Below are 57,671 nucleotides of genomic sequence, written 5' to 3'. Positions count from 1 at the left end.
TCGCGTAGCTGCAGTCGACGACCGACGTCGCGCCGTTCTTGTGGTCCATCAACATCGTCGCGACATCTTCGCCGGCGATATCAGGGTTGATGCGCACGGTTCGTGTCGTGATCGTCGACACATCGCCCAGCAGGAACCGGGCAATGTCAAGGCTGTGGATGCCGAGATCCTCGATGATGAAGCGCTTTCCCTTGGCGAGATAGGGCTGGCCGGAAAACACGTCATAGGCGGAGCGGAAGGAGACGCGGCCGAAGAAGGGCGTGCCGATCTTGCCGCTGTCGAGCACGGCGCGCACCGCCTGGATCGGCGACTGCCAGCGGAAGTTCTCATGCACCATCAGCGGTACGCCGGCATCGGAACAGGCCTTCACCATGGCCTTGGCGTCGGCCAACGTCGGCGCGAACGGCTTTTGGCAGATCACCGGTACACGGTAACGCGCCGCCATCTCGACCAGCGGACGATGGCTGGGCGCCGTGGTGGCGATATCGACGAAATCCAGCCTCTCGCTGGCAAAAAGTTCGGCCGCGTCGGCGTAGCGCTTCGCGATGCCGAACTGGTCACCAACGATGCACAGCCGTTCCGGGTCGCGGTCGCAAACGGCGACGATCGAGGCGCCTTCAATGTCACGCCAGGCATGCATCTGGTTGACGGCAAAGAAGCCGCAACCGATCAGCGCTCCCCGCAACTCCGCCATGCTCACCCTGCCTTTGCCATCTGCATCAGTGTCACCCGGCTCTGCAGCCGGCGCTGTGCCTGGTCGACGACGACGGCGACGATGATGACGAGGCCCTTGATCACCATCTGCCAGAACGAGCTGACCCCCATCATCACCAGCCCGTCGGAGAGGATGCCGATGACGAAGGCGCCGACGATGGTGCCGCCGATCGTACCGCGTCCGCCCGACATCGACGTGCCGCCGAGCACGGCGGCCGCGATGGCGTTCAACTCGAAGCTCTCGCCCGTCGCCGGATGCGAGGCCATCAGCTCGGACGAGATGATGAGGCCGACGATCGCCGCGCACAAACCGGAGAACATGTAGACGAACATTTTTACCATGTTGACACGGACGCCCGAAATTCGCGACGCCCGCTCGTTGCCGCCGACGGCGAAGATGTGGCGGCCGAGCGGCGTATATCTGGCGAGATAGGCTGCCCCCAGTGCAACGACGATCAGTATCCAGATCGCCACCGGCAGGCCGAGCACCCGGCCGGCGCCGAGAAAACCGAAGCCGGTGGTGCCGAGTTCCGGCTTGCCGACCAGATTGGGGAAGGTGCGGCCATCCGACGACAGCAGCGCCAGGCCGCGCGCGACGTAGAGCACGCCAAGCGTGGCGATGAACGGCGCGACGTTCAGCCTGGTGATCAGCAATCCGTTGACGGCGCCGATCAATATGCCGACCGCCAGCGTGATCAGCGCAATCTCGAAGACGTTGAAATAGATCGTGTAGCCGAATTGCAGGTCGATGCCGTTGAGCACGAGATAGCCAGCGACCATGCCGCACAGGCCGACGATCGAGCCGACCGACAGGTCGATGCCGCCGGTGATGATGACAAAGGTCATGCCCATGGCCAGGAATGCGTTCAGCGCCACATGTTTCGACATCAGGATCAGATTCGCGGTCGACAGGAAGTTCGGTGCCGCGATCGAAAAGAAGATCAGCACGGCGATCAGCGCGATGAAAGTCCTCGCCTTCATCAGCGTGAGCAACAGCGAGCCGCTCGAGACGGAGGGGACAGCCGCCTTGGCCGGGATATCAGTCATGGGTTCTCCGTGTGCGGGGCCGGTCCGTGGCCAAGTGCGGAGGCGGCGACAAGGGCCGCCTCCGTCGCCTCGGCGCGATCGAACATGCCCGTCAGTTTTCCATTGCTCATCACCGCGATCCGGTCGGACAGCGCCATCACCTCATCGAGATCGGAGGTAGCGAAGAGAATGCCCAGCCCGTCGCGCGACAGCTTGCGCATGGTGCGGAAGACATCCGCCTTGGCGCCGACGTCGATGCCACGGCTGGGCTCATCCATCAGCAGCACTTTGGGGCCGGTGAGCAGCGCCTTGCCGATCACCACCTTCTGCTGGTTGCCGCCGGACAGCGACGAGACGTCCTGCGCCGGGTCGGCAACCTTGATCGCCAGTTCCCGCACCATCTGCGTCACCGCCTGCCTTTCGGGGCCGCTGCGAATATGAAACAGCCGGACAAAGCGCGACAGGCTGGCCAGCGTCAGATTGCTGGCGACCGAGAGGATCGACACCAGCCCTTCGCGCTGGCGGTCTTCGGGGATCAGCGCCAGCCCGCGCCGGATGCGCCGCGTCGTGTCGCGCTCCTTGACCCTTTTGCCAGCAATGAAGATCGCGCCGGTGGCCTGGCCGTGGCGGCCCATGATGCAGTCGAACAATTCGCTGCGCCCGGCGCCCATCAGGCCGTAGATACCGAGGATTTCGCCGGCGCGCAGCGACAGCGAGACGTGGTCGACTGCAAGCCCGCCGGTCGCGCGCGGCAGGCAGATGTCCTCGGCGCGGAATATCTCTTCGCCGGGAACATGGCCGTCGGCCTTGGCAAAATCCTTGGCGTCAGAGCCGATCATCTGCCGCACGATCCACCGCGTGTCGACGTTTCTCATCTCATCCTGGCCGGTGATGTGCCCATCGCGCAGCACGGTGATGTAGTCGCCGATGCGGATCAGCTCTTCCAGCCGGTGCGAGATGTAGACGATGGCAACGCCACGCGCCTTGAGGTCGGCGATCACCTTGAACAGAATCTCGACTTCCGCCGCACTCAGCGCCGAGGTCGGCTCGTCCATGATCAGGATACGGGCATCGAGCGAAACCGCCTTGGCAATCTCGACCAACTGCTGCTGGCCGATGCGCAGATCCTCGACCAGCATATCGGGCCTTATGCCGGCCTGCAGGCGTTCGAGAAATTGTGCGGCACGGCGCTCCTGCTCCTTGCGGTCTATCTTGCGGAACCGGTTGGTGATCTCGCGCGTGGCAAAGATGTTTTCGGCGACGGTCAGATTGCCGAACAGGTTCAGCTCCTGGAACACCATGCCGATGCCGCGGTTCACCGCATCACCCGACGATGAGAAGGAGACCTCCTCCCCTTCCAGAAGGATCCGGCCGAGCGTCGGCTGTTCGACGCCGGCGATGATCTTCATCAGCGTCGATTTGCCGGCGCCATTTTCACCGACCAGCACATTGACCGCGCCCTTGCGCACCTCGAAATTCGCCCGCTTGACCGCGACGGTGCCGGAATAGACCTTGGAGACGTCTTCCAGCTTCAGGATGACATCGTGAGCAACCACAGCGCTCATCGCTTCGGCCCGATTTCTGCCTCCGCCGGCGTCACCAGCGGCATGTCCTGGCCGCTTTCGAGCGTATAGGCCCCAAGAACCTTGGCGGTCCGGCCCTCCAGCGCCTCGCGCGGCAGTTTGGAAAGCACGGCCTTGTCGACATAGGCGTTGAACGCCTTGCCGAACTGGGCAAAATCGATCTGGTTGGTAAAATCGTTGAACTGGATGAAATCGAGGCTGTCGCGCAGCGCGGTTCCCCGCATCGCCGGTCCGATCTGCACCCTCGCATCTGCCTTGCCGTCGCCGTCGACATCGATATCCATCGTCGCCGCGCGCGACGCCGTGTTGGCGGCAATGATCTTGCCCTCAACGCGAACCGCGAAGGTCCAAGGCGAATTTGCCTGCTTGTTTGGATTGCCATGTTTGGCGCCGGCAGAAGCGGGATCGGTTTTCGCCAGCGCGTGAACCTCGGCAAACGGCCCGGCTTTCCGCTGGAGATAGGGCACGACCTTCGCCACCCAGATCTCCTCGACCATCTTGTCGGGGTTGAACGCGGTGCTGCTGCCGCTGTCCCCCGAGGGAGTCGGAAGAATCTTGCAAGCGGTAAGGCTGATGCCGAGTGTCGCGGCAAGGATCGGCCAGATCGGCTTGTTGTTCAGCATGATGGCCTGTTGTTCAGCATGGCGGTCGGCGCCCACGGAAAATGGCGGCGAGGGACGACCCGTGGGTCGTCCCTCTCTATTCATATCGCGCCGGCTCAGTTGGTCAGCGCAAAAGTTTCCAGCTTGGGAGCATTGTCGCCATTGACCAGGACGCAGTCCATCAACTGCTTTTCCTTGGCCGGCGACTTCTTGTTCTTGATGAAGTCGTTGGCCTGCTCTACCGCCATCTGCGCCTGCGCATAGGCCGGCTGCAGCACGGTTGCCTTGATGCCGCCCGCGGTGATCGAATCGCGCACGTCGTTCGATCCGTCGAAGCCGACGACGATGACGTCCTTCCGGTTCGCCGCGACCAGCGCCGCATGGGCGCCCATCGCCATCGTGTCGTTACCGGAGATAACGCCCTTGATGTCGGGGTTGGCCTGCAGGATCGATTCCATCTTGGCGTAGGCTTCGGTCTGGCTCCAGTTGGCCGATTGCTGGGCGACCATCTTCAGGTCCGGATAGTCGTCGATGACGTCGTGATAGCCCTTGGAGCGGATGCCGGCATTGGTGTCGGATTCCTTGCCGACCAGCTCGACGAAATTGCCCTTCTCGCCCATCAGCTTGACGAATTCCTGCGCGCCGAGCTGGGCGCCCTGGTAGTTGTTGGAGACGATCTGCGCGACGGCGACTCCGGTGGCGTTGATCTCGCGGTCGATCAGGAACGAAGGCACGCCCGCGTCCTTGGCCTTCTGCACGGCGGCGACGGTGGCGTCGGCGCCGGCATTATCGAGGATGATCGCCTTGGCGCCGCGACCGATCGCGGTGTCGATCAGTTCGGACTGCTTGTTGGCATCGTCGTCATGGACGAGCACCAGCGCTTCGTAGCCGAGTTCCTTGGCCTTGGCTTCGGCACCGACGGCTTCCGCCTTGAAGAAAGGATTGTCATGCGAGGGCGTGATGATTGCAATGAGGTCCGCCGCATAGGCGGGTGCCGCGGTGCCAAGCGCCAGCATCCCGGCAAAAGCCGCAAGTGTCATTCTGCGTGTGAGTTTCATGATGTCCTCCCGTTTGAAAAAACGGCCTTGATCAACCAAGGCCATTGTCTGCATTCGATTCGTTACGCAGCGCGGGCCGCTGATCGGTTCAGGCTCAAAAGCCGTTTGCCGGCTTCCACTGACGGATCGTTGCTCCCCGGCCGTCCTCCACTCGTCCAGGCTTCGAACTCCCCGCGAAACCTTACCGATCCGAGTCAACAACAGCTAAGCCAACTGGTATGATGAGTCAATCACAAATTCAGATGATATGTACCTGATGCGACCGAGATTGAGCGTCGGCGGCGATGCGCCGAGGCATCGAGACGCTCCGGCGAGCACCTGACTTGGCCTTTCCTCAGGTGATGCGCTGAATGCTCGCGGCGATCTCTTCCGGCTCGAACACCCGCTTCCAGTCGTCGCGCATTAGCACCGGCTTGCCGAACTCGATCGCCTTGTTGCAGGCGTCGGAGAACACACCCTTGGTTTCGCCGAAGATGACGGCGCCAAGAACATTCATATGGCCGAGCAGGAAATCGAGCGCAGCTTGCTTGTCGACGCCGCGCGCCACGACCTCGTCGACCGCTTCCTTCATGACGACGAGCAGCGAGGCGCATACGGTTTCCGAAAGGCCGGGCTCCAGCAACGCCATCTGATCGACAGTGACACGGTGCGAACGCATCACTGGCGCCCAGATGATCTTGGCGATCGCCTCGCCCTTGGCAAAATCCTCTTCCGGACCCTGCATCAGCGCGCTGACCATATGCTGCTTGGCTTTGACGCCGCCGAAATAGTCTTTTTTTGCCGCCATGTCGGTCTCGTCGTTGAAGATCGGCGGATGGCAGGGATGGGTGACAAAATAGGTCAGGTCCGGCCGCTTCGGCAAATGGCCGGCGAACGGCGCGGCGGCGTCGAGCACGACGACCATCGTGCCCGATGCAAGGTTGCTCTCTATGCTGGCGGCCACCTTGCCGATATGCGTATCGGGAACCGCCAGGATCACCACATCGGCACCTTTGAGCGCTTCATCGGCGCTGACGGCTTCGAAGCCCAGACCCGACTTCAGCCGCTCGCGGCCGGCATCGCTGACCTCGACATGGCGTATCGTATAGGGCGAACCGCGAAAATTGGTCGACAGGCGGTACCCCATCTTCCCGCCGGCACCGAACAACGCAATCGTCGTCATGTATCCCTACTCCGATTTTTAAACGACGGCCGTGCCGATCGTCATGTTATTAACTGGTATAATCACTTTACCACGCTTTAGCAAGTTGAACAGGCCGAGAATTTGCCCAAACCAGAGCCCGTTGCCCCGCTTTGCCAGACGTTCGATGCCCACGCTCTGGAAGTCTGCGAGGTCCATTTTCTCGGGTGCTCGCGGCGATCCGGACGTTGCATTTTTCTACGTGTACGGAAGCCCGAGGTGGTCGAAGCAGTCGCGATCGATTAGATGTGGCTCAAGACCCAGCGGCGTCGACTAACGCAGCGCGATACCGCCCGTAGCGGTATGGGACCACCGGCAAGGCGAAGTGCTTCCGAGCGGTCTCGGTCGCGTTTTTCGCATCTTAGGTTCCTGCTGCGAATTTTGGCGAAGGGCTATGGAGAATTCGTAATTCGTGGCTTCGCCGATCCCGGCGAGCCACCGCCTTTTCTACGCCATGACACGATATTGAACACTAGCGTGCTATTGTCAGTGCACTTCGGTCACGAATAAGCGAATCCAACAAAGTTGTCGCGACGTCGATGCGTTCGACGGAAGTTGATGCGCGCCTGCCTTGGGCAACTTCGAAGGCTGTGACAATCCAGTGTTGTCTGCGTTTGAGCATGGCTGCAGAAACCATACTTTTAGATGTTAGTTCTACTGGTGCCGCAAGAGTGCCTGCGAAGGCGTGGACAGCCGCGACTGCCCGCGTCCTGGATTGAACTAACCGAGCGTTTGACTGGCGAGGGCATAGGTCTTCGGTGTGATTGCACCGCCGACGGCAAAATCGGTGAGGCGTTTGCCCATCGACATGGTCAGCACCGTGTCGAAAACCGGCATTCCGCTATGCGACAGAAAGGCTGCCAACTCACCATTGTCCATATGGGTGTCGACCCGCAGGAAAGCCCCCGAATGGTCGGCCACGTGCGGCCGGACGATCGCCACGGCGTCCGCGTCGCTTTCCGCCACGACCGGCCCCACGACATGGCCCCGCCCGAACGGCCGACAGAGCGCGAACGCGTTCAGCCTGTCACCCTTGAAAAGACCATAGCCGGCCGAGTGCGCGAAAAGTCTTTCGATGAGCGCCGCCCGCTTCACGCCAAATCCTGCCGCGTCGAGCGCGATCGCTGCGGGAATATCGCTAGCGTCCAAAGTCCGGACATCGCCTCGAGTATTTGCCGGCCTGGCCATCGTCTGCAATCGCGCAATGCCCTGGCATTGATAAACGGTCTTCTCCGGCTGGAAGTCGAGCGAGAGATAGAGCCGTCTTGCCGCGCGCGTTGCATTGAGGCGCAGGTCGCGGCCGGCGACCTTGTCGAAGACCCGCTTCATCAGCCATTGCCCCGCCCCCAGCGTCTGGAGTCGCGGCGAGGTGATGACCATCCCCACGGTGGCGAAATCGGCGCCATGCGAGAACCACATGGCGGAACCCAGAACCCGGCCGATATCGTCGAGCGCCACGAACCCCTCTCCCGACTCGCGCAGGAATTGCCAATCCTCGGCGCGATGCGGCCATCCCACGGAGAGCGAGAGCGCGTGCAACCGGTCCAGCTCGACGCCTTCGATGTCGCCGATGCGCATCGAGAAGGTGTCGATTTTCAAGTTTCCGGACGGCTTCAAGTCCATGCCTCTGAAAGATTCCCGCAAATTGACGGGCAACACGCCGCAGCCACCCTCTGTCCACCAACGCTAAACAAACAGACCCGTACGATTTGCTCGAAAGCCACCTGCTAACGCAAGATTCAACTGAAACATTTCCGCTTTCGGCATGCAATCGCGTCAGAACGCGCACATCCTTTCCGGCAATGTTGCAACTATGGTCGACGGCACCGATTCCGGCGAACCCGATATGCTTTGAGGGCTGGAATGGACGTCTTTGACATCCTCGATCGTCTCGTCGCCTTTCCATCGGTCGCCGGCAAGCCGAACAATGATATCGCCGGCTGGATCGAGACCCATCTCGCAGAACACGGAACGAAGGTCACCGTGCTGCCCGGGCCGGAAGGCGACCGTTTCAATCTTTTCGCGACGGTCGGTCCCACCGATGTCCCGGGCTACATCCTGTCCGGCCACATGGACGTCGTTCCCGCCGGCGAGCCGCAGTGGAGTTCGGCTCCTTTCACCCTGCGCCGGGACGGTGAACGGCTCTACGGACGCGGCACCACGGATATGAAGGGGTTTCTGGCCGCTACGCTGGCGGCTGTGCCCATGCTGGCTGGACTGCGCCTCGCCAGACCGATCCATCTCGCCTTCTCCTACGACGAGGAAGTGGGATGTCGCGGCGTGCCACACCTGATCGCCCGGCTTCCCGAACTTTGCGCAAAACCGCTCGGCGTCATCGTCGGCGAGCCGAGCGGCATGCGCGCCGTGCGCGGCCACAAGGGCAAGGCGGCCGCCCGCGTAATCATCAAAGGGCGCTCCGGCCATTCTTCACGGCCTGACCACGGGCTCAACGCCATCCATGCGATGTCCGAAGCGCTGAGCGCGGCCGTGAGCGAAGCCGAGCGGCTGACGCGCGGTCCGTTCAACTCCGCCTTCGAGCCCGCCTATTCCTCGCTGCAGGCCGGTGTGATCGCAGGAGGACAGTCGGTCAACATCATTCCCGACAGTTGCACGCTGGATCTGGAGGCACGCGCCATACCCGGTGTCGACCCGGCGAGCCTTCTCGCGCCGATCAGGGCGCGGGCCGAGGCCCTCGAAACCGACGGCTTTACGGTCGAGTGGACGGCGATGAGCGCTTATCCGGCCCTGTCGCTGCCACAAGAAGCGGCACTGGCAGGACTGCTGCGCGAGCTGACAGGCGAGGCGCCGCTCGCCGCCGTCAGCTATGGCACGGAGGCAGGACTTTATCAGGCGGCCGGGTTCGATGCGATCATCTGTGGACCGGGCGACATCGACCGCGCCCACAAGCCGGATGAGTACATTCTCACCAGCGAACTCGCAGCCTGCCAGCGATTGATCGAGGCGCTGGGCGCCCGCTGCGCGGCTTGAAGGGAAATCGGATGACGTTCCTGTTCAATTCCGATGCGGGGCGCGGGGCGGTCTTCGCCGATGCATTCGCTAGAGAATTGCCGGACGTCCCCTTCACGATGGATGCTGCAGCGGTCGATCCCGACGCGGTACGCTATCTCATCACCTGGACCGCGCCAGAAGACCTCGCGCGCTACAGGAGCCTGGAGATCCTGTTTTCGATTGGCGCTGGCGTGGACCAGTTCCGCTTCGATACCGTGCCGGAACAGGTGAAGATCGTGCGTACGGTCGAGGAAGGCATCGTGCGCATGATGCAGGAGTATGTGACGCTGGCCGTGCTCGCGCTGCACCGCAACCTACCTGCCTATCTGGCGCAGCAGCGCGCCGGCGAATGGAGCGATATCGCACAACTCCAGGCCGGGTCGCGCCGGCTCGGCGTGCTTGGCCTCGGGCAACTCGGCCAGGCCGTCCTCGACCGGCTGAAGCCCTTCGGCTTTCCGCTCGCCGGCTGGAGCCGCTCGCCTCGACAGATCGCGGGCGTAGCCTGTTATCATGGCGAGCTTGGGCTGGAGGAGATGCTCGCGGCCGGCGACATATTGATCTGCCTGCTGCCACTGACCGAGGATACGCGCGGTTTTCTGAATGCCGACCTGTTGGCGAAGCTGCCCAAGGGCGCGGCGCTCGTCCACACCGGCCGAGGGCCGCAGCTCGACCAGGAAGCGCTTGTCGCGGCTCTGAACAGCGGCCAACTATTGGCGGCGATGATCGACGTCACCGATCCCGAACCGCTGCCCGCGGGTCATCCGTTCTGGTCGCATCCGAAGATCATTCTCACCCCGCATATCGCAAGCGTCACCCAACCTGCGACGGCTGCACGCGCCGTCATCGACAACATCAGGCGCCACCGCGCAGGTCTCGATCCTATCGGGCTCGTCGACCGGTCGCGCGGCTATTGAAACCCAACCGGAAAGGTCATCCTTTGTCCCTGCTCAAGACCGTCGATACCAGCCCTGCCTCCCCGCCGCGCGAATCCAGGGCGCTGCCCGAACGGCTGATTGCCGGCAACCCTGCCTTCAAGACCTGGGCGCAGGACGCCGCCAAGAACGATCTCGTCCACACCGGCGTCTGGGAGGCGACGCCGGGAGAGACGCGCTCGATCAAGGGCGACACTTTCGAGTTTTGCCACATCCTGTCCGGCGTGGTCGAAATCACGCCCGACGCCGGTGAAACGGTGATCTACCGCGCCGGCGACAGCTTCGTGATGAAGCCCGGCTTCACCGGTGTCTGGAAGACCATCGAAACAGTGCGCAAGATCTACGTGACCGTCGGCTAACGGAACCCGCGTGAGATGCCGGCCTGCGCGGAAGATTTTGCCGTCTCTCACGTCTGGCACGCAACATTCGTCGGCGGTAGGTCGCCGAACAGCGCATGCTGCGTGCCAGCACGCGCTAGGCTCCAGACCACGCCGCAGAGTGGTTGTCGATGAGCCTAAGCTTCAATCCCGATACAATCCCCCTCCCCGTCGGCCACCTCATCGGCGGGGAACTGATCTCGACCGAGGGCGGGATCGAAATGCGCCGCCCCTCGGACGGCAGGTCATATACTGCCTGCCCTGTGGCTGGCTTAGACATGGTCGACCGTGCGGTGGCAAACGCCAAGGCGGCGCTTAAGGCCAGCAACTGGGGCGGCGTCCGGCCGCGCGAGCGCACCAAAGCACTCCAGGCCTGGGCCGACCTGATCGAGGCGGAAGCCGAAACGCTCGCCAGGATCGAGGCGCTGTCCTCGACGCGGCCCGTCGGCCAGCTCGTTGCCGGCGACATTGCCGTGACCGCCGAACAGATCCGCTTTTTTGCCGAGTTCGCCGACAAGGAAGGCAGCGAGCTCGTGCCGACCGACGACGCCACCTTCGGCATGATCATGAGCGAGCCCTATGGCGTGGTCGGCGCGATCACACCCTGGAACTTCCCTGTCTCCATGGCCGGATGGAAGCTCGGCCCGGCGCTGGCCGCGGGCAACGCTGTCGTGCTGAAGCCGTCTGAAATGACGCCCTTCTCTGCTGTCTACATGGCAGAACTCGCGATCAGGGCGGGCCTGCCGGCAGGGCTCATAAACGTGGTGGTCGGCGACGGTCCGACGACCGGCACGGCGCTGACCGGTCATCCCGACATCACCAAGGTCTCCTTCACCGGCTCGACCCGCGCCGGTTCGGCCATCATGGAGAACGTCGCTCGTACCGGCGTCAAGCCAATGACGCTGGAACTCGGCGGCAAGAGCCCGCAGATTGTTTTTGCCGATGCCGATCTCGACAAGGCAGCAATGGCGATCGCCAGCAGCGTCACCTTCAATGCCGGCCAAGCCTGTGTGGCCGGTACGCGGCTGATCGTCGAGAAGAGTGTCGCCGACAGGCTGACGACCGCCATCCTGCAACGGATGAAGGCGGTGCGGCCAGGCCCGACCTGGGACGAGACGACGCAGTATTCGCCTGTTATCTCGGAACGGCAGCGAGCGCGCATCGACAGCATCGTGCGAGCCGCGGTCGAAGCCGGCGGCGAATGCCTGATCGGCGGCGCCGCCATGGACAGCCCGGGCTATTTCTACGAACCGACACTGATCACCAATGTCGATCAGGCCAATCCTGCAATCATCGAGGAAATCTTCGGCCCGGTCCTGACCGTCCAGACGTTCGAGACCGAGGAAGAAGCGCTGACGCTGTCGAGCCATCCGACCTACGGGCTGGCTTCCGGCTTGTTCACCTCCAACCTGTCCCGTACCATCCGCTTCGCGCGCAAGCTCGAAGCGGGCACCGTCTGGGTCAACCGCTACAGCCGCTCGCGCGACCATATCCTGCCAACCGGCGGCTACAAGCGCTCCGGCATCGGCAAGGATCTCGGCCGCGAGGCCTATCTCGCCAACCGCAGGACCAAGAGCGTCCTGATCAGCCTGTGAAGAGAAGCCGATGAAGTCCTATTCGATCGCCCTGATCCCAGGTGACGGCATCGGCCGCGATGTGACCGCCGCCACCTGGACGGTGCTGGAAACCGCGGCCAAAAACTTCGGCTTTGCGCTGACGGGAACCGAGTTCCCCTGGTCCTGCCGCTTCTTCAAGGAAACCGGCCGCATGATGCCGCAGGACGGCATCGACACCTTGCGCGGCTTCGACGCCATCCTTCTCGGCGCGGTCGGCTGGCCGGCGGAGGTGCCGGATTCGGTCTCGCTGCACGGCCTGCTGCTGCCAATCCGCAAGGCGTTCGTGCAATATGCCAACATCAGGCCGCACCGTCTGCTGCCGGGCGTGAAGGGCCCGCTGCGGGCCGAGGGCTTCGACATCCTGTGCATCCGCGAGAACACCGAGGGCGAATATTCGGGCGCCGGCGGGCGCGTGCATCAGGGAACTCTGGATGAGGTGGCCGTAGAGACCTCGATCTTCACCCGCGCCGGCGTCGAGCGCATCCTGCGCTTCGGCTTCGAGCAGGCGCGGTCGCGGCGGCGGAAGCTCGCCTCGGTCACCAAGTCCAACGCGCAGAAATACTCGATGGTGTTCTGGGACGACATCACGCGAAAGCTGGCCGCGGATTATCCGGACGTCGAAGTGACCAGCTATCATGTCGACGCGCTCGCCGCGCGCATGATCATGGCGCCGGAGAGCCTCGACGTGGTCGTCGCCTCCAACCTGTTCGGCGACATTCTGACCGACATCGGCGCAGCGATCCAGGGCGGGCTCGGCTACGCCGCCTCCGCCAACATCAATCCCGACCGCTCGGCGCCGTCGATGTTCGAGCCTGTGCACGGCTCCGCGCCCGATATCGCGCATCTGGGCATCGCCAATCCGATCGCCACCATCTGGTCCGGCGCCATGATGCTCGACCATCTCGGCGAAAAGGCTGCGGCCGGCCGCGTCATGCAGGCGGTCGAGGCCGCAACCGCCAGAGGCATAGGCACGCTTCCCGGCAAAGACCGCACGGACGCCATCACCGCCGCGGTCGTCGCGGCGCTCACCTGATTGCAAGGTCGTTTTCGATGAAAAATCTGAAAGACAAAAGTCTGTTCCGCGAGGCCGGCCTGATCGGCGGCAAATGGGTCGCGGCCTCTTCCGGAAAGACGGTCGATGTCGTCGATCCGGCGACTCAGTGCGCGATCGGCACGGTGCCCGACATGGCCGGTCCGGAGACCCGGGCGGCCATCGAGGCCGCAGCGTCCGCTTATGCTGGTTGGAAGAAGAAGACCAACGCCGAGCGCGCTGGCCTCCTGGAGGCCTGGCATGGCCTGATGCTGGCGCATCTGGACGATCTCGCGCTGATCCTGACGACGGAACAGGGCAAGCCGCTGGACGAGGCCAGGGGTGAGATCCGTTACGGCGCTTCCTTCGTCAAATGGTTTGCGGAGGAGGCACGCCGCGTCAACGGCCATACCATCCCCTCGCCGACGCCGGACCGGCGCATCATCGTGCTGAAGGAACCGGTCGGCGTTTGCGGAATCATCACGCCGTGGAACTTCCCCAATGCGATGATCACCCGCAAGGTCGCGCCGGCGCTGGCCGCCGGCTGCACGGTGGTGATCAAGCCATCCGAGTTCACGCCCTACTCGGCGCTGGCGCTCGGCGTGCTTGCCGAACGAGCGGGCATCCCCGCCGGCGTCATCAACATCGTCACCGGCATGCCGGCCGAGATCGGCAACGAGATCATGGCGAACGAGACCGTTCGCAAGATCTCCTTCACCGGCTCGACGCGGGTCGGTTCGCTGCTGATGCGCGGTGCGGCCGACAGCGTGAAACGGCTCAGCCTCGAACTCGGCGGCAACGCGCCCCTCATCGTCTTCGACGACGCCGATCTCGATCTCGCCGTCGAAGGCGCGCTTGTCTCGAAGTTCCGCAATGGCGGGCAGACCTGCGTCTGCGCCAACCGCATCCTCGTCCAGGCCGGTGTCTACGAAGCCTTCGCAGCGAAGCTCACTGCTCGAGTCAACGCCATGACGGTCGGGCCCGGCACGCAGCCCGGCGTCGCCATCGGGCCGATGATCAACATGGCGGCGGTCGAGAAGATCAACCGCCATGTCGAGGACGCACTCGCCAAGGGTGCTTCGATCATCACAACGAGGCCGGCATTGCCCGACGGTCTTCAGTATGTCGCGCCGCTGGTGCTGACCGGCGCCACAAAAGACATGCAGCTCGCCGGCGAGGAAACCTTCGGCCCGGTCGCGCCGCTTTTCCGCTTCGAGACGGAAGAGGAGGCGATCGCGCTCGCCAACGGCACACCCTACGGCCTTGCCTCCTACTTCTACACAGAGAACCTGAAGCGCGCCTGGCGCGTCGGCGAGGCGTTGGAGTTCGGCATGGTGGGGCTCAACACCGGCTCGGTCTCGATGGAAGTCGCCCCCTTCGGCGGCGTCAAGCAGTCCGGCCTCGGCCGTGAGGGAGCGCAGATCGGCATCGAGGAATATCTCGAGATGAAGAGCTTCCACATGGGCGGGCTCAGCTGAGGCAATTTGGCTGAGAGCCCAAACGGACCGGATCGAAGCTCACTGGACCCGGTCGAGCGCCTTGTAATAGAGGCCGACCATCGGCAGGAACCAGGGCTTGCCGGAATAGCCGGGAATGGAACGCCACTCGAGCCCCTTCATCGGATTGCGGTCTTCGCGGCCGAGGATGGCATCGGCGAGGATCATGCCGAGATGGGTGGAAAGCTGCGCGCCGTGGCCGGAATAGCCCATCGCGTACCAGACGCCGTCGTGGTAGCCGGCCCGCGGAAAACGGTCCTTGGTCATGTCGACCAGCCCACCCCAGCAATAGTCGATCTCGACCTTGGCGAGTTGCGGGAAGATCGCCGCGAGGCCCGCCTGCAATATCTGTCCGCTCTTCGAATCCGAGCGCTGGTCCGATGTCGCCGAGAAGCGCGCGCGACCGCCGAAGATCAGGCGCCTGTCCGGTGAAAGCCGGAAGTAGTTGCCGATATTCATCGAGGTCACGCATGTCCGGTTGCCGGGCATGGTCGCGGCGATCTCGGCGTCGCTCAACGGCCGCGTGGCGATGATGAAGCTGCCGACGGAGATAATCCTGCGGCGAAAATAGCCGAAATTCGGCGTGGTATAGGCGCCTGTCGCTACCAGCACATTGTCGGCGCTGATCCGGCCGCGGGAGGTCGTCAGCTCATGCCTGCCACCGACCTGCTTGCGGTCGGTCACCGCCGCATTCTCGTGGATGATGGCGCCGTGGCGGGCGGCGGCTGTCGCAAGGCCTGCCACATAGCGGCCCATATGCATCATGGCGCTCTTCTTCGACAGCATCGCGCCGTGGAAGGGCGAGCCGATCTCGGATTTGAGGTCGGCCGCCGACAGCAGCGCCGTATCCGGATCCACTTCCGCATGGAGGGCTTCGAAATTGCGGGCGATCGCTTCGAAATGCTGCGGCTTGGAGGCGAGCTTCAGCTTGCCGGCGCGGCGGAAATTGCAGTCGATGCCCTCTTCGGCAACCAGCGCCTCAATGGTGTCGACGGAGTCGTCGAGCGCGCGGTAGAGCGCGATCGCGCGTTCCTTGCCGAGTTCCGCCTTGGCAGAGAGGTAGCTGTGAGCGAGGCCGTTGTTCAGGTGCCCGCCATTGCGGCCGGATGCGCCCCAGCCCACCCGCTCAGCCTCCAGCACCGCCACCTTCGCGCCGGCCTTCGCCAGTTGGCGCGCCGCGGCGAGACCGGTGAAGCCGCCACCGACGATGACGGCATCATAGTGCCCCTCGACGGGGCCTTGCGCTCCGCCGGAAAAGACAGGGGCGGTATCGTGCCAGTAGGAGATCAGTTTCATCGACGATCCGCCTGTTTCAAAGCCCGACCACTCCCGGAAGACCGGAAATGTCTGATATCTCGACATAACCATAGTACGGGTTTGCCGGTTCGTGGCCGCGGTTGACCCAGACCTTGTTCCTGATGCCGAGATCGTGTGCCGACATCAGGTCGTAGCGGAACGAGGACGAGCAGTGAAGAATATCTTCCGGGCCGCAACCCAGCATGTCGAGCATGTACTCGAACCCCTTGAACCGGGGCTTGTAGGCCTGCGCTTGCTCAGCCGTGTAGACGGCATGGAACGGAGCGCCGAGCTTCTCGACATTGGACATGATCTGCGCGTTCATGGCGTTGGACAGGATGACCAGCGGAATTTCCTTGGCGACCTTCGCCAGGCCGGCCGGAACGTCCGCGTGAGGCCCCCAGGTCGGGACACGCTCGTAGACCATCGTGGCATCGTCGGGGCTGAAGGGGACGCGGTTGCGCTTGCAGGAGCGCTCGAGCGCGTTGTGGACAACCTCGGCATAGGGCTTCCAGTCACCCATGATCTCGTCGAGCCGATAGGCGGCGAAGTTCTTGATGAACTCCTGCATACGCGGTTCGTCGAGCCGGCTGCCGTAAAGGTCTCGCGCCGCTTCCGCCATCTGGAAATTGGTCAACGTGCCGTAGCAGTCGAAGGTGATATATTTGGGCCTGAAAGAAGCCATGTCCGTCGATCTCCAGTGGAAGCACATTCGCGTTGGGATGCATTCCATCATAGGACGGCAGTTTGCGACCCTCCTGACCGAAATGGCCCTCCCGAAAGCAGAAAGTTCCGTATCCGCCGTCCGGTTTGGCACGCTGTAGCATCTTGACGGTTAATCGGAGCGGCGGCCACAGCGTCAAAGGCATCCGCCGCGGAGGGCGCCAGCACAAGATGCGGCGCACCCCTTGTGCTACGGCGAAAGATACCGCCGGAACCGACGCCTTCAGACGATCTGCGGCGCGTCGATGGCCGAGACTTGGCATCAGACGGAAGGGAAGCCTCATGCAGCAGGGCGAGATCCAACTCCAGGCGTTCGGGCCGGACCATATCGAGGGCGCTGTGGCGCTTTCTCGCCAGGAGAACTGGCCGCACCGCCCGCAGGACTGGCAGATGGCGCTGCGGCTCTCCAGCGGCGTGGTCGCGCTCGACGACCAGGGCCGCGTCACCGGAACCATCTTGGTGACGCCCTACGGCGCCGATTGCGCCATGATCAACATGGTGATCGTCGACAAGAACGTGCGGGGCAAGGGGCTTGGGCGCCGGCTCATGGAACAGGCACTCGCTCTTGCAGAAGACCGTCCGCTGCGGCTTGTAGCGACGACGGACGGCATGCCTCTTTATGAGAAACTGGGCTTCGTACCCTCTGGGACCGTTCTCCAGTATCAGGGCAAGGTCGCAGAGCTTGACGCGCCTGAAGGCGTGGAAGCAGCAAGTGCCGATGATCTGCCGACGATCAAAGCGATGGACCGCGAGGCTTATGGCGCGGACCGAGAAGCACTGATCGATGCGTTGGCCGAGCGCGGCGAATTCGCGGTCATCCGCCACAATCACGCCATCGAGGCCTATGCGGCGATCCGCCCGTTCGGACGCGGCGAGGTGATCGGCCCGGTCATCGCCGGAAATGTCGAGGACGCCAAGGCACTCATCCGTTTCTTCGCCACATCGCGCCCCGGCGCCTTCCTGCGTGTGGATACCGACAGCCGGACCGGCATCGCCGATTGGCTCGGGGAAATCGGCCTCGCCCATGTCGGCGGAGGCGTGGCCATGGACCGTCCGCCCAAGAGCGTCGCGGAACAGACCAGGCCAAAAGTTTACGCCCTCGCCAACCAGGCGCTCGGCTAGTCCGGAGGATAAAATGCTCGCCAATTCCCTGATCGAACTCGACCGCGCCCATCTCATCCATCCGGTCTCATCATACCGCGGCCATGAGGCGCTCGGCGTGCGCGTCTTGAAATCGGCGAAGGGCGCGACCGTGACCGATGCGTCCGGCAAGCAACTCGTTGACGGTTTTGCGGGGCTGTGGTGCGTCAACGCCGGTTACGGCCACGACAGCATCGTCGAGGCCGCGGCCCGGCAGATGCACGAGCTCCCCTACGCCACTGCCTATTTCGACCTCGGCTCGGAGCCGGCCATACGGCTCGCCTCGGAACTGGCCGAGCGCGCGCCCGGGGATCTCAATCACGTCTATTTCACGCTTGGCGGGTCGGACGCGGTCGACAGCACGATCCGTTTCGTCCGCTACTACTGGAATGCCAGGGGCGAGCCGCAGCGCGACCAGCTCATTTCCATCGAGCTGGGTTATCACGGGTCATCGGTGGTCGGCGCTGGCCTGACCGCATTGCCCGCCTTTCACGCCGGTTTCGGCATTCCCTTCGAATGGCAGCATAAGATCCCCTCACCATACCCCTATCGCAACCCGGTGGGCGAGGACGCGAACGCGATCATCGCCGCATCGCTCGCCGCGCTGAAGGCCAAGATCGAGGAGATTGGACCGGAGCGGGTCGCTGCCTTCTATGCCGAGCCGATCCAGGGCTCGGGCGGTGTCATTGTTCCGCCGAAAGGCTGGATCAAGGCGCTGCGCGAACTTTGCCGGGAGTACGGCATCCTGTTCATCGCCGATGAGGTCATCACCGGCTTCGGCCGCACGGGACCTCTGTTCGCCTGCACGGAAGAGGACATCGTTCCCGACTTCATGACGACCGCGAAAGGGTTGACCTCGGGCTATGTTCCAATGGGCGCCGTGTTCATGACCGATCATGTCTATAATGTCATCGCCGACGGCGCGGGCGCTTCGGCGGTCGGCCACGGCTACACCTATTCCGCCCATCCCGTGAGTGCCGCCGTCGCGCTCGAGGTGTTGAAGCTCTATGAAGGCGGCCTTCTGGAGAATGGCATCAAGGCCGGCGCTCGCCTGATGGCGGGATTGGAAAGCCTGAGCGATCACCCGCTCGTCGGCGATGTTCGCGGTCGTGGGATGCTTGCCGCGATCGAACTTGTGGTCGACAAAAGGAAGAAGACACCGCTTCCCGCATCGGCCGTGCCGGCGCGGCGCGTCTTCGACAGGGCGTGGGACAATGGCCTGATCATCCGTGCCTTTGCCAACGGGGTTATCGGCTACGCTCCCCCGCTCTGCTGCACCGACGACGACATCGATGCGATCATCGAGCGCACGCGCCGGACACTCGACCAGACGCTGGACGATGCCGACGTCCGCCAGGCCCTGGCATGACGGGCGACAAATACCACGTGTTTCGAAATAGCGCCGGGGCAGACGATTTCGCAATTTTGTGCCGCAGCCCAGCGCCTTTTCGGCGAATCCGGCGCGGGGGAAGTGCCAGACTGCTTATAAGACAAGGCCAGAAGCCCCGAACTTCCGGGTTTTTGAAAAGGCCGATGCCCCGGACAGCACGGAATTTTGTTCTGTTCAGCACCATGCAATTCGGCCGCGCGCAGAGGAGAGCCAGTCTTGGCCAGGGGCTTTAGCGAATTCAAATACATGACCTTCGATGTCGTCGGCACGCTGATCGACTTCGAAAGCGGCATCACGACCTGCCTGGCCGGGATTGCCGCCGACGCCGGCGTTGCCATCGATGGCGAAGCCGCGCTCGCCCATTACCGGCAGGCCCGCTACATGCCCGATGCGGGCCTGTTTCCCGACGATCTCGTGCGTGTCTATATGGTTGTCGCGCCGCAACTCGGCCTGCCGGCCGAGGAGAAATACGGCATCCGGCTGCGAGACTCCGCCAGCGCCTGGCAAGGCTTTCCCGACAGCGCGGCGGCACTGGCCGAGCTTGCGAAGTCACACAAGCTGATTGCCATGACTAATGCCCGGCGCTGGGCGCTCGATCATTTCGAGAAGCAGTTGGGATCGCCCTTCTTCGCTATCTTCACCGCTGACGACACCGGCACGGAGAAACCGGACCCGGCCTTTTTCCAGAAGGTGTTCGATTTCGTCGCCTCTCGCGGCGACAGCAAGGACGACATTCTGCACGTCGCCCAAAGCCAGTACCACGACATCGGCATATCCCGGGCGCTTGGCATGACCAACTGCTGGATCGAGCGCCGGCACGCCCAGAAGGGTTATGGCGGCACGATCGAACCCGAGCGCTTCACCGTGCCGGACCACCACTTCACCTCAATGGCCGCGTTGGCGGCGGCCGTGCGGGAAAGCCTGAAGGAACGAATCTAAGCCCAAGCCCCGGAAAGCCGCAACAAGACGAGCATCCCGGAAAACAAACAGAAAGGGGAATACCATGACCGACAAGATCACGAACTGGACCAGTGCAGACGATGCCATGGTCGAAAACGCCATTCGGCGGGGCGCGAGCCGCCGTGAACTCCTCAAGATGCTGCTGGCCGGCGGCGCCGCGGTTGCCGCGGGCAGCCTGGCGCTCGGCCGCGCCACCAATGCCGTCGCCGCCGAGCCGGTTTCCGGCGGAAATTTCAAGGCGGCCGGCTGGTCGTCATCGACCGCCGACACGATCGATCCTGCAAAAGCGTCGCTCTCCACCGACTATGTCCGCTGCTGCTCGCTCTACAACCGCTTGACTTTCCTCGACAAGGATGGCGTCACGCAGATGGAGCTGGCCGAGAGCTTCGACAGCAAGGACGCCAAGACCTGGACCGTTAAGCTGCGCAAGGGCGTCACGTTCCACGACGGCAAGGACCTCACCGCCGACGACGTCGTCTTCTCGCTGAAGCGTCATCTTGATCCGGCGGTCGGCTCCAAGGTCGCCAAGATCGCCGCCCAGATGTCCAGCTTCAAGGCGGTCGACAAATCGACCGTCGAAATCACGCTGGCCGACCCGAATGCCGACCTGCCGACCATCCTGGCGCTGCACCACTTCATGATCGTCCAGAACGGCACCACGGACTTCTCCAAGGGCAATGGCACCGGCGCCTTCGTGCTGCAAACGTTCGAACCGGGCGTGCGTTCGGTGGTCACCAAGAACAAGAACTACTGGAAGTCGGGCAAGCCATATCTCGACTCCTTCGAGTTCATCGCCATCAGCGACGACAGCGCTCGCGTCAACGCCCTGCTTTCCGGCGACATCAATTTTGCCGCCTCGATCAATCCGCGCGCGATGAAGCTCATCGGCGGCCAGCAAGGCTTCGAATTGTCGAAGACGACCTCGGGCAACTACACCGACCTCAACATCCGGCTCGACATGGATCCAGGCAGCAAGGCCGACTTCGTTGCCGGCATGAAGTATCTCGTCAACCGCGAGCAGATCGTCAAATCGGCATTGCGCGGCCTCGGCGAGATTGGCAACGACCAGCCTGTCTCGCCGGCAAATATCTTCCACAATCCCGACGTCAAGCCGAAGGTTTTCGACCCGGACAAGGCGAAGTTCCACTTCCAGAAGGCGGGCCTGCTCGGCCAGTCCATCCCGGTGATCGCTTCCGACGCCGCGACCTCGTCGATCGACATGGCGGTGATCATCCAGGCCGCCGGCGCGGATATCGGCATGAAGCTCGACGTCCAGCGCGTCCCGGCCGACGGCTATTGGGACAATTACTGGCTCAAGGCGCCAATCCATTTCGGCAACATCAATCCGCGTCCGACGCCGGACATCCTGTTCTCGCTCCTCTACGCTTCCAACGCGCCGTGGAACGAAAGCCAATACAAGTCCGAGAAGTTCGACAAGATGCTCATCGAGGCGCGCGGCTCGCTCGATCAGGCCAAGCGCAAGGAGATCTACGGCCAGATGCAGTCTATGGTCTCCGAGGAGGCCGGCACCATCATCCCGGCCTACATTTCCAACGTGGATGCCCTCTCCAGCAAGGTGAAGGGTTTGGAGGCGAACCCGCTCGGTGGCATGATGGGCTACGCAATGGCGGAATATCTCTGGCTCGAAGCCTAGGAAAAGCCTGCCGGGGGCCGGTCAGCCGGTCCTCGGCACTGCATTGCGCAAGAGTGTTTTGGCCGAACGCAACCGCGGGGAGCGCTTCCATGACGTCTCGGGTTCTCAACCTAGTGCTGAAGCGGCTGGGGATTGCGGCCGTCACGCTTTTGATCGTCCTGTTCGCCGTGTTTTTCGCCACCAGCATGCTGCCAGGCGACACCGCGTCGATCCTGCTTGGCCAGGCGGCGACTCCGGAAGCGGTCGCCGGCCTGCGCGAGGCCATGCATCTCAACGATCCGGCGATCCTGCGCTTCTTGCTCTGGCTTGTCGGCCTGCTCCACGGCGACCTCGGCAATTCCTATGCCAACGAGATGCCGGTCGCGGCGCTGATCGGCGGGCGCCTGGTCAACACCATGAAGCTCGCCGGCATCACTACGCTGCTCTCGGTGCCACTGGCGCTGACGCTCGGCATCACCGCCGCCATGCTGCGCGGCTCTGTCTATGACCGCACCGTCACCATTCTGTCGATCGGCGTCATCTCCGTGCCGGAATTCATGGTCGCGACCCTCGCGGTCCTGCTCTTTGCCGTTTATCTCAAATGGCTGCCGGCGCTGTCCTCGGTCAACGAGGCGCATTCGATGACCGATCTCGTGCGCATCTATGCGATGCCGGTGATCACCCTCACCTTCGTCATCTCCGCCCAGATGATCCGCATGACCCGCGCCGCGGTGATCGAGACGCTCTCCACGCCTTATGTGGAGATGGCGCTTCTGAAAGGTGCTTCGCGCAGCCGCATGGTCCTCAGGCACGCACTTCCGAATGCTCTCGGGCCGATCGTCAACGCGGTCGCGCTCTCGCTGTCCTATCTGGTCGGCGGCGTCATCATCGTCGAGACGATCTTCAACTATCCCGGCATCGCCAAGCTGATGGTCGATGCCGTCGCGACCCGCGACCTGCCGCTGATCCAGAGTTGCGCGATGATCTTCTGCTTCGGCTATCTCTTCCTCATCACCGCCGCCGATATCGTCGCCATCATGTCCAACCCGAGGCTCAGATGACGATGGCCCGCGCGGCAACCCTCCGACGGTCCTTCCTGGGCTACAGCTACAGCCTCGTGGGTGTTGTGGCCGCACTGGTCATCCTGGCGTGGACGCTCGTCGCGATCCTGGCGCCCTACGTCCTTCCCCATTCGATCGGCGACATCGTCGACGACGACTATTTCGGCCCGATGCGCCAGGGACTGTGGCTCGGCTCGGACTATCTGGGGCGCGATATGCTCTCGCGAGTTCTGATGGGCGCACGCTACACCGTCGGCATATCGCTCGCCGCCGTCTCCATCGCCTGCTTTTCGGGCGTCATGCTGGGGATGATCGCGGCCGTCACCGGCGGCTGGCTCGACACCTGCCTCAGCCGCTTCCTGGACGCCATGAACTCGATCCCCAGCAAGCTGTTCGGCCTCGTGGTCGTCGCCGCGGTCGGCTCGTCGATCCCGGTGCTGATCCTGACGCTCGCCGTCATCTACATCCCCGGCGCCTACCGCTTCGCGCGGGCGCTCGCCGTCAACATCAACACCATGGACTTCATGACCGTCGCGCGCGTCCGTGGCGAGAGCACCTTCTATCTCATCGGGTCCGAGATCCTCCCCAACATCATCCGCCCGGTGCTGGCCGACTTCGGGCTGCGCTTCGTCTTCATCGTGCTGCTGCTCTCCGGCCTCTCCTTCCTGGGGCTCGGCCTGCAGCCACCGCTCGCCGACTGGGGCGCGCTGGTGCGCGAGAACATCGGCGGCCTGCCCTTCGCGGCGCCAGCCGTTATCGTGCCTTCGCTGGCAATCGCCAGCCTTACCATCAGCGTCAACTTGCTGATCGACAACCTGCCGCAGAAGATCAGGGACCGGGATACATGAGCAATCTCGTCGAGGTCAGGAACCTGCGGATCGAGGCGAAGACCGACGCCGGACGACTTGTCGAAATCATCAAGGGCGTCAGCCTCGACATCGCCGACGGCGAGATCGTCGCCCTCATCGGCGAAAGCGGCTCCGGCAAGACCACGGTGGCGCTCTCGCTGATGGGCTATGCGCGGCCCGGCTGCCGGATCACCGGCGGCGAGATCAACGTAAACGGCAAGAACATGGCTGCGCTCTCCGAGAAGGAACGCGCCAAGCTGCGCGGCACCGATATTGCCTATGTCCCGCAAAGTGCTGCCGCTGCCTTCAACCCCTCGTCGACGATCATGGATCAGGTCATCGAGGTCACGCGCATCCACAAGCTGATGTCGCCCGCACAGGCGCGCCAGCGCGCGGTCGAGCTGTTCAGGGCCTTGTCGCTGCCGGATCCGGAAGGGATCGGCGCCCGTTATCCGCACCAGGTTTCCGGCGGGCAATTGCAGCGGCTGTCGGCGGCCATGGCGCTCATCAGTGATCCCAAGCTGGTCATCTTCGACGAGCCGACGACAGCACTCGACGTGACGACGCAGATCGACGTGCTGAAGGCATTCAAGTCGGTCATGCGGGCGGGCGGGATAGCGGGTGTCTATGTTTCCCACGACCTCGCGGTCGTCGCTCAGATCGCCGACCGCATCGTGGTGCTGAAGGGTGGCGAGGTGCAGGAGACCGGCACCACGGCGGCAATCCTTTCGACTGCCCAGCACCCCTATACACGCGAATTGCTGGCCGCCTTCGAACCGAAGCCGCGCCAAGCGCATGCGGACGTGGATGCCGGGACTAGGCAGCTGCTTTGTATCGACAATGTGACTGCCGGCTATGGCGCGGTGCGAGCTGACGGACTGCCACTCATCCGCGCGGTCGATTCCGTCAGTCTGGTCGTCGAGAAGGGGCGTAATCTCGGCGTCATCGGCGAATCCGGCTGCGGAAAATCGACGCTGGCGCGCGTCATCGCCGGCATCCATCCGGCGGCGGCCGGGAATATCGTCTTCGACGGCAAGGAACTGCAGCGGGCCGCCAGGAAACGCAGCCAGGACCAACTGCGCGAGATGCAGATCGTGTTCCAATATGCCGATACCGCGCTCAATCCGGCGAAGCCCGTGGAGGACATCATCTCCCGTCCGCTGGCCTTCTATCACCGGCTCGACAGGCAGGCGCGCTCGGAGCGCGTCGACGAACTGCTCGACATGGTGCGCCTGCCGAGGGGATTACGCTACCGTCATCCATCGGAACTGTCTGGTGGGCAAAAGCAGCGGGTGAACTTCGCACGCGCGCTGGCGGCCAACCCCAAGCTCATCATCTGCGACGAAATCACCTCGGCGCTCGATACAGTGGTGGCGGCGGCCGTGATCGAGCTGCTCAAGGAACTACAGCGCGAGCTGGGACTCTCCTACATCTTCATCAGCCACGACCTCTCCGTCGTCGAGGCCATCTGCGACGAGATCATGGTCATGTACAACGGGGAGCGGGTGGAGCAGATCACGCCCGACAAGCTGACGGCGCCCACCCACCCCTATTCCAAGCTTCTGTTCTCCTCCGTGCCGAAGCTTGACCCAACGTGGCTCGATGGCCTCGTCCGCGACCCCGAGCTCGTCAGCCAGTACGGCCATCGATAGAGCGGTTCACCGTTTCAAGGAAACGGCGAACCGCTCGATCTCTTGACGCAATTCCGGACTGAAAACCGTTCACACTTTGACTGGAATTGCTCCGACTACATCGGAAACAGGCTGGGCAGCGGCATGTGCGCCTTGACGATGGGAGACTTCAGCACCACGAAGCTGAAATACTTGTCGATGCCGATATCCATGTCGGTCAGTCGCTCCATGATCGTCTGATACTCACTAATGCCGGAGGTCACGAATTTCATCAAATAGTCGTAGCCGCCCGACACAAGATGGCATTCGATGACCTGCTCGATCTTCTCCACGACAGCGAGAAAGCGGGCGAAGTCAATCTGACGGTGGTTCTTCAAGGTGATTTCGGTGAAAACGGTCAGCGTCTGGCCAAGCTTGCCGATATTGATCTGCGCCGAATAGCCTTCGATGTAGCCTTCCGACTGGAGTTTCTTGACCCGCATCAGGCACGGGCTCGGCGACAGATGCACCAGATCGGCCAGTTCCACATTGGTGATGCGGCCGTTCTTCTGCAATTCGTGCAGAATTTTGATGTCGATCCGATCCAGTTTCACGGCCGTCTCCGAAGAACGCATGCCACAGCACAAAATGCTGCCGTATCAACAGCCATCGACCCTACCACAGCCCGCCGGCCTGTCCATCCAAGCCGACACTACTTTGAAACGCAGTGACTTCCGATTTCAACCGATCTGCCGGAATAAAATTCTGCCTCGGCCTCAACTGCAGCAGCGGCTGCCTGCGCAACGCGTTAGATTGGCGTATCGAGGCAGAGAGACCATGCGCGCTCAATTGCAGCAAATCGAGACATCTGGCGAACTGCCACAGTCCGCGGACGCGGTGGTGATCGGCGGCGGCATCGTCGGCGTCTTCGCGGCCTATTACCTGGCCAGGCGCGGCATGCAGGTCGCTCTCGTCGAAAAGGGACGCATCGGCGCCGAACAATCCTCCAGGAACTGGGGATGGTGCCGGCAGCAGAACCGCGACGCCCGCGAGCTGCCGATGGCAACCCGAAGCCTCGATCTGTGGAACAGCTTCGCGGCGGAAACCGGCGAGGACACCGGCTTTCGGCGCTGCGGCCTGCTCTATCTCAGCAATGACGACGCGGAACTGGCCGGCTGGGCGCGCTGGCGTGACTTCGCCAAAACGGCCGGCGTCACCACGCACATGCTCGACAGCGCCGGGGCCAGCGAGCGGGGTCGCGCCACGGGCCGGACCTGGAACGGCGGCGTCTTCTCGCCGACCGACGGCACGGCCGACCCGTCGCGGGCCGCGCCCTCGGTCGCCCGCGCCATCCTCAAGCTCGGGGGCTCCGTGCACCAGAATTGCGCCGCGCGCGGTATCGAGACCGAAGGCGGGCGCCTGAGCGGCGTGGTCACGGAAAACGGAACGATCCGGACCAAGGTGGCGGTCCTGGCCGGCGGCGCTTGGGCCTCCTCCTTCTGCCATCAGTTCGGTTTCCGCTTTCCGCAGGCGTCGGTCCGCTCCTCCATCCTGTCCGTCTCGCCTGGCGCGGAGGGCCTGCCGGACGCGCTGCACACGGCAAGAATCTCGGCCACGCGTCGCAGTGATGGTGGCTATACGCTCGCCATAAGCGGACGCGGCCGCGTGGACGTCACGCCGCAGCAGCTGCGTTTCTCGTCGCAGTTCCTGCCCATGTTCCTGAAGCGGTGGCGAAGTCTCGCGCCCGGCGGTCTGCAGGGCGTGCGCTCGGGCCACGAAACGCTTAGGCACTGGCGGCTCGACCAGTCGACGCCGATGGAGCGGATGCGCATCCTCGATCCGGCCCCGGACCAGGCGACGATCCGCCTGACCCACGCCCGGGCACTCGAGCTGCTGCCGGCACTGCGCCAGACCAGGATCAGCGCAGCCTGGGCCGGCTATATCGACAGCACGCCGGACGGCGTGCCTGCCATCGGCGAGATCCATAGTGTTCCGGGTTTCTTCCTGGCCGCCGGATTTTCGGGACACGGCTTCGGCATCGGACCCGGCGCCGGGCATCTCGTCGCCGATCTGATGACCGGCTCGGAACCGGTCGTCGATGCGACATCCTATGATCCCCGACGCTTCGACGCTTCGGCCTGGGGGAAGGTCGCCGACTTCTAGGATGTGATCCATGCCATCCTGGTGTGGCCTCCGGAATTGCATCAACCGTCCCGGAGAAAGGCACCGATAGGTGCCGGGCGGACAGGCGCCTGCCCGCGAAACCGGCCGACAGCGCCGGGCGCACAGCCGGCTTGCGCCGCAACAAGTTCAACGGCAGCCAACTGGCAGTAGCGCCCCTGGCATCGCCCCATGCCGACGCGCGACAGCGATTTCACCCTGTTGGCCTCGCCGCCGCCGAAACCCGCGCTCTCGCGTACAGCTCCGGCAATCACGTTCTCGCAGCGGCAAACGACCGCGTCGTCGGGGAGTGCCCGCGCCATCGCTGCCGGCCAGGGAAAGGCGCAAGCCAGGCCACGGGCAAAGCGCTCGAGCCGCGCAAGCTTGCGCAGATCGCCGCCGGTGGACCGCGCCGGAATTCCGAGATCGGCAAGGCATGCCGCCGCCGCGAGACGCCCCGCGATCTCCGCGCCGTCCGCTCCCAGAAGACGAGCCCCATCGCCCGCCAGATAAACGCCGTTGCCGGCCCGACCCATCTCGTCGGTCTTCGGCAGCCATTGCCGCCACTGCTCGTCATAGGTGAAGGCGCACCCCACAAGGTCGGCCAGATGCGTCTCTGCCCGCAGATGCCAGCCCATGCCTATCATGTCGCAAGGGGTGCGGTACTCCCGGCCGCCGGCGTCGCGCCAACGCATCGCCGTGACACCTTTTTCGTCAGCCTCGATCCGCTCGAGCGTCACGCCCGCATGGTAGCGGCCGCCGAGCCTTGCTCGCAGGGCCAGACCGCGCAGCGTGACGAGCGGCCGGGCGGCAAGCTGCCAGAGCCCCCGCATCTGCTGATGCCAGGGAGAAGTGTCCAGCACCGCCGCCACATCGGCTCCAGCTTTGACGAGCTGGGCGCCGACCAGCGTCAGCAAAGGCCCCGATCCGATCAGGACGATGCGCCGCCCAAGCGCCACGCCCTGCGCCTTGAGCGCGATCTGCGCCGCGCCGAGGCCGTAGACGCCGGCGCTCTGCCAGCCCGGGACCGGAGCGACACGGTCGGACGCGCCGGTGGCAAGGATCAGGCGGTCATAGCCGACTAGCTGCACGCCGCCCTCCCCCAGCACGTGCAGTCGCCCGTTCTGCGCGGCGATAACCGAACTCGCCGCGCAATGGGTGAGCCGCCCCTCTTTGGCCAGCCAGTCAAACAGCGCATGCAGCGCGTCCGCCTTCGCCGCCTCCGACCCGTAGAGCTGCTTCGCGGTGCGGGTGAACCCGGCGGGCGGGCGGCGATAGATCTGTCCGCCTGCGCGCTGCCCTTCGTCGATCACCACCAGGTGGAGCCCGGCCTCCACAAGCGTCGCGGCAGCCCTTATGCCAGCCGGACCGGCGCCCACGATCACGATCCGCGGCGACGGGGTCTCGCTCACAGCCAGCTCTCCGATGGCATCGTGCGCAACCGCATGCCTTCGCTGAGAAGTGTCGAGCACGCCCGCAGCCGCGGTCCCTCGTCCTGCCATACCCAGCAATCCTGGCAGGCTCCCATCAGGCAGAAGCCAGCACGCGGCTCGGCTCCGAACTCGGACTTTCGCAACGCGTGCCCTGACGCCAGCATGGCGGTCAGCACGGTGTCGCCCGCTAGCGCGCCGCGCATCTCACCGTCGAGAAAGAAATGCAGCTGCGCCCGGTCGCGTTCAGCCAGTCGGACGATGCGGCCGGCGATGATCATTCCGCGGCCTCTCGCACGGGGCGCGGACGCGGCAGTTCGGGGAACCGTTCGCAGACCGCATCGAACGCCGCCTGGACGCCTTCCGGCCCCGAGCGCCCCTTCATGCGGCGGAAGATCTCCGTCTTGGCGAAGAACCGCCAATGGACCCGCAAGTCCCTCAGTATGGCGGTGAGCCGGTCGTAAGCCAACGGCGTCCACTGCGCTTCGTAACCGTCGCGCTCCGGACCGAAATGGAAGTGGCCGGCGGCTGGCCCCTTGCGTGCGCGCAGCCTTTCCGTTGCCTGCTCGTCGGCCTCGCCGTCAAGGATGACGACGCCATAGTCGCGCTCGGCCGCCGTCGCCGAAACATAGCCGCGCCGCACATCCTGCGCGACCTGCCAGGGCTCGCGCTCATGCGGATCGCCGCGCCCGCCGCCGCCGGCGGAGCGGATATAAAGCACGTCGCCAGGCTGCAGGACCGCCGTGTCGATGTTGCCCAGCCGCCGCTCGTGCTCGGTCCCCGGATTGACGACCATGTCAGACAGGCCGGCCGCCTTGCCGCCCAGCACACCCCAGGGACGAAAGAAGCTGCGGTCCCGGTTGCGCGCCGTGATCCTGGAGTCGGGGGCGAAGACACGGAAGGCCATCTCGGTCGCCAGGCCGCCGCGCCAGCGCCCTGCACCGCCACTGTCCCTGGCGAGCCCGTACTTCACGAATTCGACTGGGGTCTCGGTCTCGGTGATCTCGATCGGCGTGTTCTTGAGATAGGCGGCGTCGGCGCCCGATCCGTTGGTGCCGTCGCGATGCGGCATCGCACCACCGCCCCCCACCACGGGGTTCACCGCCGCGATGACGGTCCGGCTGGTCCGCTCCTCCGTGGTCATGACGTTGACGATGCAGTTGTTGCCGGCGGGTGCTGCTGGCAGGCGCTCCGGCACGGCTTGCGAGAAGGCGCCGAAGATGACCGACCGCAGCCGGGCGCAGGTGAGCGAGCGCATGCCCACTGCGGCGGGATGGACCGGATTGAGCACCGAACCTTCGGGCGTGATGCAGGTGAACGGCCTGGTAAGGCCCGTATTGAGCAGGATCTTCGGGTTGAGCGTGTAGAGCACGTAGTAGACGCCCACCAGCAGCATGGTGTGTCGCGGGTCGCCGCCTGATGGCACGTTGAGCGAGGAGCCGAGCTGCGGATCGGAGCCGGTGAAGTCGAGCACCGCTTCGTCGTCCCTGATCGTCAGCGTCAGCTTCAGCCGGCACGGATTGGCCTCGACGGAATCCTCGTCGGCATAGTCGGCGAATTCCCAGGTGCCGTCGGGCATCGAACGCAGCACGCCGCGCGCCTGCGCCTCCGCATGGTCGAGAAGGGCGGCAACGCCTTCGATGAAGCCGGCCTTGCCGAACTTCCTCACCATCGCCTGGATCTTGCGCTCGCCGGTGTTGAGCGCGCCGACCAGCGCCTTGATGTCGCCGATGTTGAGGTCGGGCTTGCGCACATTGGTGCTCATGATCCGCAGTATCGTCTCGTCGAAGACGCCCTCGTTCACCAGCTTCATCGGCGGAAAGCGAATGCCTTCCTGATGGATCTCGGTCAGCGCCCGGCTGAGCGAGGCCGGCACCGCGCCACCCATGTCGGTGTTGTGGATATGCCCTCCGGCCCAGGCGACGATCTCGCCATCGACGAAGACCGGCTTCCACAGATGCGTGTCGGGCGCGTGCGTGGCGACGTGGCCCGAATAGGGATCGTTGGTGAACGCAACGTCGCCCGGCCGGTAGTCGTCGACCATCGCGATGGCGCGGTGATACGAAAGCCCCGGATACCAGGTGGCGCCGAGGTCCATCGGCACGGCGAAGGTCGCGCCCGAACGATCCATCAGCATCACGGTGAAGTCCTGCGTCTCCTTGACGAAGGCAGAGTGCGCAGTGCGGTGCAGCGTGTGGGCCATGTTCTCGGCCGCCGCGCGGGCATGGTTCGCCAGAACCTGCAGATTTGTCCGGTCAAACATGGCATCACTCCGGGAAGGTCAGCAAAAGGTTGAGGTGACGGTCGACCCGTGCCTGTGCTCCAGCGGGAATTGCGAAGGTGGTGTCTTCCTGCACGACCACCGCAGGCCCGTGGAACGTGCTGCCCGGCACCAGGGCCTGCCGGTCGTGGAGGTCGACGATCTCGACGCCAGCGCCCGTATAGACCGGGAGCCGGCGCGCCGGAACGGCGGCGGCACGGATCTCGTCTGTCTCCAGGAAGGAGAGCTTCGGCCCCGCGCCTACGGCGGATAGCCGGACATTCACAAGTTCGATCTCGCCGTCCGGGTCGTGGAAATCGTAGAGCTGCTGATGGGTGAGCTGGAAGGCCTGTGCGATGGCGGCCGCATTGCCGTCCGTCAGCCATTCCGGTGAAAGGGCGACCTCGATCTCATAACTCTGTCCGACATAGCGCATGTCGCAGGACAAATTGAGCTCCGCCTCCCCGTCATGACGTTGCGCCGCGAGCCAGTCGCGGCCCTCACGTGCCAGGGCCTCGAAGACCTCGCGAATTCCGGCAAGCGACATGCTCGACAGCGGGCTGAAGATGGTGCGGATGAAGTCCCCGCGCAGATCCGCCACCAACCCGCCCAGCGCCGACACCACGCCGGGACGGCGGGGCGCCATGACGCGCTTCATCCCGAGTTCGCGGGCGAGGAAGGCGCCGAGCATCGGGCCTCCGCCGCCGAAGGGCATCAGCGTGAAATCGCGCAAGTCGACGCCGGTGCGCGAGGCGAGTTTCTCGACCTCGACGAACATCTCCGACACCGCAATGTCGAGGATCGCCTGCGCGGTCTGCTCGACCGGTCGGTCGAGCCGGGCGGCAAGCTCGCCGACCCCGCGATGCGCCAGTCCTGTATCGATCCTGAGCTGGCCGTAGGCCATCTCGCTGTGACCGAGCCATCCGCACACCACCATGGCGTCCGTCACCGTCGCCCGCTCGCCGCCACGGCCGTAGCATGCCGGTCCCGGCGTCGAACCCGCCGACTCCGGCCCGACGCGCAGCACCCCTTGCGCGTCGACGCTGGCGATCGAGCCGCCGCCGACGCCGATAGAGCTCACCGAGACGGAGGGGATATGGAGCGGAAATTCGCCGATCAGTTCGCCGGTGCCGAACTGCGGCTCGCCGTCGATGATGAGCGCGAAGTCGGCTGAGGTGCCGCCGATGTCGAGGGTAAGGATCTTGTCTTCGCCAGCCTGACGGGCCAGCCACGAGGCGCCAATGACACCGGAGGCCGTTCCCGACAGCAACATGTTGACGCAGGCGTGCTTGCCTTCGGCGGCGTTCATCAGCCCGCCGTTCGACTTCGTCAGCATCGGGCGGGCCGGCACGCCGCGGTCCTTCAGCCGCTCTTCCAGCGCCGTCAGATAGCCCGAGACGCGCGGATGGACATAACCATTGAGAATGGCGGTCGAGCTGCGCTCGTATTCGCGGATGACCGGCCACACCTCGGCCGAAGAGAAGACGAAGAGGTCGGGAGCGAGACGCGCGATCGTCGCCTTGACGGCAGCCTCCTGCGCGGCGTTGCGCCAGGAATGGAGGAAGGAGACGATGATCCCCTGCGCCCCATTCGCTTTCGCCGCTGCCACCGCGCTGGCCACCACCGCCATGTCCGGCGCCTGGGATTCGCTTCCATCGGCGCGCATGCGGACCGGAATGCCGAACACCATGTCGCGCGAGATCAGCGGGTCCGGACGCGAGCAGAACAGAGAATACATCTCCGGCATGCGCAGCCGCGCGAGCTCGATCACGTCTTCGAAGCCGGCATTGGTGAACAGCGCCAGCGGCGCGCCCTTGCGCTGGATGATCGTGTTGATGCCGACGGTGGTGCCGTGCACGAAGCGCGTCATATGGGCAGGATCAAAACCTTCGCGCTCGGCCAGAAGGGTAAGACCGGTCATCAGTTCGGCGCCCGGATCTTCTGGCGTCGTCAGCACCTTTAGCGAGGCGAGGCGTCCGGAATTTGCTTCGAGCGCACAGAAATCGATGAATGTTCCGCCGATATCGACGCCAACCTTCCAGTCGGCTCTGTTCTGCGCCTTATCCGCCGTGATGACACCATCCATGATGCGTCCCTTCCTGTCTGCCAAGCAAATTGGCATGCCGGATGGTGCGGGTCCAAGACGTATGATGAGCAAGGATATAAGTCTTGCTTATGCTTTCGCGCGATGCTCATTCAGGACGGCGGCACAGGCCGCGCGGATCTCATCGCGCATCATCTCATCGGCGCGTGAAAGGGCCCGCGTCCGCGAGGTGAGAAGCGCGATCGGAAATTCCGGGCCTGCCAGCAGCCTGACCGCAAGCCCGTCAAACTGATGCCAAGGCAGCAGCGCGTCGACCAAGGCGATGCCCAGACCGGCCTGGACAAAACCGACCGCGGAGATGGATACGTCGATCTCGAGCGACGGCGAAAGCGTCACACCTTGCGCGCGGGCAGCGTGGGCCAGTTCGTCGGCAGGACGGGTGTTGCCGCGATACGATATCAACTCCTCCCCGACGAGGTCGGCGAGCGTCAGTTCGGCTTTCTTTTGCAGCGCATGCCCGGCGGGCAGCAGGCATGCGAAGCCGACGCTGCCGATCACCTCCGCCTCAATATCCGGAGGGAGCCGGTCGTCCATGGCCACGCCGAGGCTGGCGTCGCCTGCTCGCAGCATGTCGACGATGGCGGCGATCGGCGCGCTATGAGCGCGCAACATTATGTTGGGATGCTGGGCCCGGAATTTGGTGAACGCACGCGGCAAGATAGCCATGGCCGGCGGCGGTGAGGCCGCGACCCGCACCAGCCCTGCCCGACCCAAGCGTAGATCGGTGGTCTTGCGGCGCAAGCCTTCAAGCCCCGCTGACAACCTCTCGGCATCAGGGAAGATCTCGAGCGCCTCCGGGGTCGGTCGCAACCGGCCTTTCACCCGCTCGAACAAGGTGAAGCCGAGTTCGTCCTCGGCGTGGAGCAGGATCTGGCTCAAAGCAGGCTGGGAGATGTTCAGCAGCCGCGCCGCGGCGGTCACGGTGCCCGCGCGCATAACAGCGATGAACACTTCGAGCTGCCGGGCCCGCATTGCTACTCCATAGGTAAAGCTTATGGCTTCTATCCAAACCCATCTTTGACGCAATGCCGTGGCGCCGACAAGATTGGTCAATGATTCATTGCAAGAGGGCGCCATGGATGTGATCGTGCTGGGCGGCGGACTGATGGGAACGGCTTCGACCTATTTCCTGGCCCAGCACGGCGCGCGCGTGACGTTGATCGAGCGCAACCGGATCGGCACTGGAGCAACGGTTGCCTCCTTCGGCAACATCCGGCGCACGGGGCGTCATCTGTCCCAGCTTCCGCTGGCCCATCGCTCGCTCAGGCTGTGGGGCGAGGCCGAAAAAATGCTTGGCCGCGACGTGGAATTCCGCGCTACCGGCCATATCCGGCTGATCTTCGATGAAGATAGCCTCGCCGACATGCGGGCCTATGCCGAGGCGGCGCTGCCCTGGGGGCTTGAGCTGGCGGAGCTAAGCCGGCGCGAGATTCGCGCCCGTTTTCCCGGTCTCGGTCCTGATGCTGTTGCGGCGTCGTTCTCGCCGCACGATGGCAGCGGCAATTCCCGGCTGATCGCACCGGCCTTTGCCGAGGCAGCCCGCAGGCTGGGCGCCGAAATCGTCGAGGCGACTGAGGTCGAGACGATCCGGCACACGGGCTCCAGCTTCCTTGTAGCCAGTTCAAAAGGTGCATTCGCCGCCGAGTGTCTGCTCAACACCGCCGGTGCTTGGGGCGCGCGCATCGCCGCGCAGTTCGGCGAAACGGTTCCGCTCGACGCCCGTGGCCCGCAGATGGGCGTGACCGAGCCGCTGCCGCATCAGATCTTGCCGGTGGTCGGCATCTGGACGCGCAACAAGGACCATGGCGCCTATCTGCGTCAGGTCGAGCGGGGCAACATCGTCTTCGGCGGAGCGGCCGAAAGAGTGGCGGTCAATCTCGATCCAGGCCACGCCAGCGCCGATCCCATGCGCCTTCCATTGCAATTGCGCGCCGTCGCGCGGCTGCTGCCGGCGATCGCGCAGGCTACAGTCATTCGCACTTGGTCCGGCTGCGAGGGTTATGTCAGAGACATGCTGCCGATCATGGGACGCTCGGCGACGACGCCAGGCCTGTTCCACGCTTTCGGCTTCAGCGGACACGGCTTCCAGCTCGGTCCGGGCGTGGGCGATGCCATGGCCGAGCTCATCATGACCGACCGTTGCGAAACGCCGCTCGACGATTTCAGGGTCGATCGCTTCGGCCGCGCAGCCTGAAGGAGTAGCTGTCGACATCCGCGCAACGATGGCCCTTTTTGCGAAGGCGTGATAGTCAGTTCTCGCCGACCCCTCGAGTATGAGGATCTCAAGCGAGCGTTGCGCGCTAGGTACCCAGATGATTTTGGCCATCGACGGCCAGTACTGGCGGGGGGACGTGCACGGCCGAGTTCGGAACCCCGCCTAATTGCACGTCGTTGCCGCCGAATACCGCACGCATCGCCGAAGGGTCTTTCGAAGCCGGGAGTGTCGAGCTACGTGTGACGGGTGCCATCGACGAGACGGAGAAAATTGACGAACGGGCCTAAACCATTTCACTCAAAGGCAGAGACTTACCCGATGACGCTCAATTCAAACTCAAAGAATTGAGCGCAAACCACTGATTTGCAACAAGTTGGTGGGCCCGGAGGACGTATCAGAATCCTTGATTTTATTGACTTTTTCGTGGGCCCAAATCAGAAATCTTCCCGTATCGTTCCGCATGCTCCCGTAACGCCATAAAGTCGACTTTAGCTAACTCCAACGCCTCCTTGTGAACATATGCAGCCCTTCGGAGCCATGTTCCAGAATGACCGCAATGGGCCGGAAGCAGGCGGTCCGCCTTCGAAATACAATTGGCTGAAGCGGATATTCGGCAAACGACCCAATGTCAGTTGCTGGCTCCTTGCCGGTTCCCGAGCTGACCTTCATTCCAGCGGCAACCGCCTTCGACCTAGTCATTGCCTTTGACCGTCGCGAGAACCGGTGTTCGGTCCTGACCTTGGTCTACGCGTGCGAAGACGGAACGCTCCGGTCGAGGAGACCTATGAATGCCGTATCTCAGGCGCCCACCAAAACCTTGAGCCTGTCGAGTGCGGCGGCCAACCCCTTCAGCGAGACCGACAGAGTCACCTCTTTTTTGTCGGTGTCCTGAGCTTTGATGCGCAGCGCCGTACCCGCGCGAAGGGCGGCAACCGTTTCGGCATCCAAGCTGAGCGGCACGAGGCAGCCGGCCGGCACGCAGGTCGAAAACCGCAGAGGTTCGCGCGGCTGTCCCTCATCGATCTGCAACGTCGCGCCTGCATCGAGCAGCAGCCCGAAGGGAAGGACCAGATTGCCGGAAACGGCGTCGGCTTCGCCCTTGCGCAACTCAATCGCCAGGATGCGCTGGCCGCTTTGCTGCGTCTGCTGCTGCGAGGTCGCGCAGACGATTTTGGGCGTGCTCTGACAGGCGACGTTCCAGTCCTGGTAGGTCTCCTGGAGCGACGAAGCACCACCAGGCAACGCGGGAGCTTCCTGAGACGACGCCGGTGCACTTAGCACGATCGAAGCCGTCACCGCCGCCGCAACCGCGTGGGTCAAGTGGGATATGCGCATTACAAATTACCTTTCTGTTTCCCCTGGCGGCAGCCCGGAAGGAGACGCCCAGAATGGACGAGCCGGGTAATCCGCAAGGCCGGATTCCATAGACCTAGGGTAGCCTGCCGGACACGATCCTCAAGCCAAGGTCGGCATGTCGATCTCGATCGCGGCTACCATTTCACGCTGAACCCGAGCTTGGCGCCTATGGCATGGCTGTCGCCGAAATCCTTGAGACTTGTCCGCACTGTCCCTTCTCCGAAGACGGCGTAGCGGCCGTCCGCCCAGCTCAGCGAGCCGCCAAGGCCGACACCGCCCCACAGCGCCTGATTTTCGCTGACCAGCTTCACGCCGGACACATCGACATCATTTCCGTCGAGGAAGTCGTAGTAAAGATTGGCGAGCCCGTAGATATGCGTCCGGCTCACTTGCCCTTCGTCATCCGCCCACTGGTCCTCGTAGTCTGCGGAGAGGCCGAGGCGGCCGACGAGGCTGTTGCTGCTGCCGGGCGACACGACGGCGCCAAACGGGTCGGTGAATGCGTCGAAGTCGACCGACGAATAGGCAAGCTGGGCCTGTGGAGTAAGGGACCAGTTGCCGTTGAGGGCGATCTTCTGTCCGGCCTCCATGCTCAGGCCGTAGCCGAAACCGTTGTTGCCGTCCACAAGCGTTGTGCCTAGCGTGGTCGACCGGATGTCACTGTCATACCACGTCGCCTGCGCCTGAGCGTCGACGTAGAAGCCACTGTTGCCGTACCAGGTGAGCGTGCTGCCGACGCCGTAGCCGGTGGCAGCGATCGACCCCACCCCGAAGGTCGAGGAGACGTCTGACGAAGCGGTTCCGTAATGGGCCGTGATCCCTCCGATCAGGATACCGGCGTCGCTTTCGTGCAGCAGGCCATCGACGCCGGCCTCCAGTTTCCAGGTGGTCACGTCATAGTTCGTGCCGGAGGTCGATACGTCCGGCTCGATTTTGGCATGAGCAGCCTCGATGCGCGCCCAGATCGCCTTGCCATCGACCGGGCCTTGGCCTGGCAGGTCCGCACCTTGCGGCGTCGCGCCTTCGCCCCACGACCGATTGCCAACGCGCTGCTGCAGGGTGCCCAGTTCGTTGAAGGTCTGCAGCACCCCAGCATAAGCCTCATACATCGGCACGGCCGGCGAATAGAGCGGTTGCGGATCCGGATCACCGTCGACGAGCGCCGAACGCAGATACCAGTCACCATCGGCCGGCGTGCTGACGCCGTTCTTGTAGAGCCGGTAAGCGTAAGCGCCGCCCACCACGGCCTGTTGGCCCTGGAACACATAGTCGCCGAGCAGGCTGAAGGTGCCGTTGGAGGCCCCGCCAACATCGACCACCTTGATGCCTTCGACGGTTTGCGCGCCGCCGCCGCCGAGATTGGTGACCTTCAGATCGGTGGTGCCCGACGTATTGCCGGTGACCACGAGCTTGTCGGTTGGCGAAGCATCGCCACCGAGCTGGGTCTCGATCTCGAGCAGGCCGCCGTTACCCGTGTAGTTGCCGGCTACCGTTAGCGTGCCAATGCCGCTGTCGCCTGGCGCCACGGTGCCGCCGGCGAAGTTGTTGGTGTCGCAAACCGTGCCGGTGCCTTCCAGCCGCCCGCCCGAATTCACATTGACGGTGCCGCACAGGCTGCCGCTGACGGTGAGCGTGCCTTTGTTGATCTGCGTCGCGGCGGTGTAGCCGGAATTGTCGGCGGTCAGCACCACCTTGCCCGCGCCGTCCTTGACGAAGCTTCCAGCGCCGGAGAGCGCGCCGGTCAATGTCAGCGCCGTCCCGGCGTCCGTGAGCAAGGTTCCCTGGCCCACCGTGTTGATGGCCCGGCCCGAGGTGAAGCTGGTGGTGGTGTTGAGCGTGCCCCCGTCGAAGCTGAGAGCCCCGGCGGCATCACCCAGATTGGCGTCGGCAGAGACCTGCAGCGTACCGCCATTGACCGCCGTGCCGCCGGTATAGCTGTTGCTGGCTGTGAGCACGAGCGTGCCTAGATCGGTCTTGGTGAGCTGCGTGCTGCCGGTCAACACCGAGGCGATGGTGGCGGTTATGCTAGCGCCGGCCGCGGTGCCGTCGCCGACGCGAATGATCGACTGCGGCCCGACGAGGCCGAGAGGCCCACCTTGAATGACGTAGCCGTTGGTGAGGAACTGCATGCCTGATGCCGAGACCACACCCAGACTGTTGTCGACCGTGACCGTGCCGGCCGCGCCGGCGAATATCGCAAACGACGCATCCGTATAGGGTGCGTTGACCGAGCCAGTGCTGTCGGTCCAGTTCTCGTTGCCGGTGGAATTCTGCCATAGCCCGTCGCCGCCATCGATGACGCCATTGTTCTTCGGGCCAGCAGCGCCATCCCAATAGTTTAGCGTCAAACCTTCCGTGTTGACGAGGTTGACCTGATTGGCGATTGCCGTCTGGACGAAATATTCGGTCGAAGGGATCGTGCCGATCGAAAGGCCATTGTTCGTCAGCGCGCCGCTGTAGCTGAACACCCGGTAGACACCGGGGCCGAACGTGCCGCCCGGCGACACCGAGACGTTGAGCGTGCCGTCAAGCACCAGATTGCCGCCGACCGTGGTCAGGTCATTGAGCGAGCCGCCTGCAACATTCGCCTGACCGAAGCTGTAGTTCAGGATCGAGCCGCCGGAGAGCGACAAATTGCCGGCGATGGCGAGCGTGCCTGGAGTGCCATCGGCCGCACCGGGCGACAGCGTGGCGCCGTCGGCGATGGTGACGTCGCCGCCGACCGTGCCAGTGCCGCCGATCGTGGCGCCGCCCAGCACCGAGGTCAGCCCGGTTGCCCCGCTTTGGTTGCCGTTGACGAACAGGCTGCCGGCCGAGACCGTGGTCGGGCCGGTGTAGCTGTTGTTGGCGGTGAGAATGAGTGCGCTGGTGCCGGTCTTGGTGAGCGCGCCTGTTCCGCCGATCAGGCCCGACAAGGTCAGGTCGGCATCGGTCTGCAGCGTGCCGCCGCCGGCGTTGAGCGTCACGCCCCGCGCCGAACTGAAGGCCGCGGTGTTCTGCAATGTGCCGCTGTCGAAGACCAGCCCGCCCGCAGCGTCGCCGAGATTGGCGTCCGCCGCGACCCTTACAGTGCCGCCGTTGATGGCAGTGCCGCCGGTGTAGCTGTTGGACCCGCCCAGCACCAGCGTGCCGAGATCGGTCTTCACCAGTTGCGTGTTGCCGGTCAGGTTGGAACTGATCGTAGCAATGTAGGCCGCGCTCGCGGCCGTTCCGTCGCCGACACGAATGATCGACTGCGGACCGACCAGGGCGAGGTCATTGCCCTGAATCAGATAGCCATCGGTGGCGAACTGCATCCCCGCGGCCTGAACCTGGCCGTTCGTATTGTCGACGGTCACCGAACCCGCCGTGCCGGCGAAGATGGCGAAGCTTGCATTGGAGAACGGTGCGTTGATACCGCCCGTCTGCTCGGTCCAGTTGTCGTCGCCTGCGGCACGCCAGACGCCGTTGCCGCCGTCGACGAGGTTATTGTTCTTTGGGCCGGCATCGCCGTCCCAGAAGTTGAGCGTCATGGCGCTGATGTCCACCAGGTTCACCTGGCCGGCTATTGAGGTCTGCACCACGTGATTGGGCAAGCTCTCGGAAAGGCCGAGGTCGGTGAGCGTCCCGTCATAGCTGATGATACGGTAGATGCCCGGCCCGAAATTGCCGCCGGGCGTCTCGGCGACGTTCAGCAGCCCGTCGAGAACGAGATCGCCGTGTACGACCGTGAGGTCGTTGAACGCGCCGCCGGGCACGTTCGCCTGGCCGAAATTGTAGTTGAGCGTTGCGGCGGCCCCGAGTGTCAGGTCGCCGTTGATCGTGAGCGTTCCTGGTACGTTGCCAAGGTCACCGGGGTTCATTGCGCCGCCATTGGCCACAACGACATCGCCGCCGATGATGCCCGTACCGGCAAGCGTGCCGCCATTCGCTACCGACGTAAGCCCGGTCGCCCCCGATTGGTCGCCGTCGATCTGGAGGCTGCCGGCCAGCACATTGGTTGCGCCGGCATAGGTGTTGGCGCCGGTCAGGATCGTGACCCCACCACCAACCTGGCTTACCGCGCCGCTGCCGGAGATCAGGCCGGCGAAGGTGTAGGTGTCTGAGCGGTTGAACGCCAGCGTGCCATTGTCCGTCACATCGCCGGTGAACGAGCCCGTAGAGCCGCCATTGCCGAGCTGCAGCGTGCCGGCCGCGATCGTTGTGCCGCCGCTGTAGCTGCTGTCGGCCGTAAGAACGGTAGTGCCGGTTCCGATTTGCTGTACGGCACCCGTGCCGGTTATCGCACCACCAAAGATCAGGCTATCCGAGCGATTGAAGGCCAGGATAGCGTTGTTGGTCACGTTGCCGGCCAGCGTGCCGGCCGTCGCTCCATTGCCGACCTGCAGGATGCCCGCGCTGATCGTCGTGCCGCCCGAATGCGCGGCATTGCCGGCTATCACCAGCGTGCCGGCGCCGTCCTTGGTCAGCCCGCCTGCCCCGTTGATGCCTCCGGTCAATACGGTCGCGGTGCCGGCATTGGTCAGGAACGTGCCGGCGCCGGCGAGCGTTACAGCACGCCCGGTCGCAATGGCGGCAGTCGTGTTCAGCGTGCCGCCGTTGAACGTCAGACCGCCCGCGGCGTTGCCGAGGTTGGCATCCTGGGAGATCCGGACTGTTCCGCCATTGATGGCTGTGCCGCCCAGATAGCTATTGGTTCCCGAGAGAACCAGCGTGCCGAGATCGGTCTTCACCAACTGGCTGTTGCCGGTAAGGTTGGAGGCGATGGTCGCCGTATAGAAGGCGCCGGCTCCCGTGCCGTCGCCGACGCGGATAATGCTCGAACCGCCGACCAGGTCGATCGGGCCGCCCTGGACCAGATAGCCGTCGGTGGCGAACTGCATCCCCGCGGCCTGAACCTGGCCGTTGGTGTTGTCGACGTTCACCGTGCCAGCAGTGCCCTGGAAGATAGCGAAGCTGGCATTGGCGAAGGGAGCGGCGAAAAGGCCGGTGGAGTCGGTCCAGTTCTGGTCGCCGGCGGCGCGCCATGTGCCATTGCCGCCATTGACGATGCTGTTGGAGTGCGGACCGGCGTCGCCGTCCCAGTAGCTGAGCTGCAGCCCAGCCGAATTGACCAGGTTGACCTGATTGGCGACCGAGGTCTGCACGGAATAGTCCGGGTCGGTGACATTGAGCCCGTTGTCCGTCAAGGAGCCGTTGTAATTGATGACACGATAGACGCCGGGGCCGAACGTGCCGCCTGCGCTTTGGCTGACACTGAGGGTCCCGTCGAGCGTCAGGTTGCCACCGACATTGATTAGGTCGTTGAGCGGACCGCCAGGCACATTCGCCTGGCCGAAATTGATGTTGAGGTTGGAGTTGCCGAGCGCCAGATTCCCATTGATGGTGAGCGTGCCTGGGGCATTGCCCGCATCGCCGGGGCTGAGAGTGCCGCCATCGGCGACGGTCACGCTGCCGCCGATGGTGCCAGTGCCACCCAGTGTCGCTCCGCTGGCGACATTGGTCTGCCCGGTAGCACCCGACTGGTTGCCGTTGACGAGCAGCGTGCCGGCATTGACGTTGGTCGCCCCGGTGTAGCTGTTGGTGCCGGTCAGTGTGGTAGTGCCGGTGCCGACCTTGTTCACCACGCCGGTGCCGGAAATGACGCCGGCAAAGCTGTAGTTGCTGTTCAGGTTGAAAGCGAGCGTGCCGTTATTGGCGACGGTTGGCGTCGTCAAGCTGCCCACTACCGCGCCGTTGCCGACCTGGAGCGTTCCGCCGGAAATGGCCGTGCCGCCGCTGTAGGTGTGGGCGCCGGTGAGCGTGAGCGTGGCCGTGCCCTGCTTGCTGAGGCTCTCGAAGCCGCTGACATTGACCCCGTCGAGCGTGCGGGCCGTATTGTTGTTAACCTGCAGCGTGTCGCCCGCGCCCGTCTCGCCACCGGTGCCGCCGTTGACTGTTCCGGTTATCACGCCGCCATCGTTGAGCGTCAGCGTATCGTTACCGGCGCCAAGGTTGAGCGCTCCGGCGCCGGTGTTCAAGGTTCCGGTCAGATTGGCGGCGTCGCTGCCATCGCCGAGATCGCCATTTGCTGTGAGCGTTCCGCCGGCGTTGATGTTGATGGTGTTGGTCAAACCGTCGCCGGTGATCGTAGCCGGCACTCCGTTGCCGTGGACCGACCCGTTGACCGTGAGCGTCGTTGCCTCATCGTCTTCGAACACCACGGTGTCGGTGGTCAGGTCGCCGTTGACCTGCAGCGTGCCCTCGGAAATCTTGGTCGTGCCGGCGCTGTCGGTTGCCGTGAGCACGGTCGTGCCTTCGCCCATCTGCTCGATGATGCCGGGACCGCTGATCTTGCCGGCGAAATTAAACGTGTCGCTGCGATTGAATCCAAGCGTTCCCGTGGCGAAGGACAGAATGACATCGCCTGTGCCGACATTGCCGACCGTCCCGCCATTGCCGATGATCAGCTTTCCGTCGTTGATGACGGTATTTCCGGTGTATGTGTTGTTGGCGGTGAGGATCCATGTGCCGGCGTCATTCTTGGCCAGCGTTGTCTTCCCGGTCGTGGCGTTCTGGTCAGCGATCGCCACGCCCATGATGTTGCCGCCGGTGTAGGTGCCGCCGAGCACCAAGGTGCGCGGGCCGGCGCTGATGAAGCCCATCCCGCCGCCGCCGGTGCCGGTGAAGTTGACTGCACCGGTGCCCGAGGATTCGATGTAGGTCGCGCCGGTCCCGAGGCGGAACAGGCGATTGGTGCTGTCGCCGGTGCCGACGTAGCGGAGGTGCGAATCGGTGTAGATGTCCAGGTTGCTGTTGGTGGTGGGCGCGGCGCCGATGCTGCTCGCCTGCCCGCCATCGGCGAGCTTCACGACCTCGAGCACGCCACCCTGGATAGAAGTCACGCCGGTATAGGTGCTGGTGGTGCTGGTCAGCCGCCAGGTGCCCGCTCCCTCCTTGACGACCTGCGCCACCGAGACGCCGTTGTTGACGATCTGCGCGGCCATGGTGTTGGTGGCCGTGTTGGAGCCGCCGAGGCGGAAGTTCCGGATGCCGGCGCCGCTATAGGTGATGGCAGCCGTATTGGTGAACTGGAGCGCGCCGGTCCCGTTGCTGAGAATGTAGGAGTTGGACCCCGCCGCCCCGGACAGCGTGAAGCGGCGATCGGTGCTGTCACCGTCGCCGATGTAGTTGAACACGCCGCCATTGCCGATGACCAGGTTGCTGGCGGCCGAGCTCGAGGAGCCGATCGAGCTGTTCACCCCGCCGTTCGCGACGCAGCTGACGCTGAGCCAGCCGCTGTTGATCGTCGTGCTGCCGCGGTAATTGTTGTCGCAGCCAGTGAGAGTCTGGATGCTGCCGCCATTCTTTACGAGGCTGCCGGTGGTGCCGGTGATCTTGCCGGCAAAGATCATATCGCTGCCGGTGCCACTGATGGTCAGCGTCTTGTCCCCAATGAGGATGTCGCCGCCAGCGGTGCCGTTATCGCTGAGCCCACGAACCGTGTTGTTGAAGCCGGTGGTATCGAGAGTGGAGCCGGCTTGAACGTACATATACCCGGGACCGAAGGCGCTGCTCGACCCCGCGATCAGAGTGCCGGCCTCGACGACAGTATTGCCTGTGTAGGTGTTGGTGCCGGAAAGGATCAGCGTGCCAAAACCCCGCTTGCGCAGAGCGCCGCTCCCGATCGCATTGCCCTTGAACTCCAGTTCGGTGGAGGCCTGCGTTACGTCTATATAGCCGTTGCCGCCCAACAGCGTGAAGCCGCGGTCGGTCGCCACGTCGGCGCCCGTATATTGCAGGATGCCGTTATTGGCGAGGACAAGGTTGGCTGAGGCGCTGGCGGAGGCGCCGATACTGCTGTTAATCCCGCCATTGCGGATGCAGTCCACGCTCAACGTGCCGCCATCAATGGTAGTCGCGCCCGTATAGTTGTGGTTGCAGCCGTTGAGCGTCTGCGCATTTTCTACGGTAAGTCCGCCCGCGCCAGTGAGCGTGCCGGTGAATGCGGCGGTCCCGCTGCTGAGGGTGAGCGTGGTTCCCGCCGAGCCGAGATCCACGGTGCCCGCGCCGGTTAATCTACCCACCGTGTTGCTGAAAGTGCCGAGCTCCAGCCGCGCCCCGGCATCGACTTGCATCAGGCCGCTGGTGCTCCCGAAAGCAGACGTCGAGCCCGCGCGCAACGTGCCGGCCGCGACCACGTTGCCGCTGTAGGTGTTGGTCCCCGCCAGCACCAACGTGCCCGCGCCACGCTTGATCAGCGTGTTCGTGCCGACCGCGTTTCCGCTGATCGTCAATACGGTGGCGGCGGACGAGACGTCGAACGCGGCGCCGCTGACGCCGGTGGCCAATGTGAAACCGCGATCGCTGGCGGCCGTCGCGCCGTCGTACTGGAACTCGGCGGCGTTGCCGATCACCAGGTTGGCCGAGGCGCTGCTGGCGGCGCCGATGGTGCTGTTGGCGCCCCCATTGCCAAGGCTGGTCACGGCCAGCGTGCCGGCGCTGACGGTGGTTATGCCGGCATAGCTGCTGTTGGCGTTGGTCAGCGTCAGCGTGCCGGCGCCTTCCTTGATGAGGTTCGCCGCGTCCGGGCTGACGATCTCGCCGCCGACCGTCAGGTTTGTTGCGGCGCCGCTGACGTCGATCATGTTGTCGGCAAGCGCGCCGGAGCGCGTCAGCGTGAGGCCGCGGTCCGTGCTTGCCGTGACGCCGGTGTAGCGGAGCCTGCCGGCTTCCAGCACCAGATTGGCGGAGTCGGCCGCCGACATGCCGATGCTGCTCGCAACGTTGCCGTTGGCGAGGGTGACGACCTCCAGCGTGCCGGTCGTCACCCAGGTGACGCCGGTATAGGTATTGGCGGCGTTGCCGAGCACGACCTTGCCGGTGCCAACGCCCGTTCCCGCGCCCATGACGGTGAGGCCGGTCGGCCCTCCGTTGTTGACGACCACCGAGTTGATGGTGAAGGTGCCGCCGCTGTTCTGCTGGATGCCGAGGACGCCGCCGAGGCTGCCCCTGACGGTGCCGCCCTGGATGGTCTGCGTGGTCGTGCCCACAGAGGCGCCGATGATGATCGTTCCGTCGACGCCGAGTGTCTGGCCGGCGCCGACAGTCACCACCGAGCCTGCGGCGGCCGCCGCCGCGTAGCGAAGGCCGCCGAGCTGGACGATATTGTCGCCGCCGGCGTCGCTGACCGTGCCGAAGAAGGGCGAGTTGGCGGCGCCGGCCGTGTCGGCGACGATGTCGCCGTCGACCCAGGTGGCGGCGTTGTCCTTGAGGTTGTAGGCGGTGAAGGCGACGATCTGGTTGCTGGCATTGACGGTGGCGTAATCGGTGGCGGTGCCGGTGGTCACCGTGGCCCAGCCGCCGAGGGTGGTGCCTGGGGCTACCGTGTAGACGGCGGCCGTCCCGATGTTGAAATCGACGAGGCCCCCGGTCCGGTTGACGGCGCCGAAATTGACGGTGGCGTTCGTCGCCGAGATCTTGTTGCTGCCGCCGTTGATGTTCAGGCCGTTGAAGGTTTGGGTGTTGCCCTCTCCCGCAACGCCGGTCACCACCAGCTTTCCGTCCGACATGTTGAGCGTCGATGCGGCGGAGATGATGTTCGAGGTGGGCCCGCCGGCGCCGACGAAGCTCAGCTGCAGCGTGCCGAGGTTGATGTTCGTCGAGCCGGTGTAGGTGTTGGCGCCTTTCAGCACCTGCGTTCCGGCGCCGTTCTTGTAGAGGCCGCCCGACCCCGAGATGACGCCCGAATAGGACGCGGTGACGCCGTTGGCGACGGTGAGTGTGAGGTTGGCCGCGCCCAACGCCACTTCGCCGCCGGTTCCGTCCAGCCGGGCGAAGGTCTTGCTGAAGCCGTTGAGGTCGAGGATGCCGCCATTGACGGTGGCGGTTATGGAAGCACCCAAAGCCGACGCGCTGCCTGCGCGAAGAATGCCGCTCTGCACGGTGATCGGGCCGGTGAAGTTGTTGGTGCCGGTCACCACCCACGTGCCCGCCCCATTCGACGTTATGCCGCCGTCGCCCGTGATGTTGCCGGAAAGAGTATTGACGCCCGCGTAGGTCCCGCCGAGAGCCAGGATGTCCACCGTACCGCTGGCGTCGAATTGCATGGCGCCGGTGAGAGTCAGCCCACCCGAGCCGTCGTTCCTCAAGGTGGCGGTGTTCGCGAACTCCCACGTGCGGTTGGTGCTGACGGCCCCGCCGGTATAGCTGAGCGTCGCGAGGTTAACGCGAATCTCGCTGTCCGACGTTCCGGTGCCGAACGAGCTGTTGGTCCCTATGTCGGCCAGGGTCGGGGCGACGACCGTGACCTGCTGGACGATATTGCCGCCAACATAGGTGTTGGCGCCGCCGAGGGTGATCGTGCGCGCCGCGCTGGTCCCCAGATAGGTTACCTGCGAGGTGCTGGCGCCGCTGATGACGCCCGAAAGATCAAGATCGGCCGTGTTGGCGGAGAAGGCGATGCCGCGTGACGAACCATCGAGGCTGATGCTGCCAGTTAGGGCGAGGGTGCCGCTACCCGCGTTGATCAGCGCGACTGGCCCATTGGCGGAAGGCGTCAGGTGGAATGTGCGGTTACTGCTGTCTCCGTCGCCGTCATAGATAGCCTGGTCCTGAAAGTCGTCCACGCCCTGGATGGTGATGTCACCACTCGCTCCGAGCGAACTGGCGACGCCGGTATCCCTGACGGACGTGAAGTGGATTCTCCCCTGCCCGGCGCCTTGCAGTACGGTCGCGCCCGTATAGGTGCTGGCGTCGTTGCTCATCGTGACGCCGGAAGTGACCGTGAGGGTTCCGCTGCCCGTGAACAGGGCGGACCCCACGCCGACGCCGGAGATCGAGGCGGAACCGTTGATCGCCACCTGTCGGTTGGCGTTCAGCGCGCCGGTGGATGCCAGGCTGCCGCCATTGAGCGTGACGATGTTGCCGGCCGCGCCGAGCGCCGCATCGCTCGCGACACTAAGACTGCCGGAAACATTGACGTTGCCGGTGAAGGTGTTGGCGGCCGAAAGCGTGAGCGTGGTGCCAGTCGTGACGCCGACGTTGCCGGTGAAGGTATTCGACCCCGAAAGGGTCAGCGTGCCGGCATTGACGTTGAGAGCACCGCTACCGAAATTGTTTGCCCCCGACATGGTCAGCGCGCCAGAGCCTGCCTTGGTGAATCCGCTCGAACTGATGACCGCGGCGCTGATCGTGGCGCTGGCGTTTGCCGTGATCGTCGGCGTTGCACCGCCCACCGTCAGCGTGTTGGGCCCCGCGCCGGCAATGGTATAGCCTGCGGTGTTGAAGATGATCGAGTTGACGGTGATTGGCGAGCCCAGGCTGACGATACCTGCCGTGCCCCCGAAAATGGCGTTGTCAAGCGTGCCGGGGACGATGCCGGTGTTGTTCCAGGCCTGGTTGTACGGGCCGCTTACGCCGTCGCCGTTCGGGCTCCAGTTGAAATTTGACGTGTTCCACGTGCCCGCACCGCCAGAGCCCGCCGTGGTCTGGTTGGAGTCCCAATATCTATCGGCGGCGGCAGCGGCGCTCGCGGCAAGCCCGATCAAAACCGCTGCAGGTATAGCCCGAGCGGCGGCCGCGCGAGCCAGGGACAGAACAAGCTCGGCCGCGTTCGGCGCAAAGCTCGCTGCCTCGCCCTTCCACTTGGTCATCCGGCCGCCGCGCAGGATGCGCCAATCGAAGGCTGCGCTTCCGGGGGTTCCGAGCACGCCAGGACAGGATGAACCAGCCCCTTTGCCAGATCGAGAGAGCTGCTTGACCGCCTCGCAACCGAGCAATTCTAACATGCCGCATCCCCGCCCGTGCATTATGGATGGCTAAACTGCGCATCCATTCTCCCTCGACTCACGTACATACTTGAGAAGAAACCTAGAGTTGAGCATTACCTCCCATTATTGTTGAGAGCATCTTAATTTTCTTGCCCAGTGTCGCATCCATGCCACGATCGCGCCACATATCGAACACGTATGGCTCCGTGTCCGGGGATGCTCGAACGATGCCGAAAAGGTTGTGATCGTTGTTGTCAGCCGAGCGCGGACCGCGGTCGGCAAGCAACGATTCGTGGTGGTGCCCCGAAACTAATTCATGTCCTCACGTCAGAACTTGCCGACGACGTTAAGGAACATGCCTTCGTCATTGAGGGTGAGGTCGCGCAGATCGTCGGAGAAGGAGCCGAAATTGTAGCCGACACCGACCTTGAAGTTGTCGCCCACGTGCCGGTAGACGGCGGCCAACGCGCCATAGTCGGTCGTCTCGGCTTCCGGCATGTGCAGCACCCTGCCCTCCAGCAGCAAGTCCCAGCTCTTGACGATGTGAACGTCGGTGCGGACGATGCCGAGATGGGCCGTGGATCGCTGCCAGACATCCTCGAACTCGGTGCCTTCGCCTCCGTCGGCGCGGTTCTTGACCTCGCCGAAGCGGAAGCCGTATTTGCCGCCGATCGACAGCCATGGCATCAGGTCGTAGATCACGTCGGCCGAGACAATGTGGCTGAGCTGGGCCGGAGCGAACAGATCCTCGGTGGCGCCGCTGACCAGCTGATTGTTGCCCGGCATGTCGTAGAGCCAGGTGTATTTGAACAGCCCGTTGAGGCGATCGTTGTCGACCGGCCGGTAAGCATAACCGAACGAGGCCTCGACGTAGTCGGTGTCCTGGAATGAGGTTTCGGTGGACGTCGAGTCGGAGAGCACCGCATCGACGCTTGCAAGCAGGCGCCAGTCCTCGTTGGTCTTCCAGCTCAGTCCGGCCGCGAACAGGTAGCTGTTCTGGTCGCGTGTGCCGGCTTGCGAATCCTCCACGCGCACCTCGCCACGCACATGGCTGCCGATGCCCGCTTCCTCGTCCTTGTATCCGATGGATAGAGACGGCGCGTAGCGATCGAAATCCTCCCGCATCAGGCTGGTGTCGGCGTCGACGGTGTCGTCGCGGACGCGGCCGACTTCGAGGCCGCCATCGAAGGTCCACACCGAATCCGGCGTATAGACCACGCCATAGGTCTGGGTGAGCGAGCGCCGGTCGCCGAACATGTCGTAATTGGCCTCCGAATAGGCGGAAGCGATATCGCTCATGCGGCGTTTCAGGCCGACCACGATTGCGCCCTTGTCGGAGCCGATGAGATCGTAGCTGTTGTCGAGATCGAAGGAGCGGTCCGGATCAAGCTTGTAGCCGAGATAGTAGTGGTCGTCGGCCGTCGGGTCGTAAGTGACCGCCGCCAGTGCGCCGACGCCATGGGTGCCGTAGGAGACCTCTCCCTCCAGGCCGATCTTGTCGGTCAGCTTGATCTCAGCACCGACTCCGATGCGATCGTTGCGGTCGATGTCGCCCGAGCGATCGAGTGTCCCCTGGCCGAACACATAGATCAGATGCTCGTCGTCCCATTTGTAATCGACACGCACGCCGCCATCGAGCCGCGAGCCGTCATAGCCTGATTTGCCCGAACTGATCGCCAGCGGCGACATCAGGTCGGTGTAGCGCAGGCCGAAGGTGACCTTCCAATATTCGTCGAGCTCCCAGCTGACGCTGCTGGTCCCGTCGCGTTTGGTCTGGCCCTCGTCGTCCCTGAAGTCGTCATAGGTCAAGGCAACGCCGACATGGTCGGTCAACGCCAGGTCGGCGTGCGCGCCCCAGATCCGTTGATCAATGTAGATGTTGTCAGCGAGCGTGGAGAAGCCTGCCTCTTTCTGGTCGTAATAACCGCCGACCCTGCCCTTCATGCCGCCGAGATGGAGCTCCTCGAGCGCTGCCTGACCCTCGACCCGCCAGGCGGTGGCGGCGCGATTGGGATCGCCGGCGGTGACCTCGTCGCCCCAGGTCAGGCCGCCATCGGTGGAACGCGACAGGCCGAAGCCCGGTCCCTTGGAATGGGCGATCTCGGCGTTGAGGAAGGTCTTTTCCGAATGGCGCAGCTGGATGTCGGCGCCAACGGCTCGCTGATCGGCCGGACCGGTCGTCTCGTTCATGCCGGTAACGCCGACCCTCAGCCGCTCGTTGAGCCACTGCTGTGCCCGCCCACCGTAGACGTAGCCGTCGACGTCGCCGACAGCCGGGGTGAACTCGTACTGGGCGATCAGAACGACCCGGTTGCCGCCGAGCGCTCCCTGGCGCACCGGTCCGTTCGTGGCCGTGGTCGAGGACAGCGGCCGCCGCAGGATCAAGACGCCTTGCGTATAGTCGAAGCTGTAGTCTTGCCCATACTGCAGGATGCGGCGCTCGATGACGCGCCCGGTCACCTCGTCACGGAATTCGATGGTGATCGTTTCCGAGCCGATGGTGATATCCTGGCGCTTGAGGAAATAGGCCGAGCCGCCAGTCCCCAGGAATTCCTCGCGCTGCGGCAGGGTGTCGGGCTCGGCGGCATAAAGCGTTACCTCCGTCTTACGTTCGCCGAAGGACGTGGTCTCCGGCGAGCGGTAGACGGCACTGGCGCCGTAGAGCTCGCGCTCGGAATGCAGGAACTCGGTGCCGTCGATGATGGTCTTGTAGCTGCCCCACATCACATGGCTGTCGCCGCGCTCGAGCCGTACATAGAACTTGCCCTTGGTCGGCGCGTCCTCGACGAAGGTCGAATCGTCGCCGTAGACCGGATAGTAGTCGTCCGGATCGAGGCGACGCAGGAGCTGGCGCGGATCCTTCTTGTCGAGATTGCGAAACAGGTCCTCGATGTTCTCCTCATTGCTATCGGCCGAGGCTGTGAGGAGGTATTTTCCCTTGATCTTGCCCTTCAGATAAAAGGCGATCCGGCCTTTGCTATAGACGTTGTCGTATTCGCCTGGACGGACGGTTTCGATGTTGTCGTCGCCCATGCGCTTGCCGACGGTCAGATCCGCGAGTGCGACATAGAACCAGTCATTGTCGGGAATGTTGATGCTGCGGTTGAAGCGAAGCCCGCCGCGCCTGGATGGACCCTTGACCGCGACACCCACCTTATGATCGCCTGCCGGCAGGATGCGCTGGACGACGAAAGCCTGGTCGGGGTCGATCGGGATCACCTCGCCCAGGGCTTCGACCGAATAACCGGGCGGGACGTTGCGCCCATAGACAGTCACCGCGCCGCCGCTGATGGGAATGTTGCGCAGTGCCGTACGGTCCTCGCCCATGCCGGGCGCGACGGCCTTTTCCTTCGCCTCAGGTGGTAGGTCCTGTTCCGTGCGGGCAATGGTCAGCGGCAGTGTCTCGTCATAGCGTTCTTCGGCGTCATAGACGCGCAGCACATAACTGAATTCCTTCTCTTCCTCCGCCGGCATGGTCCATCCGGAAACGCCGTTGATCGACACCGGCAACGTCGCGATCGGGGCGTCCGTCTTTTCCCTGCCCTGTTCATAGATGCGGATTTCGGAGCGCTCTATGAAGGCCGGATAATTGGCCGTTGCAAGAAACTCCACCGGCTCGCCGGCCTGGTAGGTGCGGCGGACCGGCATGGTGGAGACGTTGAGCAGCGCGCCTTTCTCCAGGCCGTCATATTTGACCTGAATGTCGACCGCACTGAGATCGACGTCGGTGCGGCGCTGCGCGTCGACAGGGCGCTTGGCCGGTGATGCCGGCGCGGAAGTTGCCCCGGCTGCCGAAGTCGACGGCTCGGCGCTCTTGTCGACGGTTTCGCCGTCGACGCTGATCTGAAACGGAACCGCCGGTTCGTCCACCTCGGTTTCGCGCCTGCCAGACGAACTGTTGTCGAGCGCCTTGCCGCGCAGCGATGTCATGCAATCCTTCTGCCTGCATGTCCCGGTCTCGGACGCGGTCTGAGCAAAAGCCGGTGCACTGGCCAGCATGATGGTTGCAAGCGCGCTGCTGACCAGAAGGAGGCGAGGACGGGAGGTCTTTATGGCTGTCGATCCGTTGTTGGCGATGGTGCCGATGGTCGCGCTCATTCGGCCGCCTCCACTCGCGTCTCGATCTCCAACCGGTACCGTCCGTCTTCATCGCGCCATCGCGCCTCGATGAGCTCGCTCATGCGCTTCAGCCGCTCTTCGGCGAGCTCCGTTTCGGTAGTGGCATCGACATAGGCGAGCCGCAGCACCGACTGCTCCCTGCCCAGTACCTCGATCAGCTGATCGATGCCTTCGGCCCAGCGTTTTGTGAGCTCGACGCTGCCTGCTTCGAAGGCCTCGTCCTTGAGGTCGAGCCGCACAACGCGCCCGATCGATGCGCCGAAATTGAGCTTCGTCATCTTGCCCGCCGTCAACCGCACCACGCGTGGGTTCTCCGTCGCCAGGCGGTAGCCTGTGGGCAGCGTGCGGGTATCGAGCTTCATGATAAAGTTCGAGCCGATGCGCTGGTCCGGCAGTGCCGCGCAAGGTACGTGGAAGCGACCGTATTTGTCTGTCGTCACCAGCCAGCCCTTGGCGGTCGCGATGCGCACGCCGGGCAGGCCTGGCTCGCCTTCGTCCTGGTAGCCGTTGCGGTCGATGTCGTCGAAGACCTTGCCGATGATGTCGCCGCAGTCGAACACCGGCTCGATCAGGATTTCGACCGTCGCAGTCGCCTCCGGCGCCAGCGGACGGCCGGATGGATCGGTCACGTTGGCCCGGTTGGTGTGTTCGCCAGGACCAGCCGAGCTCAGCGCGAGCATGCGCAAGGTGATGTTGACGTCGCTGTGGGCCTCAACCACGATATCCTCGAAGCGGATCGAGCGCCCTTCGACTACCGGCATGGCCGCGACGCCCGCGATCGCCGCCGAGCCATCGACGTAGCGGAAGCCGGACGGCATCGTGTCGACCACCGTCAGTCCGCTGACCCGGGAGCCGGAATTGTTGGTGACGCGGATGGTGAAGGGCGCCTGCTCGCCACGGCGGATGGAACGCAGACCGGCGATCTTTGCGATCGAGATGTCGCGTGCCGCCGCCGGCAACGCCAGGATGGATACGCTCTCGTCGGATTCAACCTCAATGCTGGTGACCGCATCGCCAAAGGCATGGCCCGTTGCGGTAGCCCTGTTCTCCACTCCCTTCACGATGCCGGCGCCGTTGTCGATATCGACCTGGGTAAGCACGTAGGTGGCGGTGAAGACCTGTGCCCCCTTAGGCGCCAGCGTCACCGGGTTGGTTGCCGGATTCGGATCGAAGGCGGAAAGCTCGCCTGTCCCCTTCTGGTTGCTGAAGGTCGGGCCCGCATCCTCCGGCACGACTTCGGTAAGCGGCACATTGCCGTCATTGGTCACTGTGAAACTGTAGACGATCGTATCGCCTGGATCGGCTGCGCCGTTGCCGTCCACGTCCTTGAACTTGCCCGTCTTCTCAAGCAGGATCTTGGGCTCTGGTGCAGGCGTCACCACACACTGGTCGGACGGGCATTCAGGCTGCGGATCGCTCGGCACCTTGACGATGTTTTGCAACGGGGCGGCGTTGTCTGGTAACGGATCGGCAACCGTAACCGAGACCCTCAGCACCAGCGCGCCAGGGTCACTGCTGGTACCAGCCGGCACGCTAAGCCCGCTCCAGTTGACTGTTCCGCCGCCCGGATTACCGCCCGTATGCAGGCCGCCATTGTTGGCAGAGGCAAAGTTCATCCTGCTATCGAGCACATCCTGCAGGGCGTAGCTGGTCGTCGCGCCACCCTGGTTGGTGAGCGTGATCTCATAGCTCAGGATTTCGCCGGGCTCGGCGACCGCATCCGTCGACCCACTCTCATCGATCAGCTTTTTGACGAGGGTTATGGCCGGCGCAATGACGGGATGCGACGTCGTGCAGGCTGCGCATTCCGGATCGGGATCGCCGCCGCCGGCCGTCGTTACCTGGTTGCCGACGGTCCCGGTGGCGTCCGGATTCACCGTCGCTGTATAGCTCACAGCATAGCTGCCCACCGGCGTGCCTGCCGGCAGCGAACAGCTCAGCGCCTGCCCCGAGGGCGTACAGCTGCTGCCGAACTGCGGATCACTTGTCACAGCGCCAAGCGTCAGCCCTGCGCCGGCCGTGTCGGTCAGCTGGAAGTCAGCCGTAGTGGACGAGGCCACCACTGTCGTGGTTACTGTATAGGTGATCGACTGCCCGGACTGGACCTCCGTACCGCTCGCAGGATCGGAGCTCTTGACCGTGCTGATGACGGGGGCGATCAGATGTTTGGTCGTGCAGGCCGTGCAGACCGGATCTGAACCGCCGCCTGGGGGAGTGCTCGCTGTGACCGCGTTGGCGACCTCGCCGGTGGCGCCCGTGTCAACCGTCGCGGTATAGGTCAGCGCATAGCTGCCAGGCAGAGTACCAGCGGGAAGCTCACAGCTCAGGCTGCCTGAGCAAATGAACGGACCAGCGTCAGTGACTGCACCGAACGTCAGCCCGGAAGACAGCACGTCGGTCAAGGTCACCGGTTCGGTAGTCGCTGAGTCCGCTACCGTCACCGTCACAGTGTAGGCGATCGTGTTGCCCGAGTTGACAGCGGTGCCGCTTGCCGGATTGGACGACTTTGCAACGGCGATTGCCGCGTCAACGATCGGATGCGACGTCGTGCAGGCTGCGCATTCCGGATCGGGATCGCCACCGCCGGCCGTCGTCACCTGGTTGCCGACGGTCCCGGTGGCATCCGGGTTCACCGTCGCTGTATAGCTCACAGCATAGCTGCCCACCGGCGTGCCCGCCGGCAGCAAACAGGTGAGTGTCTGCCCCGAGGGCGTGCAGCTGCTGCCGAACTGAGGGGCCTGACTGGTCACCGACCCAAGCGTGAGCCCAGTGCCGATCGCATCGGTTAGCTGAAACACGGCGGTGGTCGATGCGGTCGCCACCGTCGTGGTGACAGTGTAAGTGATCGTCTGCCCGGGCGCGACGCTGGTGCCGCTGACAGGGTCGGCTATCTTGGCCGTGCTGATCACCGGCAGTTCCACTGGATGCGACGTCGTGCAGGCTGCGCACTCCGGATCGGGATCGCCGCCGCCGGCCGTCGTCACCTGGTTGCCGACGGTCCCGGTGGCGTCCGGATTCACCGTCGCTGTATAGCTCACAGCATAGCTGCCCACCGGCGTGCCTGCCGGCAGCGAACAGCTTAGCGCCTGCCCCGAGGCCGTACAGCTGCTGCCGAACTGCGGATCACTTGTCACAGTGCCAAGCGTCAGCCCTGCGCCGGCCGTGTCGGTCAGCTGGAACACGGCCGTAGTCGATGCGGTCGCCACCGTCGTCGTCACCGTATAGGTCAGCGTCTCGCCCGGCGCGACGGTCGAACCGGTGGCCGGATCGGAAGTCTTGACCGTGCTGATCACCGGGGCGGCCGTTATCGGATGCGAGGTGGTGCATGTTGTGCAGACCGGATCAGGATCGCCGCCTGGCGGGTTAGTTGCCGTGACCGCGTTGGCGACGTTACCGGTCGCACCGGCATCGACCATCGCGGTGTAGGTCACCGAATAGCTGCCGACGGGCGCACCTGTCGGCAGCGCGCAGGTGAGCACCTGGCCCGAAACCGCGCAGCTGCCCCCAAACTGGGGATCCTGGCTGGTGATGGTCCCCGGCGTCAGCCCCGTGCCCAGCGCATCAGTTAGACTCAGCGGCTCGGAGGTCGCCGAGCCGGCCACCGCTGCAGTTAACGTATATGTTATCGTGTCGCCCGGGCTGACCGTCGTCCCGCTCGCCGGATTGGACGATTTGGCAACGCTCACCGACATTCCGACGGGGGTGGATTCGACACAATCGTTGCCGGGGGCAACGCAGTCGACGTCGGCGACGGTGACTGCATTATCGATGGTGGATACACTGCTCGCCAGGGGATCGTTGACTCGCACCACAAAGTTCAGCGTCGCGGTCCCGCCGTTTGCCGGAAGATTGTATGTAGTCGGGCCGGGATTCGTGCACGTACTGCCGGTGCAGGTGAAGTTGCTACCTGCAGATACGAACGCAGTATTTGCCGGCACTATCTCATCGACATCGCCCGGAAACAGCGTTCCGACCGCGCCGCCGGTATTCGTGACGGTGATCCGATAGGTGAGAACATCGCCTGCATTAATAGGCGATCCGGCGACATAGGCAGCGCCGTCGACCAGCGCCAACGTCTTGGCGACCGAAAGCTTGGGCTGAGCGAGAACAGGGAAGGCGCAGGAGGCGAGATCGCGTGCGCCGCCGGCGGCGGTCCCTGCAAGCGTCAAATTTCCAGTCCCCGGGTCATAGGCATAATAGGTATTGGAAGCGTTGTTTTGTGCGACGTAGAGGCGACCGTCCGCCCCGAAGGCGATGCCTGCCCAATTAATCGCGCTGGGCGATCCATTCAGCAACGGGCGCGTTTGCCTGACAGCCGTCAGGCTCCCACCCGCCAGGTCTACGGTATAAAGATCCTGCCCGACCGAGAGCCACGCTATGCCATTGCCGTCAAAGGCAATATCGCCGGAGCCCGTATCGGTCGGCGCGATGTCGTAGGTGAGATTGCCGGGAATCCTTTGAACGGTATAGTTGAAGCTGCCGGACGCTGTGACCCTCCAAACCTCGGGGCTGGCGCCGCCGCCGATGAGATATCCTATGCCGCTCGGACTCATGGCCGCTCGCGGGAAATCCGGCGACGCAAAGGAGGCGCCCACGACGTCGTACCAGTCATTGATCGTGGGATTTGCGGGATCGTAAGCCCAGAGCTGGGTGGTGGAGGCGGTGGGGCGTGAGACGAACAGCAGGCGATTGCGTATAGGATCGACCATCAACCCGTTGAGGTTGGTCGGAATTGATTGGTCCAGTGCGGTAACGCGGGTGGCCGTGCCACCTGGCGGATCCAAGCGCCATATCTGCACACCGTTGACGACGTTGAAGATCGCGCCGGCACCTGCGGGGCAGAAGTCGTACGCAGCCTGCGCGTCGGCACGGGAGCTCAATCCCGCCAGCACGGCAATGGCGGCCACGAACACTGCCGCCGCCAGCCGAAAAAACCTGACAAAGCGCGCTGCGCTAGGCTGTAAAACTGAATCGCGCATGAACGGCCCCCGGATGTGAAACCACCGATGACCGG

General features: G+C 64.0%; 35 protein-coding genes (1 of these 35 cut by a window edge). 15 read left to right on the top strand and 20 right to left on the bottom strand.

What is annotated here, in order from left to right:
• The 8 genes from JQK88_RS01885 to JQK88_RS01850 form a co-directional block, all read right to left on the bottom strand.
• Positions 1-694, bottom strand: partial view of a Gfo/Idh/MocA family protein gene (locus JQK88_RS01885; RefSeq protein ID WP_192259733.1) — the 5' portion only. 341 nt of this gene lie to the left of the window's left edge; the window shows 694 of its 1,035 coding nt (coding positions 1-694); the start codon lies at positions 692-694; its stop codon lies off the left edge, out of view.
• 2 nt (positions 695-696) lie between these two features.
• Positions 697-1,761, bottom strand: coding sequence for an ABC transporter permease (locus JQK88_RS01880; RefSeq protein WP_203277300.1), 1,065 nt, complete (start codon positions 1,759-1,761; stop codon positions 697-699).
• Complete coding sequence (locus JQK88_RS01875; RefSeq protein ID WP_203277299.1) at positions 1,758-3,305, bottom strand: sugar ABC transporter ATP-binding protein; 1,548 nt, start codon at positions 3,303-3,305, stop codon at positions 1,758-1,760. Before JQK88_RS01875 ends, JQK88_RS01880 begins: the two co-directional genes overlap by 4 nt.
• Positions 3,302-3,946, bottom strand: coding sequence for a DUF2291 family protein (locus JQK88_RS01870; RefSeq protein WP_192259739.1), 645 nt, complete (start codon positions 3,944-3,946; stop codon positions 3,302-3,304). The genes JQK88_RS01875 and JQK88_RS01870 overlap by 4 nt, the downstream gene beginning before the upstream one ends.
• 95 nt (positions 3,947-4,041) lie before the next feature.
• Complete coding sequence (locus JQK88_RS01865) at positions 4,042-4,983, bottom strand: D-ribose ABC transporter substrate-binding protein (protein WP_192259741.1); 942 nt, start codon at positions 4,981-4,983, stop codon at positions 4,042-4,044.
• Between the two features lie 334 nt (positions 4,984-5,317).
• Complete coding sequence (locus tag JQK88_RS01860) at positions 5,318-6,145, bottom strand: phosphogluconate dehydrogenase C-terminal domain-containing protein (RefSeq protein ID WP_192259743.1); 828 nt, start codon at positions 6,143-6,145, stop codon at positions 5,318-5,320.
• A gap of 18 nt (positions 6,146-6,163) precedes the next feature.
• Positions 6,164-6,322, bottom strand: a complete 159-nt coding sequence (locus JQK88_RS01855; RefSeq protein ID WP_192259745.1) for a hypothetical protein — start codon at positions 6,320-6,322, stop codon at positions 6,164-6,166.
• Positions 6,323-6,883: 561 nt separating this feature from the next.
• Entirely contained in the window at positions 6,884-7,786 is a 903-nt protein-coding gene (locus JQK88_RS01850; RefSeq protein WP_192259747.1) for a GNAT family N-acetyltransferase, read from the bottom strand.
• 240 nt (positions 7,787-8,026) lie between these two features.
• Between JQK88_RS01850 and argE the strand changes: the two genes are divergently transcribed.
• The 6 genes from argE to JQK88_RS01820 all read left to right on the top strand — a co-directional run bounded on the left by argE (position 8,027) and on the right by JQK88_RS01820 (position 14,605).
• Positions 8,027-9,151: an acetylornithine deacetylase gene (gene argE, locus JQK88_RS01845; protein ID WP_192259749.1), complete on the top strand. Its 1,125-nt coding sequence runs from the start codon at positions 8,027-8,029 to the stop codon at positions 9,149-9,151.
• Between the two features lie 11 nt (positions 9,152-9,162).
• Positions 9,163-10,086 (top strand): 2-hydroxyacid dehydrogenase, encoded by a 924-nt coding sequence (locus JQK88_RS01840; protein WP_203277298.1) that lies wholly within the window; start codon positions 9,163-9,165, stop codon positions 10,084-10,086.
• Between the two features lie 23 nt (positions 10,087-10,109).
• Entirely contained in the window at positions 10,110-10,463 is a 354-nt protein-coding gene (locus JQK88_RS01835; protein WP_112563097.1) for a cupin domain-containing protein, read from the top strand.
• A 149-nt stretch (positions 10,464-10,612) separates the two neighbouring features.
• A complete protein-coding gene (locus JQK88_RS01830) occupies positions 10,613-12,076 on the top strand; it encodes an aldehyde dehydrogenase family protein (protein ID WP_192259753.1) in 1,464 nt (487 codons plus the stop codon).
• A 10-nt stretch (positions 12,077-12,086) separates the two neighbouring features.
• Positions 12,087-13,130, top strand: coding sequence for a tartrate dehydrogenase (locus JQK88_RS01825; RefSeq protein ID WP_192259755.1), 1,044 nt, complete (start codon positions 12,087-12,089; stop codon positions 13,128-13,130).
• Between the two features lie 17 nt (positions 13,131-13,147).
• Positions 13,148-14,605 (top strand): NAD-dependent succinate-semialdehyde dehydrogenase, encoded by a 1,458-nt coding sequence (locus tag JQK88_RS01820; RefSeq protein WP_203277297.1) that lies wholly within the window; start codon positions 13,148-13,150, stop codon positions 14,603-14,605.
• 39 nt (positions 14,606-14,644) lie between these two features.
• On the opposite strand, the gene JQK88_RS01815 is transcribed toward JQK88_RS01820, so the two are convergent.
• Entirely contained in the window at positions 14,645-15,919 is a 1,275-nt protein-coding gene (locus tag JQK88_RS01815) for an NAD(P)/FAD-dependent oxidoreductase (protein ID WP_192259759.1), read from the bottom strand.
• A gap of 16 nt (positions 15,920-15,935) precedes the next feature.
• Positions 15,936-16,604 (bottom strand): haloacid dehalogenase type II, encoded by a 669-nt coding sequence (locus JQK88_RS01810; RefSeq protein WP_192259761.1) that lies wholly within the window; start codon positions 16,602-16,604, stop codon positions 15,936-15,938.
• Positions 16,605-16,924: 320 nt separating this feature from the next.
• On the opposite strand from JQK88_RS01810, the gene JQK88_RS01805 reads away from it, so the two are divergent.
• The 7 genes from JQK88_RS01805 to JQK88_RS01775 all read left to right on the top strand — a co-directional run bounded on the left by JQK88_RS01805 (position 16,925) and on the right by JQK88_RS01775 (position 25,326).
• Positions 16,925-17,764, top strand: coding sequence for a GNAT family N-acetyltransferase (locus tag JQK88_RS01805; RefSeq protein WP_192259763.1), 840 nt, complete (start codon positions 16,925-16,927; stop codon positions 17,762-17,764).
• 13 nt (positions 17,765-17,777) lie between these two features.
• Entirely contained in the window at positions 17,778-19,151 is a 1,374-nt protein-coding gene (locus tag JQK88_RS01800) for an aspartate aminotransferase family protein (protein WP_192259765.1), read from the top strand.
• Between the two features lie 267 nt (positions 19,152-19,418).
• On the top strand, positions 19,419-20,111 hold the full coding sequence (locus JQK88_RS01795; protein WP_376740377.1) for an HAD-IA family hydrolase: 693 nt from the start codon (positions 19,419-19,421) through the stop codon (positions 20,109-20,111).
• Between the two features lie 64 nt (positions 20,112-20,175).
• Entirely contained in the window at positions 20,176-21,786 is a 1,611-nt protein-coding gene (locus JQK88_RS01790) for an ABC transporter substrate-binding protein (RefSeq protein WP_203277296.1), read from the top strand.
• 89 nt (positions 21,787-21,875) lie between these two features.
• Positions 21,876-22,826 (top strand): ABC transporter permease, encoded by a 951-nt coding sequence (locus JQK88_RS01785; RefSeq protein ID WP_203277295.1) that lies wholly within the window; start codon positions 21,876-21,878, stop codon positions 22,824-22,826.
• Positions 22,823-23,674, top strand: a complete 852-nt coding sequence (locus JQK88_RS01780; protein WP_203277294.1) for an ABC transporter permease — start codon at positions 22,823-22,825, stop codon at positions 23,672-23,674. Before JQK88_RS01785 ends, JQK88_RS01780 begins: the two co-directional genes overlap by 4 nt.
• Positions 23,671-25,326: an ABC transporter ATP-binding protein gene (locus tag JQK88_RS01775; RefSeq protein ID WP_203277293.1), complete on the top strand. Its 1,656-nt coding sequence runs from the start codon at positions 23,671-23,673 to the stop codon at positions 25,324-25,326. The genes JQK88_RS01780 and JQK88_RS01775 overlap by 4 nt, the downstream gene beginning before the upstream one ends.
• 95 nt (positions 25,327-25,421) lie before the next feature.
• Here JQK88_RS01775 and JQK88_RS01770 read toward each other — a convergent pair whose 3' ends face one another.
• Positions 25,422-25,898, bottom strand: a complete 477-nt coding sequence (locus JQK88_RS01770) for an Lrp/AsnC family transcriptional regulator (protein ID WP_192259777.1) — start codon at positions 25,896-25,898, stop codon at positions 25,422-25,424.
• A gap of 223 nt (positions 25,899-26,121) precedes the next feature.
• Between JQK88_RS01770 and JQK88_RS01765 the strand changes: the two genes are divergently transcribed.
• Positions 26,122-27,447, top strand: a complete 1,326-nt coding sequence (locus tag JQK88_RS01765) for an NAD(P)/FAD-dependent oxidoreductase (RefSeq protein ID WP_192259779.1) — start codon at positions 26,122-26,124, stop codon at positions 27,445-27,447.
• Between the two features lie 41 nt (positions 27,448-27,488).
• Here the strand turns inward: JQK88_RS01765 and JQK88_RS01760 are convergent, their stop codons facing one another.
• The 5 genes from JQK88_RS01760 to JQK88_RS01740 form a co-directional block, all read right to left on the bottom strand.
• Positions 27,489-28,856, bottom strand: coding sequence for an FAD/NAD(P)-dependent oxidoreductase (locus JQK88_RS01760; RefSeq protein ID WP_192259781.1), 1,368 nt, complete (start codon positions 28,854-28,856; stop codon positions 27,489-27,491).
• Positions 28,853-29,155, bottom strand: coding sequence for a (2Fe-2S)-binding protein (locus JQK88_RS01755; RefSeq protein ID WP_192259783.1), 303 nt, complete (start codon positions 29,153-29,155; stop codon positions 28,853-28,855). Before JQK88_RS01755 ends, JQK88_RS01760 begins: the two co-directional genes overlap by 4 nt.
• Positions 29,152-31,137 carry a hydantoinase B/oxoprolinase family protein gene (locus tag JQK88_RS01750; RefSeq protein ID WP_192259785.1) on the bottom strand — a complete coding sequence of 662 codons (1,986 nt, stop codon included), beginning with the start codon at positions 31,135-31,137 and terminating at the stop codon, positions 29,152-29,154. The genes JQK88_RS01755 and JQK88_RS01750 overlap by 4 nt, the downstream gene beginning before the upstream one ends.
• A 4-nt stretch (positions 31,138-31,141) precedes the next feature.
• Positions 31,142-33,220 (bottom strand): hydantoinase/oxoprolinase family protein, encoded by a 2,079-nt coding sequence (locus tag JQK88_RS01745; RefSeq protein WP_203277292.1) that lies wholly within the window; start codon positions 33,218-33,220, stop codon positions 31,142-31,144.
• 87 nt (positions 33,221-33,307) lie between these two features.
• Positions 33,308-34,210, bottom strand: coding sequence for a LysR family transcriptional regulator (locus JQK88_RS01740; RefSeq protein WP_192259789.1), 903 nt, complete (start codon positions 34,208-34,210; stop codon positions 33,308-33,310).
• Positions 34,211-34,313: 103 nt separating this feature from the next.
• Here JQK88_RS01740 and JQK88_RS01735 point away from each other — a divergent pair, with 103 nt between their 5' ends.
• Positions 34,314-35,432 carry an NAD(P)/FAD-dependent oxidoreductase gene (locus JQK88_RS01735; RefSeq protein ID WP_192259791.1) on the top strand — a complete coding sequence of 373 codons (1,119 nt, stop codon included), beginning with the start codon at positions 34,314-34,316 and terminating at the stop codon, positions 35,430-35,432.
• A gap of 819 nt (positions 35,433-36,251) precedes the next feature.
• On the opposite strand, the gene JQK88_RS01730 is transcribed toward JQK88_RS01735, so the two are convergent.
• The 4 genes from JQK88_RS01730 to JQK88_RS01715 form a co-directional block, all read right to left on the bottom strand.
• Positions 36,252-36,749, bottom strand: coding sequence for an invasion associated locus B family protein (locus JQK88_RS01730; protein WP_203277291.1), 498 nt, complete (start codon positions 36,747-36,749; stop codon positions 36,252-36,254).
• Between the two features lie 194 nt (positions 36,750-36,943).
• Positions 36,944-48,421: an autotransporter-associated beta strand repeat-containing protein gene (locus tag JQK88_RS01725; protein WP_203277290.1), complete on the bottom strand. Its 11,478-nt coding sequence runs from the start codon at positions 48,419-48,421 to the stop codon at positions 36,944-36,946.
• 444 nt (positions 48,422-48,865) lie between these two features.
• Positions 48,866-52,636 (bottom strand): TonB-dependent receptor, encoded by a 3,771-nt coding sequence (locus JQK88_RS01720; RefSeq protein ID WP_203277289.1) that lies wholly within the window; start codon positions 52,634-52,636, stop codon positions 48,866-48,868.
• Positions 52,633-57,636, bottom strand: a complete 5,004-nt coding sequence (locus JQK88_RS01715; protein WP_203277288.1) for a DUF7927 domain-containing protein — start codon at positions 57,634-57,636, stop codon at positions 52,633-52,635. Before JQK88_RS01715 ends, JQK88_RS01720 begins: the two co-directional genes overlap by 4 nt.
• Between the last annotated feature and the right edge of the window lie 35 nt (positions 57,637-57,671).

The sequence above is a fragment of the Mesorhizobium caraganae genome (genome assembly GCF_016836705.1).
Lineage (GTDB): Bacteria > Pseudomonadota > Alphaproteobacteria > Rhizobiales > Rhizobiaceae > Mesorhizobium > Mesorhizobium caraganae.
The sequence above is the reverse complement of the archived record's forward strand: the minus strand, read 5'-3'. Positions and strand labels throughout refer to the sequence as shown.

What these genes read in the sequence shown, in the direction of transcription:
- JQK88_RS01880 (WP_203277300.1), bottom strand. Translation starts at nt 1,761, where the DNA reads ATGACTGATATCCCGGCCAAGGCGGCTGTCCCCTCCGTCTCGAGCGGC.
- JQK88_RS01810 (WP_192259761.1), bottom strand. Translation starts at nt 16,604, where the DNA reads ATGGCTTCTTTCAGGCCCAAATATATCACCTTCGACTGCTACGGCACG.
- JQK88_RS01725 (WP_203277290.1), bottom strand. Translation starts at nt 48,421, where the DNA reads ATGACCAAGTGGAAGGGCGAGGCAGCGAGCTTTGCGCCGAACGCGGCC.
- JQK88_RS01865 (WP_192259741.1), bottom strand. Translation starts at nt 4,983, where the DNA reads ATGAAACTCACACGCAGAATGACACTTGCGGCTTTTGCCGGGATGCTG.
- JQK88_RS01825 (WP_192259755.1), top strand. Translation starts at nt 12,087, where the DNA reads ATGAAGTCCTATTCGATCGCCCTGATCCCAGGTGACGGCATCGGCCGC.
- JQK88_RS01850 (WP_192259747.1), bottom strand. Translation starts at nt 7,786, where the DNA reads ATGGACTTGAAGCCGTCCGGAAACTTGAAAATCGACACCTTCTCGATG.
- JQK88_RS01775 (WP_203277293.1), top strand. Translation starts at nt 23,671, where the DNA reads ATGAGCAATCTCGTCGAGGTCAGGAACCTGCGGATCGAGGCGAAGACC.
- JQK88_RS01860 (WP_192259743.1), bottom strand. Translation starts at nt 6,145, where the DNA reads ATGACGACGATTGCGTTGTTCGGTGCCGGCGGGAAGATGGGGTACCGC.
- JQK88_RS01870 (WP_192259739.1), bottom strand. Translation starts at nt 3,946, where the DNA reads ATGCTGAACAACAAGCCGATCTGGCCGATCCTTGCCGCGACACTCGGC.
- JQK88_RS01745 (WP_203277292.1), bottom strand. Translation starts at nt 33,220, where the DNA reads ATGGATGGTGTCATCACGGCGGATAAGGCGCAGAACAGAGCCGACTGG.
- JQK88_RS01750 (WP_192259785.1), bottom strand. Translation starts at nt 31,137, where the DNA reads ATGTTTGACCGGACAAATCTGCAGGTTCTGGCGAACCATGCCCGCGCG.
- JQK88_RS01755 (WP_192259783.1), bottom strand. Translation starts at nt 29,155, where the DNA reads ATGATCATCGCCGGCCGCATCGTCCGACTGGCTGAACGCGACCGGGCG.
- JQK88_RS01780 (WP_203277294.1), top strand. Translation starts at nt 22,823, where the DNA reads ATGACGATGGCCCGCGCGGCAACCCTCCGACGGTCCTTCCTGGGCTAC.
- JQK88_RS01830 (WP_192259753.1), top strand. Translation starts at nt 10,613, where the DNA reads ATGAGCCTAAGCTTCAATCCCGATACAATCCCCCTCCCCGTCGGCCAC.
- argE (WP_192259749.1), top strand. Translation starts at nt 8,027, where the DNA reads ATGGACGTCTTTGACATCCTCGATCGTCTCGTCGCCTTTCCATCGGTC.
- JQK88_RS01785 (WP_203277295.1), top strand. Translation starts at nt 21,876, where the DNA reads ATGACGTCTCGGGTTCTCAACCTAGTGCTGAAGCGGCTGGGGATTGCG.
- JQK88_RS01795 (WP_376740377.1), top strand. Translation starts at nt 19,419, where the DNA reads ATGACCTTCGATGTCGTCGGCACGCTGATCGACTTCGAAAGCGGCATC.
- JQK88_RS01740 (WP_192259789.1), bottom strand. Translation starts at nt 34,210, where the DNA reads ATGCGGGCCCGGCAGCTCGAAGTGTTCATCGCTGTTATGCGCGCGGGC.
- JQK88_RS01765 (WP_192259779.1), top strand. Translation starts at nt 26,122, where the DNA reads ATGCGCGCTCAATTGCAGCAAATCGAGACATCTGGCGAACTGCCACAG.
- JQK88_RS01735 (WP_192259791.1), top strand. Translation starts at nt 34,314, where the DNA reads ATGGATGTGATCGTGCTGGGCGGCGGACTGATGGGAACGGCTTCGACC.
- JQK88_RS01790 (WP_203277296.1), top strand. Translation starts at nt 20,176, where the DNA reads ATGACCGACAAGATCACGAACTGGACCAGTGCAGACGATGCCATGGTC.
- JQK88_RS01815 (WP_192259759.1), bottom strand. Translation starts at nt 15,919, where the DNA reads ATGAAACTGATCTCCTACTGGCACGATACCGCCCCTGTCTTTTCCGGC.
- JQK88_RS01855 (WP_192259745.1), bottom strand. Translation starts at nt 6,322, where the DNA reads ATGGACCTCGCAGACTTCCAGAGCGTGGGCATCGAACGTCTGGCAAAG.
- JQK88_RS01805 (WP_192259763.1), top strand. Translation starts at nt 16,925, where the DNA reads ATGCAGCAGGGCGAGATCCAACTCCAGGCGTTCGGGCCGGACCATATC.
- JQK88_RS01720 (WP_203277289.1), bottom strand. Translation starts at nt 52,636, where the DNA reads ATGAGCGCGACCATCGGCACCATCGCCAACAACGGATCGACAGCCATA.
- JQK88_RS01875 (WP_203277299.1), bottom strand. Translation starts at nt 3,305, where the DNA reads ATGAGCGCTGTGGTTGCTCACGATGTCATCCTGAAGCTGGAAGACGTC.
- JQK88_RS01715 (WP_203277288.1), bottom strand. Translation starts at nt 57,636, where the DNA reads ATGCGCGATTCAGTTTTACAGCCTAGCGCAGCGCGCTTTGTCAGGTTT.
- JQK88_RS01840 (WP_203277298.1), top strand. Translation starts at nt 9,163, where the DNA reads ATGACGTTCCTGTTCAATTCCGATGCGGGGCGCGGGGCGGTCTTCGCC.
- JQK88_RS01800 (WP_192259765.1), top strand. Translation starts at nt 17,778, where the DNA reads ATGCTCGCCAATTCCCTGATCGAACTCGACCGCGCCCATCTCATCCAT.
- JQK88_RS01820 (WP_203277297.1), top strand. Translation starts at nt 13,148, where the DNA reads ATGAAAAATCTGAAAGACAAAAGTCTGTTCCGCGAGGCCGGCCTGATC.